The 56,460-nt window shown below is 63.8% G+C and carries 51 protein-coding genes, 1 tRNA gene and 1 riboswitch (2 of these 53 cut by a window edge); of the genes, 33 read left to right on the top strand and 19 right to left on the bottom strand.

Annotated features, from left to right (window positions below; translation table 11 throughout):
- The 8 genes in view from ccoN to ccoS are tightly spaced (at most 36 nt apart) and all read left to right on the top strand, a layout consistent with a single transcriptional unit that may run on beyond the window.
- Positions 1-1,303 carry the 3' portion of a cytochrome-c oxidase, cbb3-type subunit I gene (gene ccoN / locus F1654_RS05160; protein WP_199200478.1) on the top strand. The gene continues 344 nt to the left of window position 1, outside the view, so 1,303 of the gene's 1,647 nt are visible here — the last part of the coding sequence; its start codon lies off the left edge, out of view; its stop codon occupies positions 1,301-1,303.
- 10 nt (positions 1,304-1,313) lie between these two features.
- A complete protein-coding gene (gene ccoO, locus F1654_RS05155; RefSeq protein ID WP_150022399.1) occupies positions 1,314-2,072 on the top strand; it encodes a cytochrome-c oxidase, cbb3-type subunit II in 759 nt (252 codons plus the stop codon).
- Between the two features lie 4 nt (positions 2,073-2,076).
- On the top strand, positions 2,077-2,280 hold the full coding sequence (locus tag F1654_RS05150) for a cbb3-type cytochrome c oxidase subunit 3 (protein WP_150022398.1): 204 nt from the start codon (positions 2,077-2,079) through the stop codon (positions 2,278-2,280).
- Positions 2,273-3,238 (top strand): cytochrome-c oxidase, cbb3-type subunit III, encoded by a 966-nt coding sequence (gene ccoP / locus F1654_RS05145; protein ID WP_150022397.1) that lies wholly within the window; start codon positions 2,273-2,275, stop codon positions 3,236-3,238. The genes F1654_RS05150 and ccoP overlap by 8 nt, the downstream gene beginning before the upstream one ends.
- Before the next feature lie 36 nt (positions 3,239-3,274).
- Entirely contained in the window at positions 3,275-4,768 is a 1,494-nt protein-coding gene (gene ccoG / locus F1654_RS05140) for a cytochrome c oxidase accessory protein CcoG (RefSeq protein WP_150022396.1), read from the top strand.
- On the top strand, positions 4,765-5,262 hold the full coding sequence (locus F1654_RS05135; protein WP_150022395.1) for a FixH family protein: 498 nt from the start codon (positions 4,765-4,767) through the stop codon (positions 5,260-5,262). The genes ccoG and F1654_RS05135 overlap by 4 nt, the downstream gene beginning before the upstream one ends.
- Positions 5,250-7,445: a heavy metal translocating P-type ATPase gene (locus F1654_RS05130; protein ID WP_150022394.1), complete on the top strand. Its 2,196-nt coding sequence runs from the start codon at positions 5,250-5,252 to the stop codon at positions 7,443-7,445. The genes F1654_RS05135 and F1654_RS05130 overlap by 13 nt, the downstream gene beginning before the upstream one ends.
- On the top strand, positions 7,442-7,636 hold the full coding sequence (gene ccoS / locus F1654_RS05125; RefSeq protein WP_150022393.1) for a cbb3-type cytochrome oxidase assembly protein CcoS: 195 nt from the start codon (positions 7,442-7,444) through the stop codon (positions 7,634-7,636). The genes F1654_RS05130 and ccoS overlap by 4 nt, the downstream gene beginning before the upstream one ends.
- Here ccoS and F1654_RS05120 read toward each other — a convergent pair.
- Positions 7,622-8,416, bottom strand: a complete 795-nt coding sequence (locus F1654_RS05120) for a DUF2189 domain-containing protein (protein ID WP_150022392.1) — start codon at positions 8,414-8,416, stop codon at positions 7,622-7,624. The genes ccoS and F1654_RS05120 overlap by 15 nt on opposite strands.
- A 263-nt stretch (positions 8,417-8,679) precedes the next feature.
- Here F1654_RS05120 and katG point away from each other — a divergent pair, with 263 nt between their 5' ends.
- Positions 8,680-10,845 carry a catalase/peroxidase HPI gene (gene katG, locus F1654_RS05115; protein WP_150022391.1) on the top strand — a complete coding sequence of 722 codons (2,166 nt, stop codon included), beginning with the start codon at positions 8,680-8,682 and terminating at the stop codon, positions 10,843-10,845.
- A 134-nt stretch (positions 10,846-10,979) separates the two neighbouring features.
- Positions 10,980-13,253: a penicillin acylase family protein gene (locus F1654_RS05110; RefSeq protein WP_150022390.1), complete on the top strand. Its 2,274-nt coding sequence runs from the start codon at positions 10,980-10,982 to the stop codon at positions 13,251-13,253.
- Positions 13,254-13,301: 48 nt separating this feature from the next.
- Here F1654_RS05110 and F1654_RS05105 read toward each other — a convergent pair whose 3' ends face one another.
- The gene (locus F1654_RS05105; RefSeq protein ID WP_150022389.1) at positions 13,302-13,784 is read right to left on the bottom strand and encodes a peroxiredoxin; all 483 of its coding nucleotides are present in this window, start codon (positions 13,782-13,784) and stop codon (positions 13,302-13,304) included.
- 135 nt (positions 13,785-13,919) lie between these two features.
- Between F1654_RS05105 and F1654_RS05100 the strand changes: the two genes are divergently transcribed.
- Positions 13,920-14,606: an AraC family transcriptional regulator gene (locus F1654_RS05100; protein ID WP_233205133.1), complete on the top strand. Its 687-nt coding sequence runs from the start codon at positions 13,920-13,922 to the stop codon at positions 14,604-14,606.
- Here F1654_RS05100 and F1654_RS05095 read toward each other — a convergent pair.
- Together F1654_RS05095 and F1654_RS05090 are read right to left on the bottom strand one after the other, a co-directional pair.
- The gene (locus tag F1654_RS05095; protein ID WP_150022388.1) at positions 14,558-14,953 is read right to left on the bottom strand and encodes a VOC family protein; all 396 of its coding nucleotides are present in this window, start codon (positions 14,951-14,953) and stop codon (positions 14,558-14,560) included. The two genes, F1654_RS05100 and F1654_RS05095, sit on opposite strands and share 49 nt — an antisense overlap.
- A gap of 130 nt (positions 14,954-15,083) precedes the next feature.
- On the bottom strand, positions 15,084-15,467 hold the full coding sequence (locus F1654_RS05090; RefSeq protein WP_150022387.1) for a VOC family protein: 384 nt from the start codon (positions 15,465-15,467) through the stop codon (positions 15,084-15,086).
- A 120-nt stretch (positions 15,468-15,587) separates the two neighbouring features.
- On the opposite strand from F1654_RS05090, the gene F1654_RS05085 reads away from it, so the two are divergent.
- From F1654_RS05085 to F1654_RS05065, 5 genes are read left to right on the top strand one after another with little or no spacing between them, the layout of a single operon-like run.
- The gene (locus F1654_RS05085) at positions 15,588-16,310 is read left to right on the top strand and encodes an AraC family transcriptional regulator (RefSeq protein ID WP_199200456.1); all 723 of its coding nucleotides are present in this window, start codon (positions 15,588-15,590) and stop codon (positions 16,308-16,310) included.
- A 51-nt stretch (positions 16,311-16,361) separates the two neighbouring features.
- Positions 16,362-16,946, top strand: coding sequence for a YqgE/AlgH family protein (locus F1654_RS05080; protein WP_150022385.1), 585 nt, complete (start codon positions 16,362-16,364; stop codon positions 16,944-16,946).
- Between the two features lie 45 nt (positions 16,947-16,991).
- On the top strand, positions 16,992-17,579 hold the full coding sequence (locus F1654_RS05075) for a TetR/AcrR family transcriptional regulator (protein ID WP_150022384.1): 588 nt from the start codon (positions 16,992-16,994) through the stop codon (positions 17,577-17,579).
- Positions 17,576-18,421, top strand: a complete 846-nt coding sequence (locus tag F1654_RS05070; RefSeq protein ID WP_150022383.1) for an alpha/beta fold hydrolase — start codon at positions 17,576-17,578, stop codon at positions 18,419-18,421. Before F1654_RS05075 ends, F1654_RS05070 begins: the two co-directional genes overlap by 4 nt.
- Before the next feature lie 37 nt (positions 18,422-18,458).
- Complete coding sequence (locus tag F1654_RS05065) at positions 18,459-19,913, top strand: MATE family efflux transporter (RefSeq protein WP_150022382.1); 1,455 nt, start codon at positions 18,459-18,461, stop codon at positions 19,911-19,913.
- Here the strand turns inward: F1654_RS05065 and F1654_RS05060 are convergent.
- Positions 19,846-20,451: a methyltransferase domain-containing protein gene (locus F1654_RS05060; RefSeq protein ID WP_150022381.1), complete on the bottom strand. Its 606-nt coding sequence runs from the start codon at positions 20,449-20,451 to the stop codon at positions 19,846-19,848. The genes F1654_RS05065 and F1654_RS05060 overlap by 68 nt on opposite strands.
- Positions 20,452-20,570: 119 nt before the next feature.
- Here F1654_RS05060 and F1654_RS14095 point away from each other — a divergent pair, with 119 nt between their 5' ends.
- On the top strand, positions 20,571-22,472 hold the full coding sequence (locus F1654_RS14095; RefSeq protein WP_150022380.1) for a sensor histidine kinase: 1,902 nt from the start codon (positions 20,571-20,573) through the stop codon (positions 22,470-22,472).
- Between the two features lie 4 nt (positions 22,473-22,476).
- Here the strand turns inward: F1654_RS14095 and F1654_RS05050 are convergent, their stop codons facing one another.
- The 3 genes from F1654_RS05050 to F1654_RS05040 form a co-directional block, all read right to left on the bottom strand.
- A complete protein-coding gene (locus F1654_RS05050) occupies positions 22,477-23,115 on the bottom strand; it encodes a response regulator (protein WP_150022379.1) in 639 nt (212 codons plus the stop codon).
- Positions 23,116-23,187: 72 nt separating this feature from the next.
- Complete coding sequence (locus tag F1654_RS05045) at positions 23,188-24,522, bottom strand: SEL1-like repeat protein (RefSeq protein ID WP_150022378.1); 1,335 nt, start codon at positions 24,520-24,522, stop codon at positions 23,188-23,190.
- Positions 24,523-24,538: 16 nt separating this feature from the next.
- On the bottom strand, positions 24,539-25,051 hold the full coding sequence (locus F1654_RS05040) for a hypothetical protein (RefSeq protein ID WP_150022377.1): 513 nt from the start codon (positions 25,049-25,051) through the stop codon (positions 24,539-24,541).
- Positions 25,052-25,250: 199 nt separating this feature from the next.
- Between F1654_RS05040 and F1654_RS05035 the strand changes: the two genes are divergently transcribed.
- Positions 25,251-25,335 (top strand) — tRNA-Leu (locus tag F1654_RS05035).
- Between the two features lie 633 nt (positions 25,336-25,968).
- Here F1654_RS05035 and F1654_RS05030 read toward each other — a convergent pair.
- From F1654_RS05030 to F1654_RS05005, 6 genes are all read right to left on the bottom strand, one after another.
- Entirely contained in the window at positions 25,969-31,323 is a 5,355-nt protein-coding gene (locus F1654_RS05030) for an ATP-binding protein (protein ID WP_199200455.1), read from the bottom strand.
- Between the two features lie 165 nt (positions 31,324-31,488).
- Positions 31,489-34,215: a hypothetical protein gene (locus tag F1654_RS05025; protein ID WP_150022375.1), complete on the bottom strand. Its 2,727-nt coding sequence runs from the start codon at positions 34,213-34,215 to the stop codon at positions 31,489-31,491.
- Positions 34,212-34,571, bottom strand: a complete 360-nt coding sequence (locus tag F1654_RS05020; RefSeq protein WP_150022374.1) for a hypothetical protein — start codon at positions 34,569-34,571, stop codon at positions 34,212-34,214. Before F1654_RS05020 ends, F1654_RS05025 begins: the two co-directional genes overlap by 4 nt.
- A gap of 14 nt (positions 34,572-34,585) precedes the next feature.
- On the bottom strand, positions 34,586-35,161 hold the full coding sequence (locus tag F1654_RS05015) for a hypothetical protein (protein ID WP_150022373.1): 576 nt from the start codon (positions 35,159-35,161) through the stop codon (positions 34,586-34,588).
- Positions 35,162-35,258: 97 nt separating this feature from the next.
- Positions 35,259-35,879 (bottom strand): hypothetical protein, encoded by a 621-nt coding sequence (locus F1654_RS05010; RefSeq protein WP_150022372.1) that lies wholly within the window; start codon positions 35,877-35,879, stop codon positions 35,259-35,261.
- A gap of 32 nt (positions 35,880-35,911) precedes the next feature.
- Positions 35,912-36,133 (bottom strand): helix-turn-helix domain-containing protein, encoded by a 222-nt coding sequence (locus F1654_RS05005; RefSeq protein WP_150022371.1) that lies wholly within the window; start codon positions 36,131-36,133, stop codon positions 35,912-35,914.
- Between the two features lie 71 nt (positions 36,134-36,204).
- Here F1654_RS05005 and F1654_RS05000 point away from each other — a divergent pair, with 71 nt between their 5' ends.
- From F1654_RS05000 to clpX, 6 genes are all read left to right on the top strand, one after another.
- Entirely contained in the window at positions 36,205-36,951 is a 747-nt protein-coding gene (locus tag F1654_RS05000) for an MmcB family DNA repair protein (protein WP_199200454.1), read from the top strand.
- A gap of 26 nt (positions 36,952-36,977) precedes the next feature.
- A complete protein-coding gene (gene cas1 / locus F1654_RS04995) occupies positions 36,978-38,048 on the top strand; it encodes a CRISPR-associated endonuclease Cas1 (RefSeq protein WP_150022369.1) in 1,071 nt (356 codons plus the stop codon).
- Positions 38,049-38,121: 73 nt separating this feature from the next.
- Positions 38,122-39,144, top strand: coding sequence for a TIR domain-containing protein (locus tag F1654_RS04990; RefSeq protein ID WP_150022368.1), 1,023 nt, complete (start codon positions 38,122-38,124; stop codon positions 39,142-39,144).
- Between the two features lie 882 nt (positions 39,145-40,026).
- On the top strand, positions 40,027-41,571 hold the full coding sequence (gene tig / locus F1654_RS04985; RefSeq protein WP_150022367.1) for a trigger factor: 1,545 nt from the start codon (positions 40,027-40,029) through the stop codon (positions 41,569-41,571).
- Between the two features lie 197 nt (positions 41,572-41,768).
- Positions 41,769-42,398, top strand: coding sequence for an ATP-dependent Clp protease proteolytic subunit (locus F1654_RS04980; RefSeq protein WP_150022366.1), 630 nt, complete (start codon positions 41,769-41,771; stop codon positions 42,396-42,398).
- A 256-nt stretch (positions 42,399-42,654) separates the two neighbouring features.
- Entirely contained in the window at positions 42,655-43,929 is a 1,275-nt protein-coding gene (gene clpX / locus F1654_RS04975; RefSeq protein ID WP_150022365.1) for an ATP-dependent Clp protease ATP-binding subunit ClpX, read from the top strand.
- Positions 43,930-43,950: 21 nt separating this feature from the next.
- On the opposite strand, the gene F1654_RS04970 is transcribed toward clpX, so the two are convergent.
- A complete protein-coding gene (locus F1654_RS04970; protein ID WP_150022364.1) occupies positions 43,951-44,517 on the bottom strand; it encodes an HNH endonuclease in 567 nt (188 codons plus the stop codon).
- A gap of 224 nt (positions 44,518-44,741) precedes the next feature.
- Complete coding sequence (locus F1654_RS04965) at positions 44,742-45,401, bottom strand: alpha/beta hydrolase (protein WP_150022363.1); 660 nt, start codon at positions 45,399-45,401, stop codon at positions 44,742-44,744.
- Positions 45,402-45,521: 120 nt separating this feature from the next.
- Here F1654_RS04965 and gluQRS point away from each other — a divergent pair, with 120 nt between their 5' ends.
- The 3 genes from gluQRS to F1654_RS04950 all read left to right on the top strand — a co-directional run bounded on the left by gluQRS (position 45,522) and on the right by F1654_RS04950 (position 48,179).
- Entirely contained in the window at positions 45,522-46,394 is an 873-nt protein-coding gene (gene gluQRS, locus F1654_RS04960; protein ID WP_150022362.1) for a tRNA glutamyl-Q(34) synthetase GluQRS, read from the top strand.
- A 79-nt stretch (positions 46,395-46,473) separates the two neighbouring features.
- Positions 46,474-47,052 carry a GNAT family N-acetyltransferase gene (locus tag F1654_RS04955; RefSeq protein WP_150022361.1) on the top strand — a complete coding sequence of 193 codons (579 nt, stop codon included), beginning with the start codon at positions 46,474-46,476 and terminating at the stop codon, positions 47,050-47,052.
- Positions 47,049-48,179 carry an EAL domain-containing protein gene (locus F1654_RS04950; protein ID WP_150022360.1) on the top strand — a complete coding sequence of 377 codons (1,131 nt, stop codon included), beginning with the start codon at positions 47,049-47,051 and terminating at the stop codon, positions 48,177-48,179. Before F1654_RS04955 ends, F1654_RS04950 begins: the two co-directional genes overlap by 4 nt.
- Here F1654_RS04950 and rnhA read toward each other — a convergent pair.
- Positions 48,176-48,637, bottom strand: coding sequence for a ribonuclease HI (gene rnhA / locus F1654_RS04945; RefSeq protein ID WP_150022359.1), 462 nt, complete (start codon positions 48,635-48,637; stop codon positions 48,176-48,178). The two genes, F1654_RS04950 and rnhA, sit on opposite strands and share 4 nt — an antisense overlap.
- Entirely contained in the window at positions 48,634-49,578 is a 945-nt protein-coding gene (gene ispH, locus F1654_RS04940; RefSeq protein WP_150022358.1) for a 4-hydroxy-3-methylbut-2-enyl diphosphate reductase, read from the bottom strand. The genes rnhA and ispH overlap by 4 nt, the downstream gene beginning before the upstream one ends.
- 161 nt (positions 49,579-49,739) lie before the next feature.
- Here ispH and F1654_RS04935 point away from each other — a divergent pair, with 161 nt between their 5' ends.
- Positions 49,740-50,324 carry a hypothetical protein gene (locus F1654_RS04935; RefSeq protein WP_150022357.1) on the top strand — a complete coding sequence of 195 codons (585 nt, stop codon included), beginning with the start codon at positions 49,740-49,742 and terminating at the stop codon, positions 50,322-50,324.
- Positions 50,325-50,334: 10 nt separating this feature from the next.
- The gene (gene argS / locus F1654_RS04930) at positions 50,335-52,098 is read left to right on the top strand and encodes an arginine--tRNA ligase (RefSeq protein WP_150022356.1); all 1,764 of its coding nucleotides are present in this window, start codon (positions 50,335-50,337) and stop codon (positions 52,096-52,098) included.
- Positions 52,099-52,117: 19 nt separating this feature from the next.
- Here argS and F1654_RS04925 read toward each other — a convergent pair whose 3' ends face one another.
- Positions 52,118-52,972 (bottom strand): hypothetical protein, encoded by an 855-nt coding sequence (locus F1654_RS04925; protein ID WP_233205132.1) that lies wholly within the window; start codon positions 52,970-52,972, stop codon positions 52,118-52,120.
- A 206-nt stretch (positions 52,973-53,178) separates the two neighbouring features.
- Positions 53,179-53,269, top strand: a riboswitch (glycine riboswitch).
- A gap of 183 nt (positions 53,270-53,452) precedes the next feature.
- Between F1654_RS04925 and gcvT the strand changes: the two genes are divergently transcribed.
- The 4 genes in view from gcvT to gcvPA are tightly spaced (at most 26 nt apart) and all read left to right on the top strand, a layout consistent with a single transcriptional unit that may run on beyond the window.
- A complete protein-coding gene (gene gcvT, locus F1654_RS04920) occupies positions 53,453-54,553 on the top strand; it encodes a glycine cleavage system aminomethyltransferase GcvT (protein WP_150022354.1) in 1,101 nt (366 codons plus the stop codon).
- A gap of 26 nt (positions 54,554-54,579) precedes the next feature.
- The gene (gene gcvH / locus F1654_RS04915; protein WP_150022353.1) at positions 54,580-54,945 is read left to right on the top strand and encodes a glycine cleavage system protein GcvH; all 366 of its coding nucleotides are present in this window, start codon (positions 54,580-54,582) and stop codon (positions 54,943-54,945) included.
- 20 nt (positions 54,946-54,965) lie between these two features.
- On the top strand, positions 54,966-55,610 hold the full coding sequence (locus F1654_RS04910; protein WP_150022352.1) for an FMN-binding negative transcriptional regulator: 645 nt from the start codon (positions 54,966-54,968) through the stop codon (positions 55,608-55,610).
- Positions 55,610-56,460 carry the 5' portion of an aminomethyl-transferring glycine dehydrogenase subunit GcvPA gene (gene gcvPA / locus F1654_RS04905; protein WP_150022351.1) on the top strand. The gene runs 499 nt beyond the window's last position, so only the first 851 of its 1,350 coding nucleotides appear in the window; the start codon lies at positions 55,610-55,612; its stop codon lies off the right edge, out of view. The genes F1654_RS04910 and gcvPA overlap by 1 nt, the downstream gene beginning before the upstream one ends.

The following is a 56,460-nucleotide window of genomic DNA, read 5'->3' as shown; positions in this document are numbered from 1 at the left end:
TGAGCTCAATTTCGGACGGCTGCGCCCGGTGCATACCTCGGCGGTGATCTTCGCCTTTGGCGGCAATGTGCTCATCGCCACCAGTTTCTATGTGGTCCAGCGCACCTCGCGGGTGCGCCTGGCCGGGGGCGTGTGGCCCTGGTTCGTGTTCTGGGGCTATCAGTTCTTCATCGTGGTGGCGGCCACCGGCTATCTGCTGGGCATCACCCAGTCGAAGGAATACGCCGAGCCTGAGTGGTACGCCGATATCTGGCTGACGCTGGTATGGGTGGCGTATCTCTTGGTCTTCCTGGTGACGCTGGCGCGGCGCAAGGAGCCGCACATCTATGTGGCCAACTGGTTCTATCTGGCCTTCATCGTCACCATCGCGCTGCTGCATGTGGTGAACAATCTGGCCATGCCCGCCGACTGGCTGGGTTCGCGCAGCTATTCGGCCTTCGCCGGCGTGCAGGACGCCATGACCCAGTGGTGGTACGGCCACAACGCCGTGGGCTTCTTCCTGACCGCCGGCTTCCTGGGGATCATGTACTATTTCATCCCCAAGCGGGCCGAGCGGCCAGTCTATTCCTACCGGCTGTCCATCGTGCACTTCTGGGCGCTGATCTTCATCTATATCTGGGCCGGCCCGCACCACCTGCACTACACCGCGCTGCCCGAATGGACCCAGACGCTGGGCATGACCTTCTCGATCATGCTGCTGATGCCTAGCTGGGGCGGCATGATCAACGGGCTGATGACCCTGTCGGGCGCCTGGGACAAGCTGCGCACCGACCCGGTGATCCGCATGCTGGTGGTCTCGGTGGCCTTTTACGGCATGGCCACGTTTGAAGGCCCGGTGATGAGCATCAGGGCGGTCAACTCGCTGTCCCACTATACCGACTGGACCATCGGCCACGTGCATTCGGGCGCGCTGGGCTGGGTGGGCTTCATCTCCTTCGGGGCGATCTACTGCCTGGTGCCCTGGCTGTGGAAGCGCAAGTCCATGTTCTCGCGCGCGCTGATCGAGTGGCATTTCTGGCTCGCGACCCTGGGCATCCTGCTCTACATCACCGCGATGTGGATTTCGGGGATCATGCAGGGCCTGATGTGGCGGGCCTATAACGAGCTGGGCTTCCTGGAATACTCCTTCGTCGAGACCGTTGAAGCGATGCATCCCTACTACATCATCCGGGTGCTGGGCGGCCTGCTCTACCTCGCCGGCGCACTGTTGATGGCGTGGAATGTCTACAAGACGGTCCGGGGCGATGCGGCGGACGCCGAGGATGTCGCTCCCGCCCAAGCCATCCACAAGCCTGCTCAATAGGGGAAGCGATATGGCCAAGAAAACCAATTCGATCTGGGCCTGGCACAAGCGGGTGATGGAGCAGAACTCGCTGGTGCTGACCGTGGGTATTATCGGCGTGGTCTCGATCGGCGGGATCGTGGAGATCGCCCCGCTCTTCTATCTCGACGAGACCATCGAGGAAGTGGAGGGCGTGCGCCCCTACACGCCGCTGGAGCTGATGGGGCGGGACATCTATATCCGCGAGGGCTGCTATGCCTGCCACTCCCAGATGATCCGCCCGCTGCGCGACGAGGTGGAGCGCTACGGCCATTTCTCGCTGGCCGCCGAGAGCATGTATGACCGGCCCTTCCAGTGGGGCTCCAAACGCACCGGACCCGATCTGGCGCGGGTGGGCGGCAAGTATTCCGACGAATGGCACCGCGACCATATGCGCGATCCGCGCTCTGTGGTGCCCGGCTCCATCATGCCGGCCTACGCCTTCATGGAGACCACCGCGCTGGAGCTGGACGTGATCGCCGGGCGCATGCGCGCCCTGCAGCGCCTGGGCGTGCCCTATACCGACGAGATGATTGACCTGGCGGTCGATGACGTGCGCACCCAGCTCGATCCGTTCGCCGCCGATTACGATGCGTTCCTGGAGCGCTATCCCGGCGCGGTGGTGCGCAATTTCGATGGCAATGAGGCCATGATCTCCGAGCTCGACGCCATGATCGCCTATCTCCAGGTGCTCGGCACATTGGTGGACTTCTCCACCTATGAGGCCGATGCCGACGCCAATCTGAGGTAGCGCCATGTATGAGAGCCTGGCCCATTTTGCGCAGTCATGGGGGCTGGTGGCCTTCATGATCTTCTTCGCCGGGGTGCTGGTTTACGCCCTGTGGCCGAAGAACCGCGACAAGTTCAACGCCGCCGCCCGCTCCGTGCTGGAGGACAATGACCGTCCCGACGCCGGCCGGCCCGGGGCGGACGACAAAAAGGAAAGCCGTGATGGCTGAGCACGACAAACCCCCGGTCGACGAGATTTCCGGCGTCGAGACCACCGGTCACGAATGGGACGGGATCACCGAGTTGGACAATCCGCTGCCGCGCTGGTGGCTGTGGTGTTTCTACGCCAGCATCGTGTGGGCCATCGGTTATATGATCTTCATGCCGGCCCTGCCGGCCCCGCCGGGCTTTGACGGCCATACGCGCGGGCTGCGCAATCACTCCGAACGCGCCAATGTGGCGGTGGCGCTCGCCGATCTTGAGGCGCGCCGCGGGCCCATGTTCGCCCAGCTGCAGCAGACCGTGGACGAGGGCGGCGTCGTGGCGGTGCTCAATGACGGCGATCTGCTCAATTTCACCCTGGCGGCGGGCCGCTCGGCGTTTGGCGATAACTGCGCCACCTGCCACGGCGTGGGCGGCGGGGGTTTTACCGGCTATCCCAATCTGCGCGATGACGACTGGATCTGGGGCGGGTCCTTTGACGATATCCGCCACACCATCGTGGCGGGCATTCGCTGGGAGGAGCATCCCGAGACCCGGTTTTCGGAAATGCCGGCCTTTGGCCGTGACCAGCTTCTGAGCCGCGAGGAGATCAACGCCGTCACCGATTATGTGATGACGCTGTCATCGCTCACGGTTTCCGAGAACGCCGATCTGGCGCTGGGCGCGGAGATCTATCAGCGCGAATGCGCCAGCTGTCACATGGATGACGGGCGCGGCGACCAGAGCATCGGGGCGCCCAACCTGACCAATAATATCTGGCTGTATGGCGGTTCGCGCGAGCAGATCCGTCATGCCATCCATCGCGGCCCCTATGGCGTCATGCCGGCCTGGGAGCAGCGCCTGCCCGAGCCGGTGATCACGGCGCTGGCCGCTTATGTCTACCTCCTGGGCGGCGGCGAGACCCTGCAGCAGCGTGAAGCCGGGCTGGCGCCGCAGATGGCGGCGGAAACGGCCAGCGCAGGCTAGTGTCGCGCGCCCTTCCGGGCGTATCGGAGACGGGTGATGAACCTCATTCACAACAGGCCGGGCGCCAGCGGCGGTGACGCTGCGGACGGAGTCGCGCGCCTGGATGTGGACGCGGTCAACGCCGTTGGCCAGCGTGAGCTCTACCAGAAGCGCCAGCAAATCTATCCCAAGCTCGTCCATGGCCGCTTCCGCCTGGCCAAATGGGTGTTCCTGGTGCTGGCGCTGGGCGTCTATTACCTGTTGCCCTTCGTGCGCTGGGACCGGGGGCCGGAGGGGCCAAGCCAGGCCGTGCTGGTCGATTTTCCCAATGCGCGCTTCTATTTCTTCTTCATCGAGCTCTGGCCCCAGGAAGTCTATTACATCACGGGACTCCTGATCCTGGCCGCGCTCGCCCTGTTCCTGGTCACGGCCCTGTTCGGGCGGGTCTGGTGCGGTTACGCCTGCCCGCAGACGGTGTGGACCGATCTGTTCATTGCGGTGGAGCGCCTGTTCGAAGGCGACCGCAACAAGCGCATCCTGCTCGACCGCGCGCCGATGAGTTTCAACAAGGCCTGGCGAAAGACCGGCAAGCACGTGGTCTGGCTGGCGATCGCGGCGGCCACTGGCGGGGCGTGGATCCTCTATTTCCACGACGCGTTTGACCTGTTGCGCGATTTCTTCACCGGCCAGGCGGCGCTGACCGCCTATATCTTCTTTGCGCTATTGACCTTCACCACCTACTCCCTGGCCGGGACCTTGCGCGAGCAGGTGTGCACCTATATGTGCCCCTGGCCGCGTATCCAGGGCGCGCTCACCGACCGGGAATCCCTGGCGGTCACCTACCGCACAGACCGCGGCGAGCCGCGCGGGCGCCACAAGAAGGGCGAGAGCTGGGACGGGCGCGGCGACTGCATTGACTGCAAGGCCTGCGTGGCGGCCTGCCCCATGGGCATCGATATCCGCCAGGGGCCGCAGCTGGAATGTATCGGCTGCGCGCTGTGCATCGATGCGTGCGACGACATTATGGACAAGGTGGGCCGTCCGCGCGGGCTGATCGCGTATGACACCGACGACAATATCGCCCGGCGCAAGGCGGGCGAGCCTGCGCGCTGGCGCTTCGTGCGCCCGCGCGTGGTGCTCTACGCCGTCCTGATTGCGGGAGTGTGCGCGATCATGCTGGCCGGCCTGGTGTCGCGTGAGGAGCTGGGCCTGCACGCCGACCGTGACCGCAATCCCAATTTCGTGGTGCTCACGGATGGTTCGGTGCGCAACGCCTATACGCTCAATGTCCAGAACAAGGCGCGGGTGACGCGCCATCTGAGCCTTGCGGTCAGCGCCGACCCGCAGCCGGGCGTGCAGTTGCTCGGCGCGCGTGATGAGCTGGTGCTGGAGATCGGCCCGGACCGCACCCGCACCTTCCAAGTGTTTCTGACCTTGCCGCGCGAGGCCGCCTTGCGCCATTCCATCCCGGTGATGTTCACCATCACCGATCCGCAAACCGGTGAGACCGCCTTCACCCAGGATGTCTTTGTCACAGGAGCCGCGCCATGACCGAAAGCTCACAAAACGGGGCGCAAGAGGGCGGGTTCCGGCTCAGGGGCTGGCATGTGCTGGCCGTTCTGGTCAGCTTTTTCGGCGTGGTGTTCACGGTCAACGGCATTTTCATCACCTCGGCGCTGAGCACGTTTCCCGGCGAGGAGGCCACCCGCGCCTATGTGCGGGGCCTGGCCTATAACGAGGTGATCGAGGCGCGTCGCGCCCAGGCCGGGCTGGGCTGGAGCGCGGCGGTCAATCTGACCGGCGAGAGCGTGCTGGTGCGCGTCGCCGACGAAGCCGGCGCGCCGGTGAGCGGGCTTGATCTGGAAGGCGAGCTGCGCCGTCCGGGCGAGCCTGAGCGCGATCAGGCGCTGGCGTTTATCGAAGTGCGCGACGGGGTCTATGAAGCTGAGGGTGATGCCTCCGATCCCGGCCGCTGGCTGGTGCGCGTGCGCGCGGCCGACGAGGCCATCCCCTTCAAGCTGGAGCGTGATCTGTGGCGGCGCTAGACGCCTCTCATTTCAGTGACGGCGAAGCGGCCGCCTTCATCCGCGAGCGCGGTGATGCGCGTGCGCTGGATCTGGCCGTGGAAGGCGCCTGGTGCGGGGCGTGCATTTCCAAGATCGAAGGCGGGGTGGGCGAATTGCCCGGCGTGCGCCGGGCGCGGCTGAACCTGTCGTCAGGGCGGCTCACGGTCAGTTTTGACGGGCCGGACGCGCTGGCCGAGCATATCGTCAGGGCCATTGAGGCGCTGGGCTATGGCGCGCGGCCCTATCTGCCCGAAACCGCGGCGGACGCGGCGGTGCAGGAAGAAAAAGCGCTGTTGCGCGCCATGGCCGTGGCCGGCTTCGCCACGGCCAATGTGATGCTCCTGTCCATCGCGGTCTGGTCGGGCGCTGGCGAGATGGCCCAGTCCACCCGCACCCTGCTGCACTGGATTTCGGGCGCTATCGCCCTGCCGGCGGTGGCCTATTCGGCCCGCCCCTTCTTCATGAGCGCCCTGCGCGCGCTGAAAGCCCGGCGCGTGAATATGGACGTGCCCATCTCGCTGGGCGTGACGCTGGCGTGCGCCCTGTCGGTCTATGAGACGGCCATCGGCCATGGCGATGCCTATTTCGACGCTGCGGTGATGCTGCTCTTCTTTCTTCTGATCGGGCGCTATCTGGACATGCGCCTGCGCGCGCGGGCGGGCGCCGCGGCCCGGCGCCTGGCGGCGCTGGAAGCGCGCGCGGCGCGCCGGGTGGAGGCCGACGGATCGCTCAAGGCCGTGCCCGCCAGCGAGATCCGCCCCGGCGACCAGCTGCTGGTCTCGGCCGGCGAGCGCATCGCGGTGGATGGCGAGATCAGCGCAGGCGAGGGGGAGGCGGACGCCTCGCTGGTCACGGGCGAGTCCGCCCCGGTGACGCTGAAGACCGGCGACCGGGTCTGGTCGGGCATGGTCAATCTGGGCGCGGCGCTGACCGTGCGCGCCACCGCGGCGCGCGAGGATTCCCTGCTGGCCGAGATCACCCGCCTGGTGGAGGCCGGAGAGCAGGGGCGCTCAGCCTATGTCAGGCTCGCCGACAAGGCGGCCAAGCTTTACGTCCCGCTGGTCCATCTGATCGCGTTCTCGACCCTCATCGGCTGGTTCATCATCGCCCAGGAGCCGCGCCCGGCCATCATCAACGCCATCGCGGTGCTGATCATTTCCTGTCCGTGCGCGCTGGCGCTGGCGGTGCCGGCGGTTCAGGTGGTGGCGTGCGGCCGGCTCTACCGCGACGGCGTGCTGGTGCGTTCGGGTGATGCGCTGGAGCGGCTGGAGCAGGTGAGCCGGGTGGTGCTGGACAAGACCGGCACGCTGACGCAAGGCCGCCCGCGCCTGATCAATGGCGATGACATCGCGCCGGAGACGCTGGCGCTGGCGGCCCGGCTGGCGCGGGTGTCGCGCCATCCCTTGTCGCTGGCGCTGGCCGACGCCGCCGGGCCGGGCGAGGCGGCGGACGGCGCGGTGGAAACGCCAGGCTGCGGGGTGGAGGCGGAATTTCAAGGACGCCGCGTGCGCTTTGGTTCGGCGCGCTGGACCGGCGCGCCGGAGCGCCCGGGTGATGAGGCCGGTGAAGGCGCGTTCGAGCTGGAGGCCTGGCTGGTGGACGGAGATGCGCCGCCGGTGCGCTTTGTTTTCGCCGACCAGCTGCGCGCTGACGCCGCCGAGATGATCGCGGCGCTGCGTGCGCGCGGGCTGGAGCCGGAGCTGCTCTCCGGCGACCGGGAAGAGCCGGTGGCCGCCATAGCCCGGGCGCTGGGCGTGACGCACTGGCGTTCAGGCCTCACCCCGGCAGGCAAGACCGCGCGCCTGAAAGAGCTGGCCGATGCCGGCGAGAAGACGCTGATGGTGGGTGACGGGCTCAATGACGCGCCGGCCCTGGCGGGCGCCTACGCTTCCATCTCCATGGGGTCGGCGGCGGATATTTCACGCTCGGCGGCTGATCTGGTGATCCAGCGTGACCGGCTGACCTCGATCCCGCTGGCGCTGGATGTGGCGCGCGCGGCCCGGCGCCGGGTGGACGAGAATTTCGCCCTGACCATCCTCTATAATGTGATCGCCGTGCCCATCGCGGTGCTGGGTTTTGTCACGCCGCTGGTGGCGGCGGTGGCCATGTCGGCGTCCTCGGTGGTGGTCACGGTCAACGCCATGAGGCTGATGCGCCGATGACCTCCTTGATGTGGCTCATACCCGCCGCGCTGTTTCTGGGCGCACTGGGCCTGGCGGCCTTCTTCTGGACCATGCGCTCGGGCCAGTATGACGATATGCAAGGCGTCGCCGAACGCATCCTCATCGATGACGACAAGCCGATCACCGATGAGGACGAGGACGCGAACGAGGCCGATTCAGACCGCGTCTGAAGAGGCGCGGTCAGCGGCGAGCGCGTCGGCGGAACTGGCCGGGCGCGGCGCGAAATCCTTGTAGGCGCGCCAGCTGGCGTGGGCGATCAGCGGGAAGGCGAAGGCCAGGCCGATCAGGAAAGCGGCCATGCCCAAGGCCGTGATCAGCGCGATCAGCCAGGCCCAGGTGAGCATGACGCCGGGCTGGTTCTTGACCGCCTTGATGCTGGCGGCGATGGCGGTGAAGGCGTCCACATCCTGATCGACCAGCATGGGAAAGGCGATCGCCGACACGGTGAAGGCGGCCAGCGCCAGCGCCCCGCCAATCAGCGTGCCCACAATGATCAGTCCCAGCCCCGGCATGGAGAACAGGAAGGGCAGGACGCTGGACAGGGTCAGATCACTGCCATAGGCGAACATGGCGAACAGAAATTGCGCCAGCCGCGCCCAGGCCAGGAAGAACACCAGCAAGAGCACGCTGAGCAGCGCCAGCTGGGTCACCCGCCCGACGGGCATGGACCAGAAGTCAAACAGGCGCGGGGTTCCGCCCTCGTCGCGCACCTGGCTGATGCGGTAGACGCCGATGGCGAAGGCGGGCGCGACCAGGGCGAAACCGGCCAGGAAGACCGGCGCCAGCCCGCCCAGCCCGGCGGCCACAAGGCCCAGAGTGATGGCGGCGCCCACAAGGGTGAACACCGCGCCATAGCCCAGCGAAATGCCAGGCTCTGCGGCCAGGTCGGCCAGCCCGTCCTTGAGCCATGACCAGGGCGCGTCACGGCGCACTTTTCCAACGATCACCATGCCCGCCTCCCTTGCGATGACCGGCCAAGCTTAGGAATGTCCATACTGTTTGCAAGGAGAATTTCCGCCCTGCGTCCAAGCGCCGCCGCTATCGCGGGACCCTGTTGAGCGTGCGCTGCAACATAAGCGCTGCCTATAACCTCCATCAATATAACTGACTAAACGCCAAGACCCTCTTTATGGTAGCGTCTGCGAGATGGCTGTTCCGGCGCCCCTCGCCGGCGCGGCCCGAATTTACGAGATCAGACATTCAGGAGAGGACAATGGACGGCAATAGCCCAGGCAAGTGCCCCGTGATGCACGGCGGCCTGACCGCTTCAGGAACGAGCGTTACGGACTGGTGGCCGAAAACGCTCAATCTGGACATCCTTCATCAGCACGACGCCAAGACCAATCCGCTGGGTGAGGATTTCGATTACCGCAAGGAAGTCCAGTCGCTGGATTTCGACGCGGTGAAGAAAGACGTCATCGCCCTGCTGACCGACAGCCAGGAGTGGTGGCCGGCGGACTGGGGCCATTATGGCGGCCTGATGATCCGCCTGGCCTGGCACGCTGCCGGCACCTATCGCCTGGCCGATGGCCGTGGCGGCGGCGGCACGGGCAATATCCGCTTTGCGCCGCTGAACTCCTGGCCGGACAACGGCAATCTGGACAAGGCGCGCCGCCTGCTCTGGCCGGTGAAGAAGAAGTACGGCAACAAGCTGAGCTGGGCCGATCTGATCATCCTGGCCGGTAACGCCGCCTATGAGTCCATGGGCCTGAAGACCTATGGCTTCTCCTATGGCCGTCAGGATATCTGGCACCCCGAGAAGGACACCTATTGGGGCGCGGAGCGCGAATGGACCCCGCCCAGCGAGAGCCGGTACGAAAACGTCGACGACCCCTCGACCATGGAAAACCCGCTGGCTGCGGTCCAGATGGGCCTCATCTACGTCAATCCCGAAGGCGTGAACGGCAAGCCCGATCCGCTCAAGACCGCCGCCCAGGTGCGCGAGACCTTCGCGCGCATGGCGATGGATGACGAGGAAACCGCAGCCCTGACCTGCGGCGGCCATACTGTCGGCAAGGCGCACGGCAATGGCGACGCCGCCACGCTGGGCGCCGAGCCCGAAGGCGCCGACCTGGAAACCCAGGGCTTTGGCTGGGTGAATCCCAATCTGAAAGGCAAGGCCGCCAACGCCATCACGTCTGGCCTTGAAGGCGCGTGGACGACCGAGCCCACCAAGTGGGACATGGGCTATTTCAGGCTGCTGTTCGGCTATGAGTGGGAGCTGAAGAAGAGCCCGGCCGGCGCCTGGCAATGGCAGCCCGTCGACATCAAGGAAGAGGACATGCCGGTCGACGCCACCGATCCGTCGGTGCGCCGCATGCCGATCATGACCGACGCCGACATGGCGATGAAGATGGATCCGGCCTACCGGGCCATCTGCGAGAAGTTCATGGCCGATCCGGACTATTTCTCGGACACGTTCGCGCGCGCCTGGTTCAAGCTGACCCACCGCGATATGGGGCCGCGCACGCGCTATATCGGCCCGGAAGCGCCCACCGAAGACCTGATCTGGCAGGATCCGATCCCTGCCGGTTCAACGAAATACGATGTGAAGGCCGTCAAGGCGAAGATCGCCGCCAGCGGGCTTTCGGTCTCCGACATGGTCGCCACCGCCTGGGACAGCGCACGCACCTTCCGCGGCTCGGACCTGCGCGGCGGCGCCAATGGCGCGCGCATCCGCCTGGCCCCGCAAAAGGACTGGGAAGGTAATGAGCCGGCCCGTCTGGCCAAGGTGCTGGGTGTGCTCGAACCGATCGCCAAGGAGACCGGCGCGAGCCTGGCCGACGTGATCGTGCTGGCCGGCAATGTCGGCGTGGAGCAGGCCGCCAAAGCCGCCGGCGTCACCGTCGACGTGCCGTTCAGCCCGGGCCGCGGCGACGCCAGCGCCGAGCAGACCGATGCGGACTCCTTCTCCGTGCTGGAGCCGGTGTCCGACGGCTTCCGCAACTGGCTGAAGAAGGACTATGCGGTCCAGCCCGAGGAAATGCTGCTCGACCGGGCCCAGCTTCTGGGCCTGACGGCGCCGGAGATGACCTGCCTGATCGGCGGCATGCGTGTTATCGGCGCCAATCATGGCGGGACCAAGCACGGCGTGTTCACCGACAGGGAAGGCGCTCTGACGACCGACTTCTTCGTGAACCTGACCGACATGGCCTATAGCTGGGTTCCCAAGGGCGCCAATCTCTACGACATCGTGGAGCGCAAGTCCGGCAAGACCCGCTTTACGGCCACCCGCGTGGATCTGGTGTTCGGCTCGAACTCCATCCTGCGCGCCTATGCCGAGGTCTACGCCCAGGACGACGCCAAGGAGAAGTTCGTCAAGGACTTCGTGGCGGCCTGGACCAAGGTCATGAACGCCGACCGCTTCGATCTGGCCTGAGCCTCACGCGAAGCAAGCTGAAAAGGCGGCGCTCCGGACACTTCCGGGGCGCCGCTTTTTTATCGCGCTCCGGCTGGCGGGGCGGCGGCGGGCGTGTATGCTCCCGATCAAAATAAGTCCGGGGAGACAAGACCATGCGTTTGAAGGCACTGGCGGCGTGCGCCGCTCTGATGGCTGTGGCGGCCTGCGGGGACGAGCCCGCCACAGAGTACGAGGCTGAAATCCTGCGCAGCGCCTATGGCGTGCCCCATATCATCGCCAGTGATCATGGCGGGCTGGGCTTCGGGCTCGGCTTTGCGGCGGCGCAGGACAATATCTGCGAAATCGCCGAGCGCACCATCACTGTGCGCGGCCAGCGCGCGGCCTATCTCGGCCCGGGACCACAGAACGCCAATATCGCCTCGGACCTGTTCCATCGCGGCGCGGCCGGCGAGGCGGTGGTGGAAGCCTATCTCAACGGGCCTGCAGGCGATGTGGACACGCCCAGCGCTGAGGCGCGCGCCTTCGTGGCGGGCATGGCGGCGGGCGTTAACCGCTATCTGGCCGATACCGGCATAGACGCGATCAGCGACCCGCGCTGCCGCGGCGCGGACTGGGTGCGTGCGTTAAGCGAGAGCGATATCTGGCTCAGCGCCCTGATCGCGCCGTTCGGCAACCCGATCGCGGCCATCGCCAACGCCGCCCCGCCCAGCGAACCGGATAGCGTGACCGAGGCGCGCCTGGACCCGGACCTCAATGATGTGACCATGGGCAGCAACGCCTATGGGCTGGGCCGTGAGGCGACGCGCTCGGGCCGCGGCGCGGTGCTGGGCAATCCCCATTATCCCTGGAACGGGGCGCTGCGCTTCTACCGCTCCCACCTGATCATTCCCGGCGAGCTCAATGTGGCGGGCGCCGGCCTCATCACCTCGCCTTTTCCGGGCATTGGCCATACCGGTCACATCGCCTGGAGCCATACCGTCTCCACCGCGCGCCGGTTCGGCTATTTCGAGCTGACCCTGGATCGCGAAGACCCCACCCGCTATCTGGTGGACGGCGAATACCGCGACATGACCCGTCAGGACGTGACGCTGGATGTCATGGGCGATGACGGGGTTAGCAGCCAGATCACCCGCACGCTTTATTCCACCGAGTTCGGTCCGCTGGCGGTGAGCGACCAGATGCCCTGGAGCGATGAGCGCGCCTATGCCTGGGCGGCGCCCAGCGAGGGCCTGCGCGTGATCGATCAGTATTTCGCCATCTGGGCGGCGCGTGATGTGGGCGAGCTTCATGAGGCGCTGGGCCGCTATCAGGCCACGGGCTTCAACACCATCGCCGCCGACTCGGCCGGCCTCGCTTACCATGGCGATATGGGCATGGTCCCTCATGTCACCGAAGACCTGATCGCCGAATGCGCCGTGAGCCAGATGGCGCGCGGCGCCTGGGCGTCCATGCGCATTGCGGTGCTCGACGCCTCGCGGCCGCAATGCCGCTGGGGCAGCGATGGCGATTCCACACGGCCGGGCGTGTTCGGGCCCTCCAGCGCGCCGCATATTTTCCGCCAGGACTGGGTGGCCCAGAGCAATGACAGTCACTGGCTGAGCCAGCCGGCCGCGCCCATGACCGGCTTCAGCCCGATCTATGGCGACGAGACCGGCGCGCGCAGCCTGCGCACGCGCCTGGCCATCGACATGATCGAACAGCGCCTGGCCGGAAGCGATGGTCTGGGCGAGCCGGGCTTTGATCTCGAAACGCTGACCGCGGCCATGTATTCCAACCGCCATCATGGCGGCGAGCTGGTGCGCGATGATCTGGCCGCCCTGTGCCGCAATGAAGGCGGAGACGATCTGCAGCCTGTGTGTGATGCGCTGGAGGGCTGGGATCTGCGCGTGGACCGCGACAGCCGCGGGGTGCTGTTGTTCAACCTCTTCATCGAGGCGGGCGGGCTGAAATGGATCGAGGCTTTCGATCCGGCCGATCCGGTGCGCACGCCCCATACGCTGGATGTCACCGACCCGGCCGTTCTGGAGGCGCTGCGCACGGCGGCGGCGCGGCTTGAGGCCCTGGAGATCGCGCCGGATGCGCGCCTGGGCGATGTGCAGGCGGAGATGCGCGGCGAGGAGCGCATCGAGATCCACGGCGCCAATCGCGGCACGGGCGTGTTCAACATGATCGTGCCCGAGCCCCCGCGCGCCGGTGAAGGTTCGCGGCGCATCATTCACGGGTCGAGCTGGATCATGGCGGTGGAGTTCACCGATGAGGGCCCGCGCTCGCGCGGCATCCTCACCTATTCCCAGTCCACCAATCGCGCCTCGCCCCATTATGGCGACCAGACGCGGCTGTACTCGGACAAGGGCTGGGACGAGCTGTATTTTGAGGAAGAGGCGGCGCGGGCCAATGCGGTCAGCCGCGTGCGCATCCGGCAATAGCCAGGCCGGGCCGCCCGTTTGGCGCGGGCGGCCCGGATATGTCAGGACCTAAAGCTGGCTGAGCATGTGCTCGGCGCTGGACACGTCAAAACTGCCCGTGTCCTCGACGAAAAGATGTTCGACCACGCCATCCTTGACCACCATGGCGTAGCGCTGGGAGCGCGGGCCGATGCCCCATTTGCTTCCGTCAAGCTCCAGGCCGACGGCCTTGGCGAAATCACCATTGCCGTCCGCGAGCATTGTCACATCCTCGCCCGCGCCCTGATCCTTGGCCCAGGCGGCCATGACGAACACGTCATTCACCGAGGTGCAGGCGATCGTGTCGATGCCCTTGGCTTTCAATTCGCCAGACCGGGTGACGAAGCCCGGCAGGTGCTTGGCCGAACAGGTCGGGGTGAAGGCCCCGGGCACGGCGAACAGCGCCACCCGCTTGCCCTTGAAAATATCTGACGTTGTAGCCGGGGCAGGTCCGTCGGCGGTCATGATCATGAAGGTTACGTCAGGCAGGGCGTCGCCGGTCTTGATGGTCATGGGTGGGCTCCTTTTAGGTTGTGGCGCTCGGGCGCCTGCACGGGCACATAGCGCCTGTCACCGGCGCAGGCAAGGCGGATTCGCCCGCCCTGTGCGCACCCGGGTGTTCTGGAGGCGGTAACGGGGTGTCGGCGATTGGCGCAGGCCGTTATCGTCACGCCCATGATCGCAAACGCCGTGTTCCGCACATGGACCCATGAGGCCAGCCGGGCTGAAGCCGCGCCGGTGTTTCCTGACGGCTGCCGGGATGTGCTGATCATACGCCAGCCCGGTGAGCGCGTCCGCGTTGAACTGACCAGGCTGGACCTTCGCCCCCGGCATGTGGCGCTGCCTGCAGGCGTAAGGCTGACCGGCTATCGCCTGCGTCCCGGCGCCGGGCTGTCAGAGCGGGTGCTGAAGGCGGTTTCGGCCTCACCGGGCGATGCTGAAGCGATATTGCACAATGAGGCGCCGGCGCCCGGCGAGCTGGATGAGATCATTCATGCCCTGACAGCGCCCGGCGCCACGCCAGGCTCGGTTGCGCGCGAATTGGGGGTGTCGGCGCGCAGCGTGCAAAGACGGCTGCGCGCCCTCCATTTGCCGCCGCCGGATTACTGGCGTCTGTTGGCGCGGGCGCGCCACGCCGCCTCATGTCTGAAAACCATGGCCTTGTCAGACGCCGCGTTCGAGAGCGGTTTTAGCGATCAGGCCCACATGACCCGCGAGTTTGTGCGCTGGTTCGGCGTGACGCCGGCGCGCGCCCGGCGCCACGCCCTGGTGCTGGACCTGTTGTGTCAGCCCGCGCTTGGCAACTGGACCGGCGAGCAGATCTCGACCAGATAGCCGTCGCGATCGCCGACATAGGATGTCGTCTGCCCCCAGGCCTCCTGGCGCGCCTTCTGGACAAGCGTGGCTCCTGCCTTGATTGCGCGCTCCAGCGCCGCCGCCACATCGCTGGTCTCGAACGCGATTTCGAAGACCGGCGTCTTGAGCCCGGGCTGGCCCGGCTCCTTTCCCAGCGATCTCATCAGGGTGCGTGATGAAAAGGCCAGCTTGGTCTCTCCCGTGGCCAGCTCGCCATAATCGCCCGATTCATGAAGGAACAGGCGTTCCAGCCCGAACGCGCGTTCGTAGAACTCAAGCGAGGCGGCAACATTCTCCACATAGAGTATCGTGTATCTGAAGATCATGACGTCCCTCCGGCTGATGGTCAGGGGAACGTATCGCGTCATCCGGCCATGGTCTTGAAGGATCGCGACACAGCGCCGCCGCATCGCAGGGCAAGCGATGCTGGCGCTCATGACTGGACAGACCCTGACTCTATCTCAGGTTCATTTGCTTCAAGCGGTCTGGCGCATATTGCATGATCAGCGCCTCATTGCCCTCGGTGTCGGCCCATTGGCACAGCTCGCCGATTGTCGGGATCGCGTGACGCCCGCCGATAATGCGCCCGCCGGCCACCTCGATCCGCGCGATGGCGGCATCGAGATCATCGACGGCAAACGTGCACTCAAATCCCTTGCGCCCGTCCGGCGCCGGCTCGCGCCTCTGCTGGAGCGCCCCGTTCACGCCTGCCCCTTCAATCAGGTAGAATCCCGGCGGTCCCCAGGGCGAGAAGCGCCATCCGAAAACGCTTTCATAGAATTGACGCGCGCGGTCCACATCGTCTGCTTCGATTGCAAAATGGGCGAGCTTGTTGGGCATGTCATGTCTCCTCTTATCGGGGAGCATGACGCATGCGCGCTTGTCGCGCTTCCGGGAATGCGCCAGTCTTGTCGGTGAATGCGACAGAGCGCCTCGCCTGCAGACGAACCTCATTTCTTCATGCGCTCGCTTGCCATTGACTATGCGGCAGGCGGTAGCGAGGGCTGTCACACCCACCCTTGGCCGCAATTTCTGTATGCCCGCAGCGGCGCCGTGCGCGCCGATATCAACGGGCAATACTGGACTATCCCGCCGCGGCGCGGGCTGTGGATTCCGACCGGCGTTCTGCATCGCTTGCGGATGTCGTCAAACCTCCAGCTTCGCACGCTCTATATCCGGCCCTCCATGGCGAGCGTTCAGCCAGTGCACGTGGTCAATGTCAGCGGGTTGCTGCATGAAGCCATCATCGAGGTTTGCGCGCGCGGGTGGCTGGATGACCGCATCGCTATCGACCGTCATCTGGGGGCGTTGATCCTCCACGATCTGGTGCGCCGGGACGACACTCGAATGAGCCTGACGCGTCCGGGCGACCGGCGTGCGGCGCGCCTTGCGGACATGTTGGCTGATCGCACGCTCAATTCCACGCCTCTTGGCGCGTTGTGTCTGCGCGCGGGTCTGAGCCGCCGCACAGCAGAACGCCTGTTCCTTGCGGAGACCGGGTTGGCGCCGTCGCAATGGCGGCGCTTTACCGTCCTGTCTGAAGCGCTGGTGGACATCGCCGGCGGCGCATCGATCGAACACGCCGCCTTTGCTGCGGGCTATCAGAGCCGCAGCGCATTCAGCGAAGCATTCACGCGCGCATTCGGATTTCCGCCGGGAGCCGCCCGGGACCGTCCCGCCTGAAGCGTAGCACGCCACTGGACAGACCCCGCCTGCTCGCGAGATGCTGGGGGCATGAGCGACGTCACCCCTCACACCGCCGCAGGCTATCTGGGCGGGCGTCTTCTGATCGCGAGCCCGCTGATCGGCGATCCGCGCTTTGACCGCTCTGTGGTGTTCATGTGCGCCCATGGCGAGGAGAGCGCCATGGGGCTGATCATCAACCGGCCCATGACCGGGCTGGGCCTGCGCGATCTGCTGGAGCAGCTGGATGTCGCCGACGCCGCCAATGCGCCGGACAATCCCGTGCATGACGGCGGGCCGGTGGACCGTGACCGGGGCTTTGTCCTGCATACGCTGGACGTCACCTGCGGCCCGGCCACCCTGCCGGTGGGGCCGGGAATGGGCCTGACGGCGACGCGTGAGATTCTGGATGCTCTGGCCTCCGGCGCGCCGCCGCAGCGCGCCCTGATGCTGCTGGGCTATGCCGGCTGGGACGCCGGCCAGCTGGAGGACGAGATCGCCGCCAATGCCTGGCTGGTGTGCGAGGCCGACGAGCATCTGGTGTTTGATCTCGACGATGACCTGAAATGGGCGCACGCCCTGCGCACGCTGGGCGTGACGCCTGAATATCTCACCGGCGCGTCCGGCCACGCCTGACCGTGAAGGCTTGACATCTCGAACGAACGTTCGAAGAGTGGCGTCATGAGCGCCATGGCCACCCGGGAACGCATTCTGGACGCCGCCCTCCAGTCCTTGGCTGAGGGCGGGTTCGAGGCCCTGACCATTGGCCGGCTCGCCGCACGCACGGGGCTCTCCAAGAGCGGGCTGTTCGCCCATTTCGGCGGACAGGAGGCGCTGCATTGCGCTGTGGTCGATGCAGCGGCGAAGCGTTTCCAGGATGCGGTGACGGCGCCGGCTCTGACCCGGCGTGATCCGGTCGAGCGCATCGAGACCCTGGCCGGGCGCTGGCTTGACTGGCTCTCCACGCCGGGGCTTGGCAAGCCCTGTCCCATGGTCCAGTGCGCGGTCAGCGCGCCGGGGCTGGCCGGTGGAGCGGGCGCCCACGCCATCGCCATCCGCGCGCGCTTCCGGCCCTTCGTGGCGCGGCTGGCCCGCCAGGCGGCCGCGGCGGGCCGGCTGGCGCACATCACCGATCCTGACCAGTTCGCCTTTGAGTTTGAAGCCATCGGCCTTGGCGCCGCCTTCGCCGGGCAGGGCCAGGATCCCGGCGCCGATCTGATGCGCGCCCGCCAGGCGTTCAGGACGCTGCTGTCCGGACCCCCGTCATGAAAATGCTCGCCGCCAATCTCGCCGCCTGGCTGGCGCCGGGGCGGTTCCGCGCCGAAGCCGGGCGGCGCTTCGTGACGCCCCGCGCCCGCCGCCAGTCCGATACCGGCCGCGCGTTTCTCAACACCTTGCAGGCCGAAGACTTCGCCGGCCCCGGAGGCCGCCAGCGCGCCTGGACCGGCGGCCAGGGCCCGCTGGTGATGTTCCAGCATGGCTGGGAGGCTGACAGCGCCGATCTGGCCACCCTGGCCGAAGCGGTGATGGCGCGCGGATGTTCGGTCTGCCTCATTGACGGCCCCGCCCATGGCCAGAGCGAGGGACGCCAGGCGACCCTTCTGGACTTCGCCGCCGGGATCGCCGCCGCCGCCCGCGCCTTTGGCGAACCCGATGCTGTCGCGGCCCATTCCATGGGCTTTCCCGCCACGGTCATCGCCATGGACCGTCATGGACTGTCCCCGCGCCGGGTGGCGGGGCTGGCCGGGCCGGACGCGCTGACCGCCAATGTCAGTTTCCAGGGCCGGCGCATGGGCATGAGCCAGACCGCGATCAAGCGCCTGCTGGATGCGGTCAGCTGGCGTCTGGGCGAACCGGCTGACGGGCTGAGCGTGCTTCACTCGGCGCCGCGCCTTCGCGCTGAAGCCCTGATCGTGCACGGGCGTGAAGACGTTATCTCGCCGCCCGAGGCGGGGATGCGCATTGCCGCGGCCTGGCCGGGCGCGCAGCTGGAGCTGATGGACGCCATGGGCCATCGCGCCGTGCTGCGCCATCCTGACGTGGTCGAAAGGGTCAGCGCATTCCTGGCGCCGGACGCCCAACCTATGGCGCCGCGGCTCCAGGCTTCCTAGATAGGCTGTCCCAGTCCCATAGCCGAAAGCTCCCTTCATGGCCGCCACCCGCTCTGCGCGTGACCTGACGCAGGGGCCTGTGTTCAGGCATATCCTGCGCATGGTGCTGCCGATGTCTCTTGGTATCGTCGCCATGATGCTTGTGGGGGTGGTGGACGCTTACTGGGTGGGCCGTCTGGGCACTGCGCAGCAGGCGGCGGTGCAGTTCGTTTTTCCCGTCTCCATGCTGGTGATGAGCGTGGCCATCGGCCTGGGCGCCGGGGCGGTGTCGGTGGTGGCGCGCGCGGCGGGGCGCGGTGATCACGGGCGTACGCGCCGGGTGGCCACCGATGCGGTGACGCTCTCCTTTATCGTTGTGGCCATTGTAGCGGCTCTGGGCGTGGCGCTGATAGATCCGCTGTTCCGCGCGCTGGGCGCCACCGAGGCGATGATGCCATTCGTGCGCGAATACATGGTGATCTGGTTCGCCGGGATCGTGTTCATGGTCGGCCCCATGGTGGCGGGCAATATCCTGCGCGCCCTGGGCGATGCGGTGATCCCCAGCCTGATCATGGTGGCCGCTGCGGTGATCAACATGATCCTGGACCCGATCCTGATTTTCGGCTGGGGCCCGGTACCGCGCATGGAGGTGCAGGGTGCGGCGTTGGCCACGCTGATCGCCAATCTGTCGGTCTTCGTGATGGCCATGGCCATTATCATCTGGCGTGAAAAGCTGATCGATTTCTCCTTTCCCGGCTGGAGCGAGCTGCTCTGGAACTGGCGCGAGATCGCGCGCATCGGGGTTCCGGCGGCGGGCTCGAACACCATCGGCCCGCTGGCCAATACCGCCGTGTTCGCCGCAGCGGCGGGCTTTGGCGAGCCGGCGGTGGCGGGCCTGGGCGTGGGCATGCGGGTGGAGGCGCTGGCCATCATCCCGCTCTTCGCCCTGTCAGGCAGTATCGGGCCCATCACCGGCCAGAATGGCGGGGCGGGACTGACGCACCGGGTGCGCGAGGCGTTCGCCAAATCCTTCCTGTTCTGCCTGGGCTGGGGATTGTTCGTGGCGGTGGTGATGGCCTTGCTCTCGCCGCTGCTGGCGCCGGCCTTCCTGCCGGGCGAGGACGGTCAGGCCATGGCGCGCGCCTACTGGCTGATCGCGCCCTTTGCTGTCGCCGGCTATGGCGTGGCCATGGCGGCCTCGGCCGGGTTTAACGGGCTCGGGCGTCCGCTTCTGGGCGTGGCGGTGAACCTGTTCCGCGGGCTGGCGCTGGTGGCGCCGCTGGCCTGGCTGGGTGCATTGTGGGGCGGCGCCACGGGGGTGATCTGGGGGCTGTTCGCCGCCAATATGATCTCCGGCCTGGTGATCGCCGCGGTGGTGCTGCGCCTGTGTCCGCTGACCGCGGTGGACGGCCGCGCCCGCCGCGCCAGCCCGCCCGCGTCCCCGCTCAGCGCCGGATCAGGCGCGCCGCCAGCTCCGGCTTCGCATTCAGCCCCGGATGGGGATAAGCCTTGAGCTCTCCTTCCGGCCAGATCCAGCGCTGCCCGGGCAAGAGCTGGCGCATCGCATCAAGACCGCAGCCATAGGGCGGCCCGCCGGGCTCGTCCTTCTGCATGAACAGGGCGAACAGCACGCCGCCCGGCTTCAGGCAGGCATGGGCCATCATCTCCCAGTCCGGCCTCAGCCGGGGATGAATGGCGCACAGAAAGGTCTGTTCCCACAACGCGTCGAACGGGGCGTCAGGGCGGTAGGCGAGGGCGTCCGCCGCCAGCAAGGCGCCCGTCAGCCCCGCCGCGTCAAAACGCGCTTGCTGCCAGGCGATGGCGGTGGGCGCCATATCGACGCCGGTGACAGACAAACCCAGCCGCGCGAAGGCTTCGGGCTCGGTCCCGCGTCCGCAGCCGGGAACCAGCATGCGCCAGCGCCGATCAAAGGCGCCGTCTTGCGCCCAGTCCGTCAGCGCCGGGTGCACGCCCGGCCGCTCCCAGGGCGCGTCGCTGTCGCGAAAGCGCGCCTCCCAGTCCGGGCCGTCTGATGCGGGCGTCTGGCTCATGTCCGGTTCATGGCGCGGTTCTCACAGTGTGTAAATCAAGCGCGTCACAATCGGACTTCCGCATTTGACGTGCGGGCGTCTAGACTGGCGGCGCGTCGGGGCAGGACAGGGGAGGCGCAATGACGGCGATGGATCAGGCGCCCGCACCGGCCGCCCATGGCCCAGGCATGCGCCGCCTGCCGCCTGTGGTCCTGCTCTGGCTGACCACTGCCCTGGTGCTGGGCCTGACCCTTGTCATGGTGCTCGCCAGCCTGAACGCCGCCGATGACTGGGCTGAAGGCTGGCGCCCGATCCGCTCGCCGCTGGAGCTTGGCCCGCCCTTCTGGGTGTCGGTGACGACCGGCATGCTGGCGGCGCTGATGTCGTCCTGGATCTGGGCGCTCAAGCCGCGCGATCCGGCGGTGCGGCTGTTCGCGCTCAGCGGGGCGGCCACCTTCACCTTCTGCATGGGCGCGGCGGGGCGCATGGCGCCCACGGTGCTGCCAGCCGATATTTCGGTCGTGATGGTGATGGCCAATGCGCTGGGCGCCAGCGCGTTCGGCATGGTGATGATCGCCCTGTTCGCCCTCTATCCCGCGCGGCTTCCCGGCTGGCGGCTGATCATCACAGCCAGCCTGGTTGTTTTTGGCGGCTGGACGCTGCTGACCGCCGCCGGCTTTGCGCCCATGGGCTACGCGGTTCACCAGATCACGCTTCTGGAGATGATCGTCATCATCGCCCTGACCCTGGCCCAGATCGCGGCGGCGCGCGGCGATCCGGTGCGCCGGGCCATCGCTGTGTGGCTCAGCGCCAGCGTGGTGATCGGGGCGGGCGCCTTTATCGCCACGGTGGCCGCGCCCAACGCCTTCGGGCTGAGATCGCTGATTCCGGCGCATTACGCCTTTTCCTTTTTCCTGGTCATCTATGCCGGGCTGGCGGTGGGGCTGTTGCGCTACAAGGTGTTCGGGCTGGGCCGCTGGGCCTATCAGCTGCTGTTCACCCTGGGCGCGGCGCTGGCCGTGCTGGCGGTGGATGCGGCGCTGATCGTGGTGCTGGCGCTGGACCCGGCGCGCGCCATCGGCGTCTCGCTCTTCGTGGTGGCGCTGGCCTATCTGCCCGCCCGCGCCTGGCTGTGGCAGCGCCTGTCGCGCCGCCGCCCGCTCGATCAGGCCGGGCTGATGCGCGCGGTGGCCGATGTGGCCCTGCAGCCCGGACACGAGCAGCGCGCGGCGCGCTGGCGATCGCTGCTGGGCGAGCTGTTCGCCCCGCTCGATATCGCGCCGGCGCCGGCGCTGGCCGCGCCCGAACCGCTTGATGACGGCCGCCAGCTCGCCGTGCCCGGTCCGGCGGGCCTGCCCGGCCTGATCTTGCAGGACAAGCATGGCGGGCGCGCCCTGTTCACGCCCGAGGACGTGGAGACGGTGCGCGAGCTGATCGCCCTGGCGGCCTATCTTGATGACTCGCGCAGCGCCTATGACCGGGGCGCGTCCGCCGAGCGCACCCGCATCGCCCGCGATATTCACGACCATATCGGCGCCCAGCTGCTGACCGCTTTGCATGTGCGCGAGGATGGCCGCAAGGACGAGCTGATCCGCGCCACCATTGGCGATCTGCGCGATGTGATCCGCAATGCCGAGGGCGAGCCGGCGCCGTTCGACAGCCTGATGGCCGACTTGCGCGCCGAGACCGCCGACCGGCTGGAAGCGGCGGGCATGGTGCTGGACTGGCGGGTGGAGGGCGCGCGGGACGATGCGCCGCGCCGCGCCGCCATGCAGACCCTGCGCGCCCTGGTGCGCGAGGCGGCCAGCAACGCCATCCGCCATGCCCACGCTGGCACGCTCACTGTCTCGCTGACGCTGGACGGCGACTGGCTGGATCTGGGCGTGGCCGATGACGGCCGGGGCTTCGACCCGCAGGCCGCGCGCCGCGGGCGCGGGCTCGACAATATGGCGTCGCGGGTGGCGGCGCTGGGCGGACAGTTCAGCGTCGACAGCGCGCCCGGCGGCAGCGTGATCACCGCCCGCTTTCAGGCCTTTGGCTGAAGCGTCAGTCCGCCGCCGACAGGCCCAGCCGGGCGGCGTGCCAGGCCGCTTCGGCGCGCGAGGATATGCCCAGCTTGCGGTAGACCGCCTTGATATGACCGGCCACGGTTTGCTCCGATATGCCAAGGGCGCGCGCCGTTTCGTGATTGCGCAGGCCCCGCCCGATATGGGCCAGCACGTCCTTCTCCCGCACGGTCAGATCGCAATCGGGCGCGGACGGGCCGGTGAGGCGGAAATGATCCATGATGCGCCGCGCGATGGAGGGCGACAGGGCCGGCGCGCCGGCCAGGGTCTGGCGGATCTGGCGGGTGAGCACCTCGGCGGGCTGGTCTTTCAACAAATAGCCGTCCGCGCCCGCCGCCAGGGCTGACACAATGGAGGCGTCATCGCCCAGAATGGTCGCCACCACGCACAGCGTGCCGGGCGCATGGGATTTGATGGCGCGCAACACATCCACGCCCGACCCGTCAGGCAGGCCCAGATCGACCAGCGCCAGATCGAATGTCCCGCGTTCCGCCGCCGCCTTGCCCTGGCGCATGTCCGGGGCGGTTGTGATGGCGGCGTCCGGGCAGGCCTCGCTGACCACGGCGCACAGCCAGGCGCGCACATCGGCGATGTCTTCAACGATCAGTACGCGCGTCATGGCCTGGGCCTTTCCAGGCGGCGGTGAAGCCGCATGTTTTCAGTCTAGTCCGGGCCGGTTGCAGCGGCCAGTTCATTGACCCTCCCGGGGCGGGCGGGCGCCGTTTGCGGCGGGCATGGGCGCGCCCAGGGGCGGCCGCAGCCAGTTGTACAGAAAGCGCGGAATGCCTTCGGGCGCGCCTTCGACGCCGTCTTCAATGGCGTCGTGGAACAGCTGGCGCACTGCATTGTATCCGGCTTCGTCAACGCTTCCGTCGGCCTGCATGGCATTGGCCGCAGACAGCATGTCGGCGATCAGCGCGCGCATGGGTCCATAGCCGTTCGTCACCGTGGAGGCTCCGGCGAGGGGGCGCACCTGATCAGCAATGCGGTCTTTCATGCCGCCGGCCAGGTCCGGCGTCTCCAGGCTGGCCGCCGCGATACGCCGCAAGCTGCCCTGGCGGTCGTCATCATCCCAGTCAAGATCTGACGGCGTGTGGTCCAGCAGCGCCAGAAGAGCGGACCGCAGCGCCTCGCCGCTGACCGTGGAGGTGGTCAGATTCTGCCCCGAGAAGGGGTCGGGCTGGCTTGAGGGATAGATGGTGAAGACCCGCACGCGCGGAACAGTCATCTCCACAATCAGGCTGCGCTCCTGGTCATCGACCGCGCCGTCGGCCAGAACATGCCGGCGCAGGGCGGTGACCTTGTCCTGGCTCCATGTGGTGCGCCCGTCGCTGCGCAGGATTTGCTCCAGCACGTCATAAAAGGCCTGATCCACGGCAACCCGCCCGCTGGCGGGGCCATAGAGGCGTTCGTGTTCTTCGATCGCAGCCGCCTCGCGGGCGCGCACATTGGCTGCGGCGCGCTCATTGGCCGAAACATGGCACGCGGCCTGTGACCCCAGCTCACAGGCGCGGTCGCGATAGGTCAGGCCCGCCTGGGCGTCGCGATGAGGGTTTGAGCCGTGGCCGAGTATCTCGTCGGCTCTGGCGCAGCCTTCAGCGATCTGATGGGCGTCACAGGCGCGCCGGAAGGCCGCCGCGCTGCCCGCCCAGTTCTCTGGCGTGCGGGGCGCGCCGAACAGGCCAAGCGGCGTGCGCGCATTGCCGAGCTTCATGCAGCCTTCGCCGTCGCCCAGATCACAGGCGCGGCCATAGGCCCAGTAGCGCGCCTCAACCAATTGGGCATCGCCGAAGAAACTGCCCACATTCAGCTCGTCGCCATAAGCCTTGCACGCCTGGGCATGGTCGAGTTCGCAGGCCTGACGCAGGGCGGCGCGTGCGTCGATCCGGTTGTCATTGGCCAGATATCTCTGCCCCTGCGCAAACAGCGCATCGGCGTCCTGGGCGAGGGCGGGCGCAGCGGCCATGAAGGCCATGGCGGCGAGGCTGGCCAGGAAGATGGCGAGCCGGCGAGGCGCGTCAGACATGTCTAATCTCCCGTGCCTACTGAGCGGCGGGCGGCAGCTGGGCCACGCAGGCGCGAAACCGGTCCAGGGCCGCTGTCAGTTCGGGCACGGCGTAGCGCACCGTTTGCCCGCCCATGGTGATGCTGATCTCGCCGGGCTGCGACAGCCCGGCGAGCACCTCGTCCAGTGAGGACAGGCGCGTGATCGTCATATGGGGACCGGCCTCATAATACTGGCCCAGGCGTGTCATCACGACACCGCCGGGCATGTCGATCCGGGTTTCAATAACCGATCCGTTTCGCCGCCCGTCCAGCCAGGGCGCGGCCATCAGCAATTCGGGCTGGCCATGGGCGAACCTCTCCACGCTGGGATCATAGAGGCTGATATTGAACATGTTGGGCCGCGTGCGCCCGGCCCACAGCATGCAATAGGACACGCTTCCGGCTTCCGGGCCCGTGGGCGCCGCGTTGGCGCCCCAGTCAACGCTGTGGACGTCCGTCGACGCGCCGGTCAGGGACAGGCTGGCGATCAGGGCGGTGAAGAGCGGCATGGCAGGCCTCCTTGATGTTCCGGCGGCGCCCGGACCGCCCGCTTGCGCCTCTGGCGGGCGGGCGGTCCGGGTCCTCAGATGCAGTCCCCCCAAGGGCCTGCACCGGCCATCATGACCGGCGCGGGCGCGGCTTCAGCCCCCCGTTCGGGGGGTGTGGCCTTGTCAGGCGCCAGCCTGCATCCTAAACCAAGCGCCCGCTGCGGGTGTGGCGGAACTGGCAGACGCGCTGGATTTAGGTTCCAGTGGGGCGACCCGTGGAGGTTCGAGTCCTCTCACCCGCACCAATTTTTTTGTGCTCAGAGCTCTTGCTGGGCCCCGGCTTTCGCCGGGGAAACGCGGGTTGAGAGGTTTGGGCGAGGTGATCGCCTGCGCCCCCTCACCTTACCTCTCCCCCATGTCCATGGGGGAGAGGGGGCATCCATGCCGCGCTTTGTCCTGTGGGCTTGGAGCCAGGCATTTTCCGAATAGAACTCGGCGTCCAAGCCTCCTCTCCCCTCCCAGAGGGGAGAGGGTAGGGTGAGGGGTGGGCGCGCCAGCGTAAGACGATTTTCCCCTCCATCCGCCTCAAGCGTTTTCCCGTCGAAAGACGGGATCCAGACCAACGGTTCTCCTGGGCCCCGGCCTTCGCCGGGGAAGCGCGGGTTGAGAGGCTTGGGCGAGGTGATCGCCTGCGCCCCCTCACCTTTATCCTCTCCCCCATGTCCATGGGGGAGAGGGGCCATCCATGCCGCGCTTTATCCTTTGCGCTTGGCGCCTGGCATTTTCCGAATAGAACTCGGCGTCAAAGCCTCCTCTCCCCTCCCAGAGGGGGGGGTATAGCTAAGTCCTATCCAAATTCACGTCCACTCAGGCCACAGGCCCGGCATCCTGTAGCCGCAGAAGTTGATGTATTCGAAGATCGAAATTTCATTTATTGGTTAATTAAGTGTAATATTTCGGAATGCGGGACTTAGCTGAAGGGTGGCGCTGCGACGATCACCGAGGTCTACAAGTGTATCGAGAATACGCAGTAACTTTCCGGCCTCACTCAACGGAAGCGTTGGCGACCGATCAGCAAAGTACTGAACCAACGTAGCGATACGTGCCGGGATCATATGTTCCTGAAAGCTCAGCAAGTCGATCTTGTCGAAGCAAAGAATTTCCAGCACGCGATCCGCAAACCAGCCTGTCGAAAGATGATCACGTGCACGCTCGCTCATTAGTATGAATTGAGCTGCTACAAAGGGCATCCACCCAGCTCGCTTAATAAGCTTCTCGGCGAACGGCGTAATTAGCTCGACATCTTGCCAGTCCCCGTTAGCGAAACGTGCCGCTGCCGGAGCGTCAAGTACGCTAACGAAAAGATAGTCTTTAATTAGGTAGGGCATTTCGAAACCGCTTACGTCACCACGCGCCCATGAGCGCGCTTGATCTAGATCGGCGCGCTGGAGAAGGCGGTCGAGGCATAGGCTTAGATATTCTATCGTCTTCTTATCAACGTGGTCGGCGTCGGCGACACCACCAGCAACCCAGCTTCTTACCATCGGTGCGACTAAGTCAGTGAACAATTCGTCGTTCAAGCCCAAGAGGTCATCGAGAGTATGGGCACGCGCTTCGTCAATACTGAGCACATCATAGGCCCGACGGAGACAGTCGGCTAATGCATCACGAAATTCGCTCAGGTCGGCGGTTGGTTTATCGTGATCGCGGCGTCGACTTTTTCGTTTGGCACCCTCCTCTCTAGACAGCATCCAATCGAACCAAGACCGCATCAGATTTAGTATCTCGAACCTACATGCTTCGTCTGAGAGGAACGCTTCGACAGGCAGTGCAGTGGCGACCCTCGTCAGGCGGTCCCAGCGAAGAAGTGTGGTGGATTCCCTCAAGACTGGATTGCCATCATCATCAAGCTGAGCGGTTCGTGCCCAAGCTTCCGGCGGGCGGGGCAACGGCCAGACTATTTGTTTGGATGCCAGCTTCAGCGTTGAAACTATAAGCCGCTTTCGCTCCTGAAGTGTCGGCAAAATGAGGCGGTCGTAACCTTGACCAATATCCCGCTCGTGTACAGTGAGCCGTAATGCCAAATCGAGTGCGGCCCACGCAAATCGCGGGTTGGATGAGAAGCATTTAAATGCTGAACGCAACGCCTCGTTAGCTAAATCGTTGAGTGGATGAGCTACTAGCGCCAAAAGCTCGCGCTGCGAGCGCTTATCCTTTGGATCAGTGATTATCTCAGCGGCAAGAGCGCGCGCAGCGTACAGTGCGGGATGCGAAAAAAGCTTCGCCTGCTCGATAAACGGTTCATGACGAGGCTCTCGAATGCGCGCCGCGAACTTCGTGATATGGCGCGCCCATTTCAGGTCGGCTTTTGTAATCAAGTCTTGGCGTTCGATTGCAATTGCCGCCACACCGGCTACGCCGGACTGGTTGAAACCCTTGTCGTAGGTTCGTTCGCCGAATAGGTCGTTTGAGAATGCGGCTTTTGCCTCGCTCAACTTGAGCCGAAGCTCATCTTGTGCCAACTCTTCGAGCCCGGTTTCATAAGCTTTCCTGACCCAGTTATCGAGAGACAGCCCCGCAGCACTGCGCTCAAATTGAGCCATACGCTCCTGTGCTTCAGGTGTTTCATTTTTTGGATTTTCGACCTCGATAGCGAATTTCTCCGAATCATCGGGCAGGGAACTAATACGGTAGTTTTCACGCTTAGCCAGCTCAGCCCAAATTTCAGCGGTTTCTCTAAGTTCTGACACTACAACTTCGTTGTTTTTCTCTTCCTCAAAACAAAAAGGCAGATTGTTTGGAAAGTTCTGCACACTTTTACTGGCCACTTCCGCGAGTTCGCGATCTTTCCCCAAAATAAAAAGAAGAAGTGTTTCTCGGATCGTCACTCGACGAGAAGCTCGCTCATCGCTTTCTCGGATCGCTTTGATGTGAGATGTTTCATGACGATTGAGGGCGAACCCCATCAATCGGGGCGAAACGCCAGGCGACTCTTGAACGAGGCGATGGAGATCGTAGTGCCAAAGGCGCTGCGACGCTACCAAAGGCAAAGTGACTGGCGACACATGTTGATAAGAGACAGCAATCGAGCAGGCAATACCTAGAACCGCGACACACTCGTTGCCGTCCAAGACAGCCCGAATAACATCATCAATAGATTCGCCATTTTCAACACGATCAAACGCCCATTCCTCAAGTGCAGGGAGAGCGCATTCCAAAACTTGCGGTCCCAGCATTCCACGGAACCAAAGGTATTCGGTACGTCCGCCCCAGAATTTCTGTTTTCCCCATGGAAAGTCTAGCTCGATTGGTATTGGCGCGCAGCGAGAGCGAAAATTGAGCCGCTTCAGCTGCTTCCAGCATTCTATAGCGTGATTGCAAAGCGACTGAACTAGGCGTAATCCCTCTGCTGGCGAATCCGATAGCAAGGAGTGGAATGGCTCGCGAAGCGGAGACGGTGGATAGAAACATCGCAAGTCGTCTCGCAGGCAAAGTCTTAGTTCTTCGAACATGCCGAAGTCGGGGCCAATTCCAATCGGGCTACCGGCAGTCATTCGATCCGAAAATGAACGCTCCTCTGGAGGAATTTTCTTGATGCGCTCCATCGCCTTCGCGCGGGCCTCGCGCTCACGTGCTTCACGTTCCTCCCATTTTCGAAGTTGTTCTTCAGGAAGGTCGGTTAGCGTGATTTTCAGAATGTAATCCACTAGCAGCTTAGGAGATTGCTTCGCCAAATGAGTGGACTGCCCAATCACCTCCTGAGCCGCAACCGCACCATGTCTTTCGGACTCCATCAACTCGCTGATATATTGTGCACTTACCTCCGCGCTTGCGTGCGCGCCGACTACAAGGCGACGGAGCTCCTTCTCGAGGTTCTTTAGTTGACTTGAACTTAGCACAGCCCAATTTGTTGTTCTGTTATGAAAATCGCGTGGGTGACGATCTTCCTCAACGGAGTGAAGCCATGTCAAGCAGAGCCGAAGGAGCTTGGTAGACACGTCGTTGGGCAGTTGGCCAAAAGCATTCTGCCAGACCTGAATAAGCGCAACAGTTGCCGCCACAACTTCGGGCGGCCATTCGCTAGCGCGAGCGACGACCCAAGACATGACACGTCGCCAAGTTCGCATCTCATTTGGCCACGCGAAATAATCGGCAAGTCGTATAATTTTTCCAGCGTCGATCCCATCGGCCGGTTTAATATTCTCCAAAATGTTTCTGTTTGGAGCTGATCGCTCTGCTTGAAACCACAGCAGGATTTTTTTAAGCCAGCGAAATTCTTCGGCTTCAGCGACTTTTGCATAGACGTCGAATTTTTGCATAAATGCGGGCGCGCTAATTGGAGCCAACAACCAAGCGCGCAGCCACTGCGATCTAACAGAAACGTCACAAGACAGGGAGTGAAGCTGCCCAGCCCACTCACCCTCTGAAAAGAAAGACCTCTGAGAAAGCAGTCCGACAACACGCCCGAGCGCGGGCGGCTCGCCATATTTTTTTAGAAGCTCCAGCCAATCATCGCCGACATCCTCAAGTACTTTGAATATGGTCCATTCGTGAAATATGTCGTGGGTGAACCTGATAGTAAGGCCTGTTCGAACTTCTTGCAGGATGCCATCCGCAATTAGATCGTAGAGCACGCCGGTCGCGCCGTTGCTCAACTCGCGGATACGAACTGGTAAACCAACTTTCCCTTCGCTCAGTTGAGCAATTTCCAAAAGCGCCCGATTTCGGCTCAACCGATCTGCTTGCGCAGCGGCATATCCACCCCCGCCCCACCAAGCGTCCACTAGATCAACTTCACCTGAAAGATTTGCAACGTCTCCAGTTGAAAATTGTTGGCTAAGGACTGCAGCAAAAAAGGGGCGCCGTCCTATTTCGACAAAGCTGTCATTACCAAATAAGAAGGGCGAAAGCGCAGGGTTGTGCTCTACGAGTTGCCGCGCCTCATCTTCGTCAAGCGGCCTGACTTCGCAGATCGCAGCGCCATCTTGCAGCAACCGGTCTGGCAACCAATTACGCAGGGGCTCCACTCCCTCATCCCGCGAGGTGGCAACCAGCTTCCAATCTGAGAAATCGCTATCATTTAGCGCGGTGTTCAGAACATCGAGAATAACGTTTCTTCCGGATGCATCTAACCGATCGAGGCCGTCAATGAAGAGGGTCCGCGAACCGCAGCATTCCAATTCGGCTAAAATCTCATGAAGCGCTGCACCTCCCAAGGAGAGAGCGTTGGCAAATTCATCCCAACTCGAGCCCACCACTCGACTGGAATGAAAGAACAGAATTGGCCCGTTCTGTCGCGCAATTTCAGCCAACCCTCTAAGAACAGCAGACTTGCCGCTTCCCGGAAGGCCTCGAATGTAAATAAATCTATTTCTTTCAATTGTATTTTGGATGTTCGCAATGTACGCCGACCGGTCAACATGGAATCCATCGATTGTCGTTCGAATGTCTTCGATTGACCGCCGAGCAAATTCGTCCAGTTTCGACACGGCAAGCGAAGCAGAAGTGTTGAATTTTAGACGGAAGCTGCCCCCTAGTCTCGTCAGCAAAGTCTTACGGTCGAGTGATCCCGCTAAGTTTTTTGCACCGTCGGCAATTTCTACGAGCTTTGAATAGAGATTAGACGCATCATTATGCGTCCTCTGCTGAACGCACAACTGAAGCTGCGCTATCGCCGATGCTCGATGGGGCGCTGGCTCCGCTAATACGTCAAGCTTAAGTAGCACTAAGTGTTGAAAAAATTCATATATTTCATGCTCTGTAGGCAAAACGTCTGGAAGTTCAGACAATAGCGTCTGAACGGATTTGAATACCTCATCCTGTTTGCCGCTCCAACGGCTCTTGCCGCCGGGAGCAAGTAAAAACTCCTTTGATGAAGCACAGTTTCTTGCTTGTTCGCAAATGGTGGTCAATGCCCGATGCTTAGAATCCGAAATATGAGCTACCACAGCGCCGTAACGATCATAGCCAATCCGAAAGCTGCCGCCCTTAAGTGTTTTCCAACAATTTTTAATTATATCACGAAAATCCGAGTTAGTTTTAGAGGCGCTAATTGTTAAACTTGTTTTAGCCTGAAGGCTAAGTCGTCTCCGACTGTCGTCAGGCAAAATTGCATCAACGATAATGTCGTCGAGGGGCTCGCCAAGACTGGCTTGTTGAAATGCTACTCGGCAAACCTGTCCATCACTTAGTCCCGGTGCCGCAGATCCCTGCAATAGCGATGATAGATAAATCGCACCAACTTGGGCTTCGAAACTGAAGCCTGCACCGCCGGTTACCTCTGGGGACCGCAAATTTCTTACCTCCAGTAAAACCCAAAACGATCAAATCACTCTGTTCGCAAGCGTGCAACCAGTCTCGGTAGAGCCGACTGGGGATGGGCTCAGAAATACACACCGCGCGCTTCTACATGCACGTCATATTGGACTAACTGGGAGTACTTCCACAGCAACCCATTTCTATCCAAACTCCGCCTCATCACCCTTTCTCACAGGGTAGTCCACGCCATCACCGGCTACGGCGTTCGCTTCTTTCCCGATCCGCTTCACCCGCTTGGCGATGATATGCCGCCGCCGTGTTTCGCCGGTTTCGTCGTAGTCGCCATTCTCGAACTTGGCTTCCGGGCTCAGGTGAAAGAGTGCCAGCGCTTCGACATAGGTTTCAAGCATATGAACCGGAACCGGCTCGCCGGTTTCGCGGTCGAAGGCATGTTCGGCGGCTTTGGCCGGATCGCAGTCAAACGGGGCGGACGGTTTCGGGACGGGCGGCCATGACGGGCGGCCTTTGCGCGCGCTCATCACGATATCGTCTTCATCAAACGCCATCTGGTTATGGCTGCGCGGGGTGAATTTGAGCATGAAGCCGTGAGCGCGCACCTTGTCATGCCAGCGGCGCGGCGCGTTCCAGCGCTCCATCCATTTTAGAAGGGCGGGCGACGTGGCCGCGTAGCGGGTGGCGGCGGGTTTCTGCAAGGCCGGGTGATAATCGAGCGTGACTGTCTTCGGGGCATCACCAAGGCCCGCCTCTATGATCTTGTACCAGAAATCATACTGCCAGCGGCTGACGCCGATCTTGCCGAGGGGCAAAACCGGGTCAGGAATGTCCGGCGCGGGCTCATCATCGCCATAGGGGGCGACAAGATGGCCCAGCCCGTGGGCTGACGCCTTACGGATCACGGGGCGACTTTCGCTATCGAAATTGAACAGGGCGTAGCGCTTGGCTGAAATCGCGAAAGCGTAAAGCGGTTCAAGTGCGCCGCTTCCATCAGAGGCGTAATTCTCCGCCTCGATCTGAAGAATCGAGCCCGGCTTGGCGTATGGGTTGAGCGGGTCAAACCAGTCCACAACCCGGCCAACGCGGGTGCGAAATTCATCACGACCCATGCCTTCAGGCCGGGCGATGGCGAGACTGTCGGTATCGCAAAACGCCCATTGCAGGCCTTCAGCGATAACGGTCCTTTCGGCCAAGGCCAGCATAAGCCGGGCTGCGCCAGTGATCAGCGTTCCGATGACGGGATTGAAGAAGGTTCCCGGCTCTTCAAGGGCCTTGGTTTTGATGGTGTCTTCACGGCCATCAGGATGAAACAGCTTGAGCGTTTCAGGCTTGGGCGCTTCATCGCGCAATATCTCGATAAAAATGCCGTATGAGGTGGAATTGGCGATGATCTTGATGGCCTTTTCCACGTCATCGCCTTGGGCCTTGGCCTCATCGCGAAGATCAATCAGGCGCACGAATGCATCATCGTGCAGCGGGTCTATGGCAAATTCCGGCTTCCCGAACAGATTGACGCTCTTGAGGCCCAGTTGCGGTTCGCCGGGGACAAAACTCACCGCTTCAAGAATGTCTGGGGTTTTGCCGCTCAGGATTTTGGCGGCCACCACATCGGCCAGCGTGTACCAGAGCCCGCCGTCATAGGTCAGGAAATTGAGCCCGATTGCATTCACGCGCGTTTTCTTTGCAGCGTCATATACAGCCCGCACGGGCAATAGATCGCCGTCCGGCTTCACGCGAACAAGTGTGCGCAGATGGCGCCATGTTTCCTTTGACTGGAAAGCCTCCCGCGTCACGCTGCCCAGAAAGGCGCGCGTTTGCGCGGTGGCGTCATGCCAGTTGAGCCCGTCGCCAATGATGAATTCCCAAAGCCCCATGAGGGCGTTGACGGTGGGATACATGGATTTGAAATCGGTATAGATCACTTCGACCGGCACACGCCGCATGCGGATTTCGGCCCGCCCGCCATAATAGGTTTCCATGGCCATGGCGAAGACGCGCCGGGGCACAGTCTGGCACTCCATTAGTGGGGATATACCCATCAAGGTCAGATAGGCCTTACCGATGCTCGCCTCGCTCAAAATCCGGTGAATGGGTTTTCTCAGCCCGTGTTCGCGGTAGCGCGCCCTCAAGGCGCACAGGCATTCCCAACTGACCTGCACATCGACTCTGGCGTAATCGAGATATGTATCTGACAGGGTCTCGCCGTGCTCTTCGCTGGCGTGCTTTCGGGTAGGCGTCTTCAAAAAGGCGCACAGGGTTTCCAGCTTGAAGCTTCGCGAAGTCAGGGCGGCGGCCAGCGTCTTGAGATCTACGAAATAGCCGCGAAAGGCCGGTGTCTTCTGGCCGCGCTTGCGCGCGCCGCGTGGCGTGTCCTGCCCGGCGGGCCTGTTGAAATCGATCAGGCTCGCGCGCGGGCTGAGATGCTTTACCCGCACTTCGGGTTGATGCTTGCCGGCGGCCATCATGAACGAGAAACCGCCGCGCATGGCGAAACGCGCCGGCGCATGGCGGATGGCGATCCGTGACAAGTCAAAGGGCAGATTGAAGCCCGCAATCAGGCCTTGGCCATGATAGCCGATTTCGAGCAAAACATTTTCGTTGAAATCGCGCACGGTGCGCAGCCTCAACCCATGGCGTACGCAATAGGCCTTGAGCGTATCCAGTTCGCCCCGGCTTAATGTTTCGGCCAGATAAAACAGGCCTTCTTCCGCCAGAACCTCGCCCTTGCGCACCTGATAAGCGCCCACGCGCAAAGCCTGAGCCGCGTCAATCGTGGTTTCGGTATCGAAAACCAGCGTGTAAGCCGAAGGCTCATCAAGCCCGGATTTCTTGCGCCCCCGCCGGGCCTTCTCCCCTGTCTTGGGCTTTTCAGTGAAGGCGCGCACGGCAATCGTGTCGGGAGAGGGTCTCATGACGCTTCCCCGTCATCGCGGTCAGGGCGCAAGCCCAGCAATCTTTCTCCGAAGGCCTTCAGCGTAACCGCGACGGCGGCCAGAACATCGGCCAGCCCGCACAGATAGTGCCCGATGCGGGTCTGATCGGAATCGAAGGTTTCAAGCCCGTGCCGGTCCTTTTGCGGATCGCTGACCTTGCGATGGCAATTACGGCATATGGGAACGGTGTCGTTCAGGAGAGTCCCGGCGATGTGATGAAGCTCGATCACATGCGGGTTGGTTTCTCCGCACATCACACACACGGGATTGCGTGTGCCAAGCCGCCTGTAGGCGCGTTCAAGCCGCTTTTCGGCAGGGGTCATCATTCCGGGCATGGCGGTTTCCTGTCTTATCCAAAGATTTGATAGAGTTCGCGGAACGCATCGCCGTCCATGTCGGCGAGCTGGTAGAGCGTGTTCGGATCGGTTTCGAAGGGATGAAACTGGCCGTGAATATCGGTCAGGCCTTCGCCCTGAAGTGCGCCGAGCCGGTCTGTGTCGTGAGTGGCCAGCATGCGCCCTTGCGCATCCCAAGCCCCGCCCGCCTTGGCGGCGGCCTTGGCCCCTTTGACGGTAATTTTCTTGAGCGCGCCTTTTGAGCGGATCGGCACTTGGCGCATGCGCTCATCATAAATCCGCCATGTGCGGCCTTGGCGCGTGGCCATATTGTGCAGGTTCAGATACCGGCGGAGCCGTTTGGGAGAGACTTTCGCAGTTTTGGCCGCCCGGCTCAGGGCCTCGCCCCGGCGCATGCGTGATATCGCCATGTTCAGAGCGTCATCTGCCTTGGGCAGCCGCCCGATATTACTGGCCAGAGGCTCGCCGCGCTTGGGATGGCCTCTTGCCTGTGAGCGCGTCAGCCCGCGCTCATCAGCCCGCTCCATCCGGCGGCGGTACTCGGCTTTGTAGTCGCGGACGCGGGCCATTCACGGGCTCCCGATGTGCCGCATTGGCGGCTAGGAGCCCTTCAAATGAGAGATGGAAGACGGTGGAGTCGAAGACTCAAAAACTCAAAAATGCGCTTCAGGATTTTGAGAATCCGGCCTCATTACAAACCCTTAAAATCGCTTTGGAAATTGTCGAATTGGCTTTTGCAATTTTCTCAGTGTCTGGATTTTTGAGCACGTCTTTGAGGGTTTTGCGCACCAGTGCAGCCCCTTCTTTGCGGGGCATTGAACACAATTGCGGGCAAATTCTCAGGGTGATGCGGACCGCGTTATCTAGCTCATCGCGCTTCCTTGGGCGACCACGCGGCTTTTTGGGTTGCTCAAGATCAATAGTCCTTATGATTCTTATTCCGCTGTATTCAAGACCAGAATATTTGAATAAGCCATGATCCCATTCAATTTTCTCATGATCACCGCGAAGGGCGTCAAAATGCTCCTTCGGGATGACAACGGGACTTCGGGTGGCCTCCGGACTTATCATAAAGCCAGTGGCAGTCACGTCACCTGTTTCGAGATAGGCTAAGAAGGTATGCTTCAGGCCCCAAAGGCGGCTATAGTAGCTTTCCCCTCTTCCGCCGCCCCTGCGTTCAGTTTCGCTTAGTCGGCTTTCCAGATCGGGCTCTATGAGGCACTGAATTTCAAACCACCCGCTCAGCGGGCGGCTTTGTTCCCATATCTTGAGGGCTTTATTTTTCATATCGGTGAAAATATCTTATAGTGTTCTTGCATTTATTGTTCTGGGTGTTCTGCTTCAAAGAAATCCTTCGGGTGCGCAGCCATGGCTTCGGCCAGCTTGCCTAGGACTTCCACAGTCGGGTTATGCTCGCCGCGCTCAACGCCGCCCAGATAGCGCATATCCACACCGGCCAGATGCGCCAGTTGCTCTTGCGTCAGGGAGCGCTCGCGCCTCAATCGCCTGATATTTCCGCCAACCAGCAATGCCCAATCCATGCGAACAGGGATTAGGTGAGCGGCAATCCGGTCTAGGGCATATATACCCTATTTCTTGCATGGGCCGGATCATGACCAGCAAAAGCGCCTCATCTGAGTCACTTCGGGACAGTCTGCCTGCTACAGCGGCGGATGTGCTACAGGTCATTGAAGATGCGTATTGCCGGTCTGACAGGTATATTTTGCTGCGCGAGTTCCCGCTTCAACCGGGCGAACGTGGCCACTCCAAGCACCGGATAGATGGCTTGCTGGTGCGCACTCAGACGGGCCGACCCGATGAGCTCACCGCGATTGAGGTCAAGGTCTCGCGCAAAGACTTTGAACGCGAGCTGGCCGACCCGGAAAAGCGCGCACGCGCCATGCGGTTTGCGAACAGCTTCTATTTCGCGGTCCCTGCCGGACTGATCAGCGGCGATGAAGTGCCCGATGATTGCGGCCTGTTCTGGACCAGCAAGAACGCTGCGCCGTGCATCATCAAGGGAGCGCCTCTCAACCTCACGCCCGAACCGCCCTCGAAAGACATGATCCGCGATCTTGTGCGCGCCGCTCACCGCAAAGGCCTTGTAGATGCGTCACAGGACCACCGCCTAACGGCATGGCCGGAAATCGAGCTAATGGGAGAGAGCTTAGCGGAGCTTTCAAAGAGCTTTTTTCGCGATGATCCGGAATTTGATAACATCAAATACGTTCTGGATATCGTGATCCGCCAGCTTCACCGGCAAGGCCGCCCGGCCGAGGCCGCCGAAATCCGCAAGCGCCTGAACGCTGCACGCGCGAATGTCGGAAAATTTCTGGTCAATCCTGAACAATCTGATTGAATGATCAAACTGGCGGGGATCAAGGCATGCTTGATAGTGAAACACTCCAAGAAAGCCGCGCCGATGGCGATGAATGGCTTGAGCGCTGCCAATACTGGCAGGCCGCCCATGACGCCGCCATGCCCACGCGCAAACGGCGCGAGCGCCAGTCCGCCCCGCTCATTTTGACCGGCCATGGATTATCGATCCGCGTTGATCGCGGCGCGCTCATGATCCGCGACGGGCTTACGCACTTTCCGCAAGAGCGGCGCGCGCACCGCTTCTTCAAGGGCGGGCTCGATATCCCGCCGCGTATTGTGATCGTAGATGGCTCTGGCGAAATCACACTCGACGCGCTCGATTGGCTGGAAACTCAAGATACGCCGCTCATCCGCTTGCGATGGGATGGCCGCATACAGTCCGTCACCGGCAAACCGCAATACGCCAGCGATCCTGAAAAGGTGGCGCGGCAAAGACAGACGCGCGCCAACGAAGCCGCGCGCACTGCCTTTGGCGCAAACCTCATTCGTCAGAAGATCGAAGGCACGCTTGAAAATCTTGAGACTTGTTTCCCGGTCTCAGACCTGCGCGGGCGCGCCATGGCGTGCGCTGAAGAGGCCCTCGCCATTCTTGAGAGCAGCCCGCCTCAAACCGTGTCCGAGTTGATCGGGTTGGAGGGCAAAGTCTCACGGGCATATTTCCGGACATGGCGCACAACGCCGATCCGCTGGAAAGCGCGCGATCTAAATGCCGTGCCGCAAGATTGGCTGACCTATCAATCGCGCTCTGCGCTCAGGGCGAAAAAAGTCCCAAGCAATCGGCGCGCAACACACCCGGTCAACGCCATGCTGAACTACGCCTACGGCATGCTCGAAATCCGAACCCGGATCGCGATCATCGCAGACGGCTATGACCCGACTATCGGTATCGTTCATGGCGACATGCGCACAGACCGCGATACATTCGTGTTCGACAAGATGGAGCCGGGCAGGCCGGAAGCTGACCGCAGGGTTCTCAAGATGATAGCCGAGGGAAGCTTCTCAGCGGCTGACTTCACCGTGAGCCAAATGGGTACGGTCAAGGTGAGCCCGGAGTTGGCGAGGTTGATTGCGACGTGATAAGAACACATAACTATGCTACATGCGCTAATTTATTATCACCGAATTCTTTTTCAGGAAGGTGGATGGGGAAATGAAGTCAATTTTCATTAGTCACGCGACCGCTGATAAGCGCTTAGCGGAAATTTTCACCGAGTTTCTAAAAGAGGGAATCGGAGTTCCTGCGAATGAAATATTTTGTTCCTCTGTCGACGGGCATGGAATACTCACTGGGAGCGATTTCAATCAGTATATAAAAGATCAAATAGGAGAGCCGAAGCTCGTTATAATGCTAATCACTCAAGTATATGTCGAGCGCGCGTTTTGTCTCATGGAGCTGGGCGCTGCATGGGTAAAATCCCACAAGGTGTTCCCAATAATTATCCCCCCTGTAGGATTTGATTTCGTCACGAAGACACTGGGCTTGGTGCAAGCGCAATCAATTGATGATCATGCAAAACTTCACGATCTCAGAGCCTCTCTCCGAGAGGCTACTATTGTCGAGGCGCGCACAGAACAAGATTGGGACAAAAAGCGTATTGAGTGGCAACAAAAACTTGCGAGAACACTCAAAAAGCTTCCCAAAAGCGATAAGGTCACGCGTGACGAATACGATGAATTGAAAAAGGAAATCGAAGCACTAGACAGTGAGAATGACCGCTTGAGAAATGAGGTCAACAAGCAGGCGGACCTTATCGAGGCACTAAAGGCTTCAAAGGATTCTGATGCAGTCACAGAGGTTTTAGCTAGACACTCTGACGAGGATCAAAAGGCGGAATTCCATAGACTTTTAAGCGCTGTAAAAGATGCTAGGCCCCCCTCTCTAAGCAAAGCTGTTTTTCAGCACATTATATTAGATCACTACGATAAAGCCCCTAGTATAAATCTTTTCCGAACTGATGCGGACGACTATCGAGAGGCTATGTCCAGAAACGTGATCGACCCACAATCACACGCTGTGAATTGGCAACCTCACAAAATGCAAGCACTGAAGCGAGCTTTAGAAGCTTTTGATTGGTTCATGGAAAGTTCGGAAACAAAGGGGTTTCGTGAAGATATGGCTGAGGAGCACCCTATGGATGCTCCTGATTTGGACTTTTGGGAGTATCACCTCTGAATATCATATAGTTGCGGTTATTTGGGATAAGCCACAGACTATACCTCGCTATATTTTGTACCGTATTAATTGCGAATATCTGGTTCTTTCTTAGTACATGGTTTGGGGAGTGGCGAGCGTGCGGGGAATAGAGCCCCCTGTTAGCTCGAGCACCTTCCTGATTTTACGCCCGATTTATCTATACCCCCTCCCCTCCCAGAGGGGAGAGGGCAGGGTGAGGGGTGGGCGCGCCGGCGTAAGACGATTTTTCCCCTCCATCCCCCCACGCGCCGGCGCCCCCGCGCGCGGGGGCGGGCGGGGTGTGAGGAGGGGGGAGGCGCGGGAGCGAGTCCGGGGCCTTGTGATTGTGTGTGTAGACCGGGGCGGCCCTGGAAGCCTCCCGCGCCTGATGGCGGTTTTCGGGCCGGACCCGGCTTTCTTACGCACTTCTATGCAGCCGGCCGGGGCCTGTCAGGACGGGGCCTGACGGCGCGCGGAGGATCTGCCGCTCCGGGCGCATCGCCCCTGCCGGAACACCGGGATTGTCCGCCGCCTTTTCGCAGAAGCCGGGCCGTCACCCCGCCTCCTGCCCGGGACGCCATCCTCCGCCGGCCAGTCCGGGACGCTGCAGACCGCCCCCTCCGCGCCGGCGAAGCAGGCCGGAGTATGCATGCCAAACAAGGGCCGGGGACAAGGCCGGGGACAAGGGAGGGGACAGGGCCGGGGACAGGGACGGGGGACAAGCGCAAGGACAGGCCCCGGGACTGGGCAAGGACAGGGCGTGCGGACATTCACCGCCGCATGGCGTTGCGTCGTGTCAAGGCGCGTGACATAACGCGCGCTCATTGCCGGGCGCGCTGCGCGCGCGGCCCGCTCCGCCAATTCTGACAAGGCCTCGCCACGATGAATGTTGTAGAAAAATCCGCTGAAGGGCTCTCGCGCACGTTTGAGGTTGTCGTGCCTGCAGCCGAGCTTGAGGCGAAACTGTCCGCCAAGATCGAGGAAATCCGCCCTGAAGTGCGCCTCAAGGGCTTCCGCCCCGGCAAGGTGCCCGCCGCCCACATCAAGAAGATGTTCGGCGCCTCGATCATGGGCGACATCCTGCAGGACATCGTGCCCGAGGCGACCCAGAAAACCCTCGACGAGCGCAATCTGCGCCCGGCGTCCCAGCCCAATATCGAGGTCAAGTCCGACGCCGAGGACGTGCTCAAGAAGGGCGCGGACTTCTCCTTCTCCATCGCCGTGGAGGTGATGCCCGAATTCGAGCCCGCCGATCCCAAGACCCTGTCGGTGACGCGCCCGGTGGCGCCGGTGGGCGATGACCAGGTCGAAGAAGCGCTCGGCGAGCTGGCCCGCCAGGCCCAGGCCTATGAGAGCAAGGCCAAGACCGCCAAGGCTGCGGACGGCGACAAGCTGGTGATCGACTTTGTCGGCTCCATCGATGGCGAGCCGTTCGACGGCGGCGCGGCCGAGGACGCCGAGCTGGTGCTGGGGTCGGGCCAGTTCATCCCGGGCTTCGAAGACCAGCTCGTCGGCGCCAAGGCCGGTGATGCGGTCGAGGTGAAGGTGAACTTCCCCGAGGACTATCAGGCCGCTCATCTGGCCGGCAAGGCGGCGGTGTTCGCCACCACGGTCAAGGACGTGCAGGGCCCGGTGGAAAGCGCCATTGATGATTCGCTGGCCGAGCGCCTGGGCCTTGAGAATTTGCAGGCCCTCAAGGATCTGCTGGTCAAGCGCTTCGAGAACGAGCACGCCCAGGCCTCGCGCATGAAGGTCAAGCGCGCCCTGCTGGACCAGCTGGACGCGGCCCATGACAGCGTCGATCTGCCCGCCCGCATGGTGGAGCAGGAGTTCGAATCGATCTGGCGCGAGGTGGAGCAGGCCATCGAGGCCGGCGAGCTCGATGACGAGGACAAGGACAAGTCCGAAGACGAGCTGAAAGCCGATTACCGCAAAATCGCCGAGCGCCGCGTGCGCCTGGGCCTGGTGCTGGCCGAGATCGGCCGCAAGGCCAGGGTGGACGTGACCCAGGAAGAGATCGCCCGCGCGGTCAACCAGGAAGCGGCCCGCTATCCCGGCCAGGAGCGCCAGGTGGTGGAGTTCTACCAGAAGAATCCCGGCGCCCTGCAGTCCCTGCGCGCGCCGATCTATGAGGAAAAGGTGGTGGACTACATCCTGGAGCTCGCCGAGGTGAGCGAGGAAGAGGTCAGCCGCGAATCCCTGTTCTCCGAGGACGAGCCCGCCCCGGCCCCGGCCAAGACAAAAGCGCCGGCCAAGAAAAAGGCCCCGGCCAAGGCCAAGGCCGAGGCGTCCGGCGACGCAGCGCCTGCGAAGAAAGCTCCGGCCAAGAAGGCTGCGGCCAAAAAGCCGGCCGCCAAGGCGGAGACGGCCAAGACGCCGGCCGCCAAAAAGCCGCCCGCCAAGAAGCCGGCGGCCAAGAAGGATTAGGGCGTTACCGGGCCTGACCGTGTCAGGCCCGGCGCTCTGGCGCCTGATCCGGAGCGCCCTTTTTTTCGAAAACCGGTTGGCGCTTTTCGAATTGCGCTCTGGAGGGCTGTCATCGCGGGTTTGCGCTGCGCCGCGCGCCGCCTAGAGTGCCGCGGCGGGCCGTCCGGCCAGCTGATGCGATTCCACGGAGCCGAGTTATGCGTGATCCCCAGGACGTGATGATGAACCTGGTGCCCATGGTGGTCGAACAGACCGCGCGCGGGGAGCGGGCCTACGACATCTATTCACGCCTGCTCAAGGAGCGCATCGTCTTCGTCACCGGCGTGGTGGAGGACCATATGGCCTCCCTGATGGTGGCCCAGCTGTTGTTCCTGGAATCGGAAAACCCGAAAAAAGAGATCGCCATGTATATCAACTCGCCGGGCGGGTCGGTGAGCGCGGGCCTGGCGATCTATGACACCATGCAATACATCCGCTGCCCGGTGGCCACGGCCTGCGTGGGCATGGCCGCCTCCATGGGCTCGCTGCTGCTGGGCGCGGGCGAGAAGGGCATGCGCTTCGCCACGCCGAACGCGCGAATCATGATGCACCAGCCCTCCGGCGGGTTCCGCGGCAGCACCGCCGACATCGAGCGCCATGGCGAGGACATCCTCAAGATCAAGCGGCGCATGAACGATATCTACGTCAAACACACCGGCCAGGATCTGTCCGTGGTGGAGAAGACGCTCGATCGCGACACCTTCATGGACGCCGAGGAAGCCCGCAAATTCGGGCTCATAGACCATGTCTACGAGAAGCGCGGCGGCGAGGCCGGCGCGGCCTCCTGAGCCCGGCCTCATCGCGGTTTGCACCCGTGACCGGGCTGCGCAAATTCCGCGCGGCGCCGATTTGCACGCTTGATTGCAGCCGCAAGCGTGTGTTCGAATGGATTTCGAAACGTTTCGCTAAGGTCCGGCCCTGATCTTGCTTGGGTACGCGTCGCGCGACTCAAGGCGTCCCGGACCGGGCCTGGCGCGCGCCGCCGGCATCCGCCGCAGCCCGGCCTGCGGCGTAAACAGGCGCAGTGGACCAACTGGAGCAGGCATGACCAAGGCGACAACAGGCGACGGAAAGAGCACGCTGTACTGCTCGTTCTGCGGCAAGAGCCAGCACGAGGTCCGCAAGCTGATTGCGGGGCCGACGGTCTTCATCTGCGACGAATGCGTCGAGCTGTGCATGGACATCATCCGCGAGGAGAACAAGTCCTCGCTGGTCAAGTCCAAGGAGGGCGTGCCCTCGCCCCAGGAAATCTACCAGGTGCTCGAGGACTATGTGATCGGCCAGGCCACCGCCAAGCGGGTGCTGTCGGTGGCGGTCCATAACCACTACAAGCGCCTCAATCACGCCGGCCAGAACGGCGATGTGGAGCTGTCCAAATCCAATATCCTGCTGATCGGCCCGACGGGCTGCGGCAAGACGCTGCTGGCCCAGACGCTGGCGCGCATCCTGGACGTGCCCTTCACCATGGCCGACGCCACCACGCTCACCGAGGCGGGCTATGTGGGCGAGGACGTGGAGAATATCGTTCTCAAGCTTTTGCAGGCCGCCGACTATAATGTCGAGCGCGCCCAGCGCGGCATCGTCTATATCGACGAGATCGACAAGATCAGCCGCAAATCGGACAACCCCTCCATCACCCGCGACGTGTCGGGCGAGGGCGTGCAGCAGGCCTTGCTGAAGATCATGGAAGGCACCGTGGCCTCCGTGCCGCCCCAGGGCGGGCGCAAGCATCCCCAGCAGGAATTTCTGCAGGTGGACACCACCAATATCCTGTTCATCGTGGGCGGCGCCTTTGCCGGGCTGGAGAAGATCATCTCCCAGCGCGGCAAGGGCTCGGCGGTGGGCTTTGGCGCCGATGTGCGCGATCCGGACGGCCGCCGCCAGGGCGATGTCCTGCGCGAGGTGGAGCCCGATGACCTGCAGCGCTTCGGCCTGATCCCCGAATTCGTCGGGCGCCTGCCCGTGATCGCCACGCTGGAGGATCTCGACGAGGACGCCCTGATCCAGATCCTGACCGAGCCCAAGAACGCGCTGGTCAAGCAGTATCAGCGCCTGTTCGAGATGGAGGGCGTCGGCCTGTCCTTCACCGAGGACGCGCTGGGCGCCATCGCCTCGCGGGCCATCGCCCGCAAGACCGGCGCGCGCGGCCTGCGCTCGATCATGGAGGGCATCCTGCTCGACACCATGTTCGACCTGCCCGGCCTGGAAGGGGTGGAGGAAGTGGTGGTCAATGCCGAGGTGGTGACCGGCGCGGCGACCCCGCTCTATATCTACTCCAAGAAAGCCCAGCCCCAGGTGGCGCCGCAAAAGGGCGCCTGACGGGCCTGGACCGCGCGCGCTTCAGCTCTCCAGTTCGACATCCCAGTAGAGATAGTCGAGCCAGCTCTCGTGCAGATATTTGGGCGGGAAGCGCCGCCCCTGCGCCTGCAGCTGGTGCATGCTGGGGCGCTCGGCCGGTCTGTGCAGGGGCATTTTGGCCTCGCGCGGCGTGCGCCCGCCCTTCTTGAGATTGCACGGCGCGCAGGCGGTGGCGATATTGTCCCACGTGGTGCGCCCGCCATAGGCGCGCGGGATGATGTGGTCAAAGGTCAGAAGATCGAGCTTGTTGGTGCCGCAATACTGACAGCGGAAGCCGTCGCGCAGGAACAGGTTGAAGCGCGTGAAGGCCGGCGGGCGGTCCTGATTGATATAGTCGCGCAGGGCCACCACCGAGGGCGCGGGCAGCGAGACGCTGGGCGAGCGGATCAGCGTGTCATATTCCGACACGATGTCCACGCGCTCCAGGAACACCGCCTTGATCGCTTCCTGCCAGGGCCAGGTGGACAGCGGATAATAGGACAGGGGCTGGTAGTCCGCGTTCAGGACCAGGCAGCGCAGGTCTTCAGGCGCGGTTCTAAACACCCGCATCGCGCCCTCCCGTGAACCGGTGCGGGCGATGCCCCTCAAAGCGCAGGCCATTGGCCCGGTATGCCCAAGGCGTCCTGAAGACGCGCCTCCCTCATAGCAGGCGCCGGATTTCGCAAGCGAATCACCGGCGCGGTCTCGGGTCGGGCGCACTCTAACCCAAGGCGTGTTACACGCCTATGACAGACGCCCGGCATCTTCTTGACAATATAGGCAAAGGCCCCGCGTCAGGCCAGCTTTCCGGCCAAGGCCAGCTTCAAAAAGCGCCCGCCCAGCGCCAGACCGTCCGGTCCGATGGAGTGGGGAATGCCCGGCGAGATATGGAACTCCGCGCCATGGCCGGCGGCGGCCAGCCCCTGGGCGGCCATCAGCGTCATGCCCACGGGCAGCACCTCATCCTGATCGCCATGAATGAGCAGGATGGGCGGCTTGCAGGTCATTTCCTGCTCCAGGCGCTCAGGCCCGGCCAGCGCGCCGGAGAAGCCCAGAATGCCCGCCGGCGCGGCCTCGCGCCGCAGTCCGGCGTGCAGGGCCATCATCGTGCCCTGGCTGAAACCGATCAGGACCAGATCGGACGGACCCAGCTCCCAGCGCTTGAGTTCGGCTTTCAGGAAATGCTCGGCGCTGGCGTGGGCGCTGCGTACGCCTGAGTCCATGGCGGCCGGGTCGAGCCGGCTGATGGGAAACCACTGATACCCGCCGGGATAGCCCGGCACCGGCTCGGGCGCATTGGGGCTGGCCCAGGCCACATCGGGAAACTCCGGCGCCCAGGCCTGGGCCAGGCCGGCCAGATCGGCGCCGTTGGAGCCATAGCCGTGAAACAATACGGCCAGCTTCTTCGCCTTGCCGCCGCGGGGCGGGATGCGCGGTCCGTCGATCAGGATCATGGGGGTATGCGCCTTTGTCAGGTGGGGACTGGCGGCGATCATAACGCGCCTGCTGCGCTTGCGAACCCTGCGCGGGCGCCCGGCGCGACACCGGCGCCGCGCTGGGCTAGAAGCAAGGCCATGACGCGCTTCATCACCCGCTTCGCGCCCTCGCCCACGGGCCGCCTTCATCTGGGCCACGCCTTCTCGGCGCTGACCGCGTTCGAGGCGGCGCGGGCTGCGGGCGGGACATGTCTGTTGCGCATCGAGGATATCGACCAGACCCGCTGCCGGCCCGAATACGAGGCGGGGATATACGAAGATCTCGCCTGGCTGGGCCTTGCCTGGCCCGCGCCTGTGCGCCGCCAGAGCGATCACATGGATGAGTATGCCCGCGCTCTGGCCCGGCTGGCGCGGCAGGGTCTGGTCTATCGCTGCTTCAAGACGCGCAGGGAAATCGCCGAGGAAAGCGCCCGCGCGCCCCACCATCCCGGCGAGGGGGCGGACGCTCTGGTCTATACCGGTCCCGCCGAGCCGATGAGCGAGGCGGAGGAGGCCGAAAGGCTGGCGCGCGGGGAGGCCTTCGCCTGGCGGCTGTCGCTGAAGGCCTGCCGCGAGGCGCTGGGCGCGCGCTATGACGCGCTTGAGTTTGTCGAGGCGGGCGAGGGGCCGGACGGCGAGCATGGCGTCATCACCGCGCGGCCCGATACGCTGGGCGATGTGATCCTGGCGCGCAAGGACGCCGGGACCAGCTATCATCTGGCCTGCGTCCATGACGACGCGCTGCAGGGCGTGACCCATGTGATCCGCGGCCAGGACCTGTTCTTCGCCACCCATCTGCACCGGCTCTTGCAGGCGCTGATGGACTGGCCGGTCCCGGTCTGGCGCCATCACCGCCTGCTCACCGGCGCGGACGGCAAGCGCTTCGCCAAGCGCGACCGGTCGCAGACCCTTCAGGCGATGCGCCAGGCGGGCGCGGCGCCGGACGATGTGCGCCGCCGGGCCGGGCTGTGAGCCGCGCCCCGGCCTTGCCCTGCCGGGCGGGTCAGCGTCTATTGGACGGGCGGGGAATGGACCTCAGGGAAGCGGCCCCATGGCCTTGTGGCGCGAAGACAGTCAGGACACGGTGCTGTGGGGCGACGGGGTGCGCCTGCGCGCGCCCCGGGCCGAGGATTATGACAGCTGGGCCAAGCTGCGTTACGCCAGCCGCGCCCATACCCGCCCCTGGGAGCCGGCCTGGGCCCAGGATGAGCTGACCCGCTCGGCCTATAAGCGCCGGATGCGGCGCTATCAGAGCGATCTGGACAACGGGACGGGCTATCCCTTCTTCGTCTTCCGCCAGGCCGATGACGTGCTGGTGGGCGCGTGCAATCTCAATAATGTGCGCCGGGGCGTGCTGCAGACGGCCGATCTGGGCTACTGGATCGGCGCGCCCTATGTGCGCCGGGGCCATGCGCGCGCGGCGGTGCGCCGGGTGCTGGCCTATGCGTTCGAGGTCTTGCGCCTGAACCGGGTGGAGGCCGCGACCCGGCTGGAGAATGACGCCTCGCGCGCCCTGCTTGTGTCGCTGGGCTTCACCCATGAGGGGCGCGCGCGCCGGTTTTTGAAAATTGATGGCGAATGGCGCGACCATGACCGCTTCGCCATCCTGTTTGACGATCCGGTCTCATGAGCGGGGCCGATTTTCGCGCATCTGCAGACGCCGCCGGCGCCCTGGCTCTGGCCTTTGACGGCCAGGCCTTGTCGCTGGACGGCGCGGCGGGCGCGCTGGGACTGGCCCGGACGGCGGCAGAGGGCGCGCTGGACGCGCTCGCCGCGCGCCTGGCGCCGGGCGACCGCCCGGCGCTGGAGGCGCTCAAAGACAAACGCGCGCTGGATGTTCGCCTGCGCCTGGTGGGCGAGGACGGGCGGCTGCGCCTGATCCGCCTGATCGGACGCCCGGGTGCGGACGGGATCTGGCGCGGGCTGATCCTGCCGGCCGGCGCGGCGCCGGAGAACGGGCTGGAGCAGCTGGATCTGGAAGCGGCCTTGCGCGAGGCGCTGGAAACCGGCGCGGTGATCGCCCATTACCAGCCCATTGTCTCGCTCAAAGACCGGCGCCTGGCCGGGTTCGAGGCGCTGGCGCGCTGGGTGCGCGCCGACGGCACGGTGATGCGCGCGGACGATTTCCTGCCCCTGGCGCTGGAGCATGGCCTGGGCGGCGCTGTGGGCGCGGCGGTGCGCGCCTGCGCGGCGGGCGATGCGGCGGGCTGGCGCGCAGCGTCCTCCAGCGCCCTTTATGTGGCCGCCAACGCCACCGCCGGAGAGCTGTGCGATCCCGCCTTCGCCGAAGCGCTGATCGAGACGGCGCGCGGGGCGGGGCTGGCGCCGGGCGACTTCCGGCTGGAGATCACCGAGACCGAGGTGATGCGCGATCCTGACGCAGCTGAACAGGCCATGCGCGCGCTCAAGGCGGCGGGCATCGCGCTGGCGCTGGATGATTTCGGCACCGGCTATTCCTCGCTGGCCCGGCTGGACCGCTTCCCCTTCGACACCGTCAAGATCGACCGCTATTTCATCCGCGCAGCCAGCGCCGACGCTTCGGCGCGCGCCATCATCACCTCGGTGGTGCGCATCGCCCACGGTTACGCCATGCGCGTGGTGGCCGAAGGGGTGGAGACCGAGGCCGATGCGGCGCTGTGCGCCGATCTGGGCTGTGATCTGGGCCAGGGTTTCCGCTTTGCGCGTGCGCTCAGGCCCGCCGATGCGGCCGAGGCGGTCAGGTCCGGCCTGAAGGGCCGGTTCGGCCCGCCCGCCTAAACGCCCTCAGCCGCATCCCCGCCGCCCAGCGTGGCGATGGCCGCGCGCGCCAGCGCGTCGGCGCGCTCGTTTTCAGGGTGGCCGGCATGGCCCTTGACCCATTCCCAGCTGATCTCGTGGCGCGCCGCCGCCGCGTCCAGCCGGCGCCACAAATCCTCATTCTTCACCGGCTTTTTCGCAGACGTTTTCCAGCCATTGGATTTCCACGTGCGCAGCCAGCGCGTCACCCCGTCGCGCACATAGGTGGAATCGGTCACCAGCCGCACCCGGCAGGGCCGCTTGAGCGCTTCGAGCGCCATGATGGCGGCCATCAGCTCCATGCGGTTATTGGTGGTTTCGCCTTCGGCGCCGGACAGCTCCTTCTGCGAGCCGTTCCACTCCAGCAGCGCGCCCCAGCCGCCCGGTCCCGGATTGCCTGAACACGCGCCGTCGGTGTGGATGATGACCGTGCCGCTCACGCCACTTCACGAGGCAGTTTGAACACCACGTCCTCGCGCGCCACCACCGCTTCGCGGATGGTGACGGCGTAGCGCCCGGCGACGGCGGCCAGCAAATCCTCCACCAGATCCTCCGGCGCGCTGGCGCCGGCCGACAGGCCGAGCGTGGACACGCCTTCGAACCAGGCCCAGTCAATCTCCTCGGCGCTGGCAACCAGATGCGCCGCGCGCGCCCCGGCCCTGAGCGCCACTTCCACCAGCCGCACCGAGTTGGAGGAGTTGGACGCGCCCACCACCAGCACCAGATCAGCGTCCTGGCCAATGGCTTTCACCGCCGCCTGGCGGTTGGTGGTGGCGTAGCAGATATCTTCCTTGTGCGGCGCGGCCATGGCGGGGAAGCGCGCCTGCAGGGCTGCGACGATCTCGGCGGTGTCGTCCACCGACAAGGTGGTCTGGGTGACGAAGGCGAGGTTTTCAGGATCGCGCGGGGTGAAGGCGGCGGCGTCCTCGACGGTCTCGATCAGGTGCACCGCGCCTTCGGGCAGCTGGCCCAGCGTGCCGATCACTTCAGGATGGCCGGCATGGCCGATCAGCAGGATCTCCTTGCCCGCCTTGTGATGGCGCTGGGCCTCCACATGCACCTTGGAGACCAGCGGGCAGGTGGCGTCCACATAGAGCATGTTGCGCCGCGCCGCTTCGGCGGGCACGCGCTTGGGCACGCCATGGGCGGAGAACACCACCGGGCGGTCGTCGGGGCATTCGTCCAGCTCCTTGACGAACACCGCGCCCATGGCCTTGAGCCGGTTGACCACATGCTTGTTGTGCACGATCTCGTGACGCACATAGACCGGCGCGCCATAGCGTTCGAGCGCCTTCTCCACGATCTGGATCGCCCGGTCCACGCCTGCGCAGAAGCCGCGCGGAGCGGCCAGCAGGACAGTCAGAGGCGGCTTGGCGGTCATGATCTTCCTCTGTCAGGCGGCGCGGGCGGGCGTTGCCCTCGCGGCGCGCGCGTCGTAGAGACGTCTACCAGACCCGCCCCGCCCTGCAAGGGCGAAGCGGGAGATGTTATCGGCGGCGTCCGCGACCGGGCGCCGCGCCACCAGGTCCGGGACTGTCACTCATGCGTATCGCCGCCTGCCTTCTCGCCGCCGCCTTCACACTGTCCGGCTGCCAGGGTGTGCGCGACTCCCTGAGCGGGCCGCAGCCCAATCCGGGACCGTGTCCCAACGCCCTGTCGCTGTATGACGCCTACCGCGTCGTCAATTTCGCCGGCGAGGAGATTGTCCACCGTAATGTGGGCTTTACCGGCGAAATCCTCAATGTGGTGAGCAATTGCACCTATAGCGGCCGCTCGGCCAGCCCGATCGATATGGAAATGGCCATGCGCCTGGCCTTCGGGCGCGGTCCGGCGGCGGCGGGCGACAGCCACACCTATGACATGTTCATCACCGTGGTGCGCCTGGATCCGCAGCGCAATGTCACCGGCGTGATCCATCGCGAGACCTTCCAGGTCACCGCGCGCTTCCCGTCGGGCCGGGACCGGGTGGAGTTGGTCGAGGAGTTTCCCTCCATCCGCATTCCGCGCGCGGACGAGACCACCTCCGGCTCCAATTTCGAAGTGCTGGTGGGTTTTGACCTGACCGATGAGCAGCTGGAGTTCAACCGCTCCGGCATACGCTTCCGCGTCACCGCCGGCCAGGACTAGGCCTGCAGCCATGACGTCCATTCTCGAGCAGCTCACGGGCGCGGTCTCGGACGCGTTCGCGGCGGCGGGATTGCCGCGCGATCTTGGCGTGGTGATCGAAAGCGGCCGGCCCGATCTGGCCCCCTATCAGTGCAATGGCGCGCTGGCCGCGGCCAAGGCCGCCAAGGCCAATCCGCGCGCGCTGGCCGAAACGGTCGCGGCGCAGCTGACGGCGGCGCGTCCCGATCTGGCGGTGGAGATCGCCGGGCCGGGCTTTCTCAACATCACCCCCCAGGACGCGCTCTATGACCAGCGCGCTGACGCGCTGGCGGCCGATCCGCGCACCGGTGCGCGCACGGCGGACAAGTCCTTGAAGGTGATGATTGATTTTGGCGGGCCGAATGTCGCCAAGCCGATGCATGTGGGCCATCTGCGCTCCAGCGTGATCGGCGACTGCCTGCAGCGCCTGATGCGCTTTCGCGGCCATCGGGTGATCAGCGACATCCATCTGGGCGATTGGGGCCTGCAAATGGGCCAGCTGATCACCGAGCTGGAGGACGAGCAGCCGGACCTGCCCTATTTCGACGCCGGCTTCACCGGGCCGTACCCGGATGAAGCGCCGGTGACCATTGACGATCTCGCCCGGCTCTATCCCCAGGCCAGCGCCAAGGGCAAGGCAGACCCAGTTCGTCAGGAGCGCTCGCGCAAGGCCACCGCCGAGCTGCAGGCCGGCCGCCCGGGCTATCGCGCCCTGCTGGCCCATTTCATCGCGGTGTCGGTGGCGGCGCTGAAAGACGATTTCGGCGCGCTGGGCGTGCATTTCGACCTGTGGAAGGGCGAGAGCGACGTCAATGACCTGATCCCCGCCATGGTGGAGGATTTCAAGGCGCGCGGCGTGGCCGAGGAATCTGACGGCGCCTGGATCGTGCGGGTGGCGCGCGAGGACGACAACAAGGAGCTGGCGCCGCTGATCCTGGTCAGCTCGCAAGGCTCGGCGCTCTACGCCACCACCGATCTGGCCACCATTCTGGAACGCCGCCGCGAGCAGGACCCTGAGCTCATCCTCTATGTGGTGGATCTGGGCCAGTCGGACCATTTCGAGCAGGTCTTCCGCGCCGCGGTGAAGGCGGGGCTGGCGCAGGAGGGCGGGCTGGAGCACGTCAAGTTCGGCACGGTCAACGGTCCGGACGGCAAGCGCCTGCGCACCCGGGCGGGCGGCAGTTTCCGCCTGTCCGACCTGATTGAAGAGGCCCGCGCGCGCGCCCGCCAGCGCCTGACCGAGGCGGGGCTGGGCGCCGAGCTGCCGCCCGAAGCCTTCGAGGACGTGGCGCGCAAGGTGGCCAATGCGGCGATCAAATTCTCCGACCTGCAGAATGTGCGCACCACCAATTACATTTTCGATCTGGACCGCTTTGTGAGCTTTGAGGGCAAGACCGGCCCCTATCTCCTCTATCAGGCGGTGCGCATCGGCTCACTGCTGCGCAAGGCGAAGGGCGAAGGCCTTGAGCCCGGCCCGGTGCGCACCGGCCATGCAGCCGAGGCCGCGCTGGTGCGCCGGCTCGACGGTTTCAACGCCGCGTTGGAACGCGCCGAGGCGGGCCGCGCGCCGCATCTGTTGTGCGAGCACGCCTATTCGCTCGCCCAGGCGTTTTCCGCCTTCTACACCCAGTGCCCGATCCTGCCGGAGAAGGACGAGGCCATCCGCGCCAGCCGCCTGCGCCTGGCCGAAGCTGCGCTCGCCCAGCTCACGCTGGCGCTGGACCTGATCGGCATGGAAGCGCCCGAGCGGATGTGACTTGTTGTATTAATGGGATCTAAAGGGCGCCCGTCAGATAATAGTAATTCATAGACCTTTCTGTAAGAGAAATAATTCTCTCGTCTCCGGCAAAATTTCCATCTCTCTCCATATCTTGTACGTAATTTATATTATCTATAACCTCTTTTGTTATTTCAATATCTACCCCACACTCTTCCTCTATTTTTTTCTTTCCCTCTGTAATCATGATATTCAAATGCACACCGAGAGTGCGATTGGATGCCTTTTCGAAAACATCACCGGCGTTGAATTGAAGCTGGTCAAGTTTTTTTAATTTTAGAGCGCGCTCATCTGCATCAATCTCAGATCTAGAGTGCATCTCATTTATTCGATTCTCTATCTCTGAACGCGCATTTGCAAATTTTTTATGTATATAGTCAATTTCACACTGAAGACTATGATATATGAAAATTGATTTTAGCTTTGTCAAATTTGTAGAAAGTTTTCCGCTTATGTCTAATTCTTTGTATTCATGCTGTATTATAAAATAAAGCTCCCAAACGCTTTCCCAGTTTCTATTATTCTCAAGAGTTTTTAAATCCACCTCATTAAATATTACCCTTGTAGACAATATATCTAACAGCCTTTTTAAATTATGAGTTATGCGTTCAGCTTCTTTTTGCGTGTCCCCCCACATTTCTGCTTCGAACCCAGAGAATTTAATTTTTTTAAATTTCGCCAAATTAGATAGCGCTATGCACCCAACACCTAATCCCGAGAGGCCTATGTAGTGCATAAAATTCGAATTTGAGGGGGATGTTAATATGTATTTTATAGATATTAATATAAAGGCTAATCCCGCAATCATCAGTATTGCGCTATGAATTGGAAATCGCTTTATTTTTTTCCACATATGGATTTGCCTCAATAAATTTTTACAACTGAGCTCAAGGGCGTGCAATCAAGTATCGGCACATTTATACGACTGGCAATGGGAAGGGTAACGGGAGCGGAGCTTAGTGCTTCCTCCGCTCCCCCCGATTGACTCGAATCCGCGTGTGGCTAGGTTGGCGCGTCGGTTGCGAGCGCCGGGAGGCGGGCGGAGCCGGGCATGCATGAAGGCCCCCTGCGGGAGAGACCGGCCGAAGACGCCGGCGCCGAAGGCGCAACCGCCCCGGAAACGCTCAGGCGACAGGACCGCAGGATGATGGCCGACGCTGGAAAGCGGGCGCGAACCTCATATTCGCCGCCCCACCGAAGGAGCAATGCGGCGCCGGGCTGACAGCTTGGCGCGCGCAGGAATCTCTCAGGTCTCGGGACAGCGGGGGCGCACATGGTTCCGGACCTGTCCGGGGCCGAAGGCGCAAACCCGCATCTTCAAGGACCTGACGCGATGGCCGACGAGGCGAACCTTCAAAAGACCCCGCTTTACGATCTCCATGTGGAGCTCGGCGCCAAAATGGTGCCGTTCGCGGGCTATGCCATGCCGGTCCAGTATGACGGCGTCATGGCCGAGCATAATCACACGCGCGCCGCGGCGGGCCTGTTCGATGTCTCCCATATGGGTCAGGCGCGGGTGACCGGCGATGAGGCGGCGCTGGAAGCGCTGATCACCGCCGATCTCGCCGCCCTGGGCGCGGGCGAGCAGAAATACACCCTGCTGCTCAATGACGAAGGCGGGATCATGGATGATCTCATGGTCTCGCGGCCCGATGATTCCGGGCTGTTCATGGTGGTCAACGCCGCCTGCAAGACCAGTGATTTCGCCCATATGCGTTCGCGCTTTGGTGACCGCGCCCAGCTGCACGAGCTGACCGACCGTGCGCTGCTGGCCCTGCAGGGGCCGCAGGCGGGCGCGGTGATGGCCGATCTGTGCCCGGATGCGGCGCGGCTGGTCTTCATGCAGGCGGGGGCGTTTTCGCTGGCCGGTCATGACGTGCTGATTTCGCGCTCGGGCTATACCGGCGAGGACGGGTTCGAGATTTCGGTGCTGGCCGGTGAGGCCGACGCCCTGGCGCGCCGGCTGCTGGCCGATGAGCGGGTCAAACCCATCGGCCTTGGCGCGCGCGACTCGTTGCGTCTGGAAGCCGGGCTGTGCCTTTACGGCCATGACATGGACGAGACCATCACCCCGGTGGAGGCGAGCCTTGTCTGGGCGCTGGCCAAATCACGCCGCGAGCGGGCCGATTTCCCCGGCGCTGCGCGCATCCTGGCCCAGATCGCAAACGGGGCGGAGAAAAAGCGCGTCGGCATCCTGCCCGGCGATCGCGCCCCGGCGCGCGAGGGCACGGAGATTGTTGTTGAGGGCGAGAGCGTGGGCGTCGTCACGTCCGGCGGGTTCGGCCCCACCGTGGGCGCGCCGGTGGCCATGGGCTATGTGCGCGCTGATCTGGCCAAGCCCGGCCAGAGCGTCGAGCTGATGGTGCGCGGCAAGGCGCGCCCGGCCGTGATCGCCAAAACCCCGTTTGCGCCGCATCGCTTCCATCGCGGCTGACCTGTCATCTCTGGAGGAGACACCCCATGACCACCCGTTTCACCAAGGACCATGAATGGATCCGCATCGAGGGCGATGTCGCCGTCGTGGGGATCACCGCCTACGCCGCCGAACAGCTGGGCGATGTGGTGTTCGTCGAACTGCCCGAGATCGGCAAATCCGTCGCCCAGGGCGGCGAGATGGCGGTGGTGGAGAGCGTCAAGGCCGCCTCGGAAGTCTACGCCCCGGCCACGGGCGAGATCGTGGCGGTCAATGACGCGCTGGAAGGCGAGCCCGCCAAGGTCAATGACGCGCCCGAGGGCGAGGGCTGGTTTGTGAAGATGAAACTGTCCGCGCCCGCCGAGCTGGACGCGATGATGGACGAGGCCGCCTACAAGGCCCACATCGCCTGATAGGGAGCGGCTCACCGCAGATGCACTATCGCGCCAGCCCCTTTGCTGTTGAAGACCCGGCCGAGGCGCAAGCCGTGATCGCCAGCTTTGCGTTCGCCACGCTTGTGGTCGAGGGGCAAGACGGGTTCGTCACGGCGCGCACGCCGGTGGTCATGGAGCAGGGGCTGGACGGACGCCTGACGGCCCTGAGCGGGCATGTGGCGCGGGCCAATCCGGTCTGGCGGGGCCTGGGCGAGGGCGCGCGGGCGGTGGCGCTGTTTTCCGGGCCGCACGCCTATGTCAGCGCCTCGGCCTATCCGTCCAAGGCCCGGCACGGGCGCGCGGTGCCGACCTGGAATTATGTGGCCGCCGAGGCCCATGGCGTGGTCAGTGCATTCGAGGACAAGGCGGGCTTGCGCGCGCTGATGGATAAGCTGACGGACCGCTTCGAGGCCGGCCGGGCGCAGCCCTGGTCTGTCGCGGACGCGCCGGCGGACTATGTCTCGGCGCTGATGAAGGGGATTGTGGGCCTGCGCCTGACGGTGCGCGAGGTCCACGCAGTAAAGAAGCTCAGCCAGAACAAGGCGGGCGAGGATTTTGACGCGGTGGCGGCGTTCCTGGACGCCGAACCCGACCCGGGCGCGCGCCAGACGGCGGCGCTGATGAGAGAACTGGAGCGAGGCTGATGCGCTATCTGCCGCTGACCCCTGAAGACCGCAGCGAGATGCTGGAGACGATTGGCGTGTCCAGCGTCGATGCATTGTTCGCCGACGTGCCGGACGCCGCCCGCCTGGACGGCCCGGTGGACCTGCCCCGGCGGGCCACCGAGTTGGAGGTGGAGCGCGCTTTCGCGGCCATGGCCGGGCGCAATCTGACCGCCTCTTCAGCGCCCTTCTTCGTGGGCGCAGGCGCCTATAAGCACCATGTGCCCGCCAGCGTGGACCATCTGATCCAGCGCTCGGAGTTTCTGACCAGCTACACCCCCTACCAGCCTGAAATCAGCCAGGGCACGCTCCAGACCCTGTTCGAGTTCCAGACCCAGGTGGCGCTGCTCACCGGAACCGATGTGGCCAACGCGTCGATGTATGACGGCTCGACCGCCTGCGCCGAGGCGGTGCTGATGGCCGCGCGCATCACCAAGCGCCAGCGCGCGGTGCTCAGCGGCAATCTGCACCCGCACTATGCCGAGGCCACGCGCACCCTGGCCAAATACATGGATATCGACATCCACGCCGCCGCGCCGGTTCCCGGCGGTCTGGACGCGCTGGCTGACGCCATCACCGGCGATGTGGCCTGCGTGGTGGTGCAGAACCCGGACGTGTTCGGCCAGGTCCATGATTTGCGCCCGCTGGCCGAGGCCGCCCACGCCAAAGGCGCGCTGCTGATCGCGGTGTTCACCGAAGTGGTGTCGCTGGGCCTCATCGAGAGCCCCGGCGCCATGGGCGCCGATATCGTGGTGGGCGAGGGCCAGTCGCTGGGCGTGGGCCTGCAGTTCGGCGGGCCGTATGTGGGCCTGTTCGCCTGCCGCAATGACCG

Source organism: Alkalicaulis satelles (assembly GCF_008630495.1).
Lineage (GTDB): Bacteria > Pseudomonadota > Alphaproteobacteria > Caulobacterales > Maricaulaceae > Oceanicaulis > Oceanicaulis satelles.
Note: the sequence above shows the minus strand (reverse complement) of the source record. Positions and strands in the feature narration are given on the sequence as shown.

What these genes read in the sequence shown, in the direction of transcription:
- ccoS (WP_150022393.1), top strand. Translation starts at nt 7,442, where the DNA reads ATGACCTCCTTGATGTGGCTCATACCCGCCGCGCTGTTTCTGGGCGCA.
- F1654_RS05005 (WP_150022371.1), bottom strand. Translation starts at nt 36,133, where the DNA reads ATGGATTGGGCATTGCTGGTTGGCGGAAATATCAGGCGATTGAGGCGC.
- cas1 (WP_150022369.1), top strand. Translation starts at nt 36,978, where the DNA reads ATGCTTGATAGTGAAACACTCCAAGAAAGCCGCGCCGATGGCGATGAA.
- F1654_RS04910 (WP_150022352.1), top strand. Translation starts at nt 54,966, where the DNA reads ATGCACTATCGCGCCAGCCCCTTTGCTGTTGAAGACCCGGCCGAGGCG.
- F1654_RS04980 (WP_150022366.1), top strand. Translation starts at nt 41,769, where the DNA reads ATGCGTGATCCCCAGGACGTGATGATGAACCTGGTGCCCATGGTGGTC.
- F1654_RS05085 (WP_199200456.1), top strand. Translation starts at nt 15,588, where the DNA reads ATGCGCTCGCTTGCCATTGACTATGCGGCAGGCGGTAGCGAGGGCTGT.
- F1654_RS05090 (WP_150022387.1), bottom strand. Translation starts at nt 15,467, where the DNA reads ATGCCCAACAAGCTCGCCCATTTTGCAATCGAAGCAGACGATGTGGAC.
- F1654_RS05105 (WP_150022389.1), bottom strand. Translation starts at nt 13,784, where the DNA reads ATGACCATCAAGACCGGCGACGCCCTGCCTGACGTAACCTTCATGATC.
- F1654_RS04955 (WP_150022361.1), top strand. Translation starts at nt 46,474, where the DNA reads ATGGCCTTGTGGCGCGAAGACAGTCAGGACACGGTGCTGTGGGGCGAC.
- F1654_RS05060 (WP_150022381.1), bottom strand. Translation starts at nt 20,451, where the DNA reads ATGAGCCAGACGCCCGCATCAGACGGCCCGGACTGGGAGGCGCGCTTT.
- katG (WP_150022391.1), top strand. Translation starts at nt 8,680, where the DNA reads ATGGACGGCAATAGCCCAGGCAAGTGCCCCGTGATGCACGGCGGCCTG.
- gcvH (WP_150022353.1), top strand. Translation starts at nt 54,580, where the DNA reads ATGACCACCCGTTTCACCAAGGACCATGAATGGATCCGCATCGAGGGC.
- F1654_RS05020 (WP_150022374.1), bottom strand. Translation starts at nt 34,571, where the DNA reads ATGCCCGGAATGATGACCCCTGCCGAAAAGCGGCTTGAACGCGCCTAC.
- F1654_RS04935 (WP_150022357.1), top strand. Translation starts at nt 49,740, where the DNA reads ATGCGTATCGCCGCCTGCCTTCTCGCCGCCGCCTTCACACTGTCCGGC.
- gluQRS (WP_150022362.1), top strand. Translation starts at nt 45,522, where the DNA reads ATGACGCGCTTCATCACCCGCTTCGCGCCCTCGCCCACGGGCCGCCTT.
- F1654_RS05070 (WP_150022383.1), top strand. Translation starts at nt 17,576, where the DNA reads ATGAAAATGCTCGCCGCCAATCTCGCCGCCTGGCTGGCGCCGGGGCGG.
- F1654_RS05080 (WP_150022385.1), top strand. Translation starts at nt 16,362, where the DNA reads ATGAGCGACGTCACCCCTCACACCGCCGCAGGCTATCTGGGCGGGCGT.
- F1654_RS04950 (WP_150022360.1), top strand. Translation starts at nt 47,049, where the DNA reads ATGAGCGGGGCCGATTTTCGCGCATCTGCAGACGCCGCCGGCGCCCTG.
- ccoO (WP_150022399.1), top strand. Translation starts at nt 1,314, where the DNA reads ATGGCCAAGAAAACCAATTCGATCTGGGCCTGGCACAAGCGGGTGATG.
- F1654_RS05050 (WP_150022379.1), bottom strand. Translation starts at nt 23,115, where the DNA reads ATGACGCGCGTACTGATCGTTGAAGACATCGCCGATGTGCGCGCCTGG.
- F1654_RS14095 (WP_150022380.1), top strand. Translation starts at nt 20,571, where the DNA reads ATGACGGCGATGGATCAGGCGCCCGCACCGGCCGCCCATGGCCCAGGC.
- F1654_RS05040 (WP_150022377.1), bottom strand. Translation starts at nt 25,051, where the DNA reads ATGCCGCTCTTCACCGCCCTGATCGCCAGCCTGTCCCTGACCGGCGCG.
- ispH (WP_150022358.1), bottom strand. Translation starts at nt 49,578, where the DNA reads ATGACCGCCAAGCCGCCTCTGACTGTCCTGCTGGCCGCTCCGCGCGGC.
- F1654_RS04970 (WP_150022364.1), bottom strand. Translation starts at nt 44,517, where the DNA reads ATGCGGGTGTTTAGAACCGCGCCTGAAGACCTGCGCTGCCTGGTCCTG.
- argS (WP_150022356.1), top strand. Translation starts at nt 50,335, where the DNA reads ATGACGTCCATTCTCGAGCAGCTCACGGGCGCGGTCTCGGACGCGTTC.
- F1654_RS05120 (WP_150022392.1), bottom strand. Translation starts at nt 8,416, where the DNA reads ATGGTGATCGTTGGAAAAGTGCGCCGTGACGCGCCCTGGTCATGGCTC.
- F1654_RS05045 (WP_150022378.1), bottom strand. Translation starts at nt 24,522, where the DNA reads ATGTCTGACGCGCCTCGCCGGCTCGCCATCTTCCTGGCCAGCCTCGCC.
- F1654_RS05110 (WP_150022390.1), top strand. Translation starts at nt 10,980, where the DNA reads ATGCGTTTGAAGGCACTGGCGGCGTGCGCCGCTCTGATGGCTGTGGCG.
- F1654_RS05150 (WP_150022398.1), top strand. Translation starts at nt 2,077, where the DNA reads ATGTATGAGAGCCTGGCCCATTTTGCGCAGTCATGGGGGCTGGTGGCC.
- F1654_RS05025 (WP_150022375.1), bottom strand. Translation starts at nt 34,215, where the DNA reads ATGAGACCCTCTCCCGACACGATTGCCGTGCGCGCCTTCACTGAAAAG.
- gcvT (WP_150022354.1), top strand. Translation starts at nt 53,453, where the DNA reads ATGGCCGACGAGGCGAACCTTCAAAAGACCCCGCTTTACGATCTCCAT.
- F1654_RS05075 (WP_150022384.1), top strand. Translation starts at nt 16,992, where the DNA reads ATGAGCGCCATGGCCACCCGGGAACGCATTCTGGACGCCGCCCTCCAG.
- F1654_RS05010 (WP_150022372.1), bottom strand. Translation starts at nt 35,879, where the DNA reads ATGAAAAATAAAGCCCTCAAGATATGGGAACAAAGCCGCCCGCTGAGC.
- F1654_RS04990 (WP_150022368.1), top strand. Translation starts at nt 38,122, where the DNA reads ATGAAGTCAATTTTCATTAGTCACGCGACCGCTGATAAGCGCTTAGCG.
- F1654_RS05015 (WP_150022373.1), bottom strand. Translation starts at nt 35,161, where the DNA reads ATGGCCCGCGTCCGCGACTACAAAGCCGAGTACCGCCGCCGGATGGAG.
- F1654_RS04965 (WP_150022363.1), bottom strand. Translation starts at nt 45,401, where the DNA reads ATGATCCTGATCGACGGACCGCGCATCCCGCCCCGCGGCGGCAAGGCG.
- F1654_RS05095 (WP_150022388.1), bottom strand. Translation starts at nt 14,953, where the DNA reads ATGATCTTCAGATACACGATACTCTATGTGGAGAATGTTGCCGCCTCG.
- F1654_RS05000 (WP_199200454.1), top strand. Translation starts at nt 36,205, where the DNA reads ATGACCAGCAAAAGCGCCTCATCTGAGTCACTTCGGGACAGTCTGCCT.
- tig (WP_150022367.1), top strand. Translation starts at nt 40,027, where the DNA reads ATGAATGTTGTAGAAAAATCCGCTGAAGGGCTCTCGCGCACGTTTGAG.
- ccoG (WP_150022396.1), top strand. Translation starts at nt 3,275, where the DNA reads ATGAACCTCATTCACAACAGGCCGGGCGCCAGCGGCGGTGACGCTGCG.
- F1654_RS05065 (WP_150022382.1), top strand. Translation starts at nt 18,459, where the DNA reads ATGGCCGCCACCCGCTCTGCGCGTGACCTGACGCAGGGGCCTGTGTTC.
- F1654_RS05135 (WP_150022395.1), top strand. Translation starts at nt 4,765, where the DNA reads ATGACCGAAAGCTCACAAAACGGGGCGCAAGAGGGCGGGTTCCGGCTC.
- F1654_RS04925 (WP_233205132.1), bottom strand. Translation starts at nt 52,972, where the DNA reads ATGTGGAAAAAAATAAAGCGATTTCCAATTCATAGCGCAATACTGATG.
- ccoP (WP_150022397.1), top strand. Translation starts at nt 2,273, where the DNA reads ATGGCTGAGCACGACAAACCCCCGGTCGACGAGATTTCCGGCGTCGAG.
- clpX (WP_150022365.1), top strand. Translation starts at nt 42,655, where the DNA reads ATGACCAAGGCGACAACAGGCGACGGAAAGAGCACGCTGTACTGCTCG.